This window comes from Acetobacter syzygii, assembly GCF_000964225.1.
In the GTDB taxonomy this organism is placed as follows: Bacteria; Pseudomonadota; Alphaproteobacteria; order Acetobacterales; family Acetobacteraceae; genus Acetobacter; species Acetobacter syzygii.
In genome coordinates, this window is sequence record NZ_BAMZ01000027.1 from 57,672 (window position 1) to 115,342 (window position 57,671).

Genomic DNA, 57,671 nt, shown 5'->3' on the forward strand with positions numbered 1-57,671 from the left:
GGCATCCGGATGCTGTTGTTGTGGTCTTTGGTGATGCCATGGCGGGGTATAGCCAGCCAAAAATGCCAACAGACTGGATTAAGGATCAGGTTCATGCTCTGGTGGAAAATATAGGGTCCACCAAATGCGTGTGGATTGGCCCAACCTGGGGGCACTACAACCCGCGTTACGGTAAAACAGATGCGCGTACCGTTGAACTGGCCAACCTGCTGAACAAGGAAGTCCAGCCCTGCCATTATGTGGATTCAACCAAGCTGTTGCAGTCCAAGGATGTGAGCACGGAAGATGGTCTGCACCTGACAACAGAAGATTATACAAAGTGGAGCAAGGCAATCGTACAGAATGTAGAGCCTATGCTGGAAAAAGGTCAGTAACACCAATAATGCGAGGTATTAAAACAATGTACGGCAAACAGGCTGAAAATAACCATTCAGGCATTGGTCTGTCGCGCCGTACTTTGTTGTGGTCTGCGGCCATGTCCTCTGTATTGGTGCAAAAAGGCATGGCGCAGTCTGTGGATGAGTGGGGCTGGTATACTTCGCACTTTTTGCGTGATGATGGTCGAATTGTAGATAATGGCAATGGCTCCCAGTCCCATACCGAAGGGCAGGGGTATGGGATGCTGTTTGCTCAGGCTTATGATGACAAAAAAGCATTTGAAAAAATATTTGCCTGGACCGAAAATAATCTAAAATTACCCGATAGTGCCCTGCACGCGTGGCATTATTTGCCTGATACATCCCCCCATGTGCCAGATCGCAATAATGCAACGGATGGTGATTTGCTGATTGCTCTGGCACTGGCTTTTGCTGGTTACCGCTGGCAGAAATCTGAATATTTGAATTCTGCTCGTGCTATTTACAAAGATGTTCGCAAGCGGCTTGTCCAGAAGGTGGCAGGTAAACGGGTTCTTTTGCCGGGTTACATTGGTTTTACAAATCCGGATTCCGTTACAATCAATTTATCTTATTACGTCATGCCGTCCTTAATTCTGGCTACAGGGCTGGATAATGCAGAGGTCTGGCGCTCATTGATTAAAGATGGTCTGGCGCTAATACGGAGCGGGCGTTTTGGCCGCTGGAATCTGCCACCAGACTGGCTGCAAATTTCATCGCATACAGGAGCGGTTTCTATTGCTCCTCAATTCCCGCCTCGTTTTTCGTACGATGCCGTTCGCGTTCCCCTGTATCTGGCGTGGGCCGGGCAGTTAGGTGGAGAGCTGATGGCCGGATTTGATAATTACTGGACGGCATGGCCCGCAGGTTCACTGCCCGCATGGGTTGACCTGAAAACAGGAGAACGTTCACCCTATAATGCCCCTCCCGGATTTTATGACATTGGGGGGGCATGTGGGTTTGGCACTATGGCGGCAACCATGCCGCCGGTTCAGATGAACGATAATTATTATTCTTCTTCTCTGGCGTTGTTGTCGAGTCTGGTTAAACGTCAGTTTGGCGCAGATATTATGGCTGCGCAGTTTGGTCGCGGGAAATGGTAAACTATCCGGATACCCGCAGTATTTAAAAATGTATGGAGAATGCGTATTTTGTATTTTCCCATGATATGAAAAATGCAGATTTGGGAAAGAAATTGAGATAATATCTTGTTAAGGAAAGAAAAAACAAAAATATCTCTAAATTTCATGCTCTATTGTTTCTCATGGAATGTATTATATTTTGTAATGAATGTTTACCCAAGTGGTAGAGTAACGAATAAATTTTATGTTTCACAGAAGATGTGGGTTGATTTATTTGCAGATTGCTTAACATAAGTTAATTTGCTAGACATCTTTGTCGCCTGATAGCGTCTAAAAAAATATTTCACAGTTATTCATATTTTTTCCAAATGCTCCGTCTTTTTCTGATATAGGTAAAGAGACGAGTGCGTGCAGTTTTCGCGTGTTAACCTGCTTATTCCTAGGTAAAGCTTTATGGGGTTGTCCAAGGAAGAGCTGTCCGCTCCAATCTGTTGAGAGAAAGACCGTTCGTGTTCAAATTCTGTTCCCGTGTGATCTGGTCTGTCAGCGCTTCCGGTGTGGCCAGTTGGGTGTTGCTGACTGGGTGTTCTGCTGTTGCATTGGGGGCTACACCACAAAGCTCTGCACAGTATGAGGTGCCAGAGCGGCCTAGCCCATTTTTGCCCCCATCGGACGTATCGCTTAATGCTCACGCACGGGCATCTATGCCGTTGCCAGCATCCGGTGGACCAACAGGTACAGCAGGTTCTGGCAATGTTGCCCCCCCATCTGACCTGCCACCTCCAAGCGCTCCAGCGTCGGATGTTATGTTGGGCCCGAGTGGGACTGCTGCCTATCCCCCGTCAGATTCCGCATTGCCAGCGCAGGGGAACCCTCAGCCTGCAACGCCTTCAAACGGTCCTTCATATATAGGTGGGGATTCTGGCTATAATTTGGCAACGGCAAATTCATCGTCAGCCAATGTAGCCCAGCCAGAAATTATACGAACTCTTACCCTGCGTCAGTTGGGGCTCGCGTCTCCCATGACCCTGCGAGGATTTTCGCCTTTGCAGGGCGTTGATATTCCTATTCCAGCAGACGAAATTGTGACGCGTGCGCAGATTGTTATTGATGGTGCCATGTCACCTTCTTTGCTGCCGGAAGCGAGTAGTCTGACATTAACACTCAATGAACAGTACGTGGGTACTGTTCTGGTTGATCTTAAAAATTCGCGTTTTGGTCCGCTTGTTTTTGATATTGATCCCATTTTTTTTACGCGCCTCAATCATCTGAACTTTCAGTTTGCGGGAGAATATCGGCGCGACTGTAATGATATGCATAATGGCGTGTTGTGGGCGCGGGTTTCCAACCTGTCCAAGGTCATTATTGCTACGGTCAAATTGCCGCCGGTTCGTAAACTCTCTTATTTACCTATGCCATTTTTTGACCCGAATATGCGTGAGGTCTTGAAAGTTCCTTTTGTTTTCCCTCGTTCCAGTGGGCAGGGAGACCTTAAGGCAGCGGGTATTGTGGCATCGTGGTTTGGTAAGCTGGCGGATTTCCGTGGAACGTCTTTCCCCGTTTCCACCGCGTTTCCGGCAATCGGGAATGCCGTGGAAATTGGGGAGAATATTCCACTCGACCGCAACGGTACACTCCCTTCTGGCCCAACGTTGTTTGAGATCGCCAATCCCAATGACCGGAATGGTACGGTGTTGGTTGTCACTGGCCAGAACCATAAAGAAGTTGAAATTGCGGCGCGTGTTCTTGCATTTTCGTCTGATACATTAGGAGACGTGCCGTTCAAGGTGGTTTCGGACGTCACTTTGGCGCCCCGCAAACCTTACGATGCCCCTGCTTTTGTACCAACGGATCGACCCGTCAAATTTGGCGAGCTGATGTCTGCCATGGATTTGCAGCAGCAGGGTGGTGCTCCTTTGGGTATTAATGTTCCATTCCGCATTCCTCCTGATCTGTATCGGTGGAAGCAGCATGGCTTTCCGCTCAAAATTCAGGCCAGAACCCCGGTTGCCGCAGCTTTTGAGCATGAAGGTGCGCATCTGGATGTGCTTGTCAATAATGCCTATGTGCAGAGCTTCCCGTTATTTTCAGATGTATTTTGGAAAAAGGTTGAAGGGCATCTGCCGGGTCATCAGAATGGGTTGATGACGTTTGATGCGGCTCTTCCACCATGGTTGCTTTTTGGTGGTCGCAACCAGTTGGATCTGAGCTTTAATGTTCTGCCAATCGACCGTGGTGCCTGTCGGCGTACGAGTGATGATTTTATTGCTGAGGTCGATTCAACCTCTACGTTTGATTTTCGTAAAAGCTATCATTACGCCACATTGCCAGACCTATCGTATTTTGCAGGCTCTGCTTTTCCATTTTCCAGAATGGCAGATTATTCCCAGACGGCGGTTGTTCTGCCAGCACAGCCTGATCCGGGTGTTAGCACCGCTTTTCTTAACCTGATGGGCTTTTTGGGTGGGGCAACACAATATCCTGTCGTTGGGATCGATGTTGTGTCCAGCAGCGATCTGGGTGGATTATCGTCGTCCAAGGATATTATTGTGCTCTCCACGCTGGACCAGCTTGGAGCGGCAAAAAGTCTGCTGTCTCGTTCTGCTTATGAGATTAATGGACAGACAATCCGGTTGGGACAAAAAACCCTGCTCGATGGTCTGTGGTATTTGTTCCAGGACAGGGATAATGCCGGGCAGCATAATAATGTTGAATCGGTTTTGAATGCACCAATTGTTAACGCATCGCTCCTGATCGGTGGTGAATCGCCGTACACCAACCATCGTTCTGTTGTCGCGCTTCTGGCAGATCGCTCAGACCTGCTCCCGCAAATGGTTTCATCTTTGCTGGACAGGCAGAAACTGTCCGCTGTCCAGGGTGATCTGGTGATAAAAAATGGTGATGTCTTCACTAATTACCGTAATACGCGCCGTTATACGGTTGGGTCATTGCCGTTGTGGATCCGCCTTGAAGTCATGCTTGAGGAGCACGTGGTCCTTGTTATTCTTGCCAGTCTGTTTGGAGCCGGGTTGCTGGCAGTTGGCACGGCCAGGTGGTTGCGGGCTTACGCACAACGCCGGTTAAAGCGGAAATTACCCGGCGAGGACGACCCGATTGATACGTAACGTAGCCGGGTTATGGACGTAGGTTGAACAGCAGGTTCTGGATACGCTGGAAAGAAGCCAGCCAGAACCTGCTGCCATGAATGGCGGATAAAAGGATAAGAACGGGACCATGAGCGCACTTTTAGCTGGACTGACATTGCTGATTATTGGCGATAGCCATGTCACGTTTAAGGATTCCTTGCTAACAATCCTGCCCGAAGCCTACACACGGGCGGGCGCAAAGGTTGTGACCTATGGTGTCTGTTCTTCCACGGCAGCAGACTGGGTTGTGCCTAACCCCAATAATGGGTGTGGTGCAGCGCAACGTGTGGGCGATGCGCCTTTGACACCTCCCAACATGACGCCCACGTCCCCCCCGCCCATTACCGCGTTAATTGAGCAATGGCACCCGGATGTTGTGATGGTGGTGTTGGGCGATACCATGGCAGCTTATGGGCAGAGCGAAATTTCCAGGAACTGGGCGGATGAGCAGGTTAAAACCCTGACCATGACCATTGGCAAAACAGCCTGCATATGGGTGGGTCCAACATGGGGTGAATATAGCCCCCGTTATGGAAAAACCGATAAACGGGCGCAGGAAATGGCAGATTTTCTGAAAGATGAGGTCGCCCCATGCACCTATATTGATGGCACAAAGCTGATGCAGCCGGGCAGCCCCAAAACAATTGATGGCGTGCACCTGACACCAGCGAGCTACAAGGTCTGGGGTGCAGGCATTCTGCAGCAGACAATGCCTATCTTGGAAAAAATTCATAAATAATAATTTGTTATCGTCTTCTCATTAGGCGTTTTTATTGTTCCTGCTCTGGCTATAGAATTGCGGTGGTTAAGGTCATGTCGCTTACTGTTGTGCAACAAACATGGATAGACAAGCTCAAAGCGGAGTTTTTTCCGCTCAATCGGCGGCGTGATGTTGACGGTTTGCGTGGTCTGGCTGTTTTGCTTGTTATGATTTTTCATGCAGGGTGGTTAAGTGGTGGGTTTATAGGGGTCGATATTTTTATTGTTATCTCTGGCTACTTTATGGGGCGGTCTGCCTTTATGCAGCACCCATTTCGTCCGGAGCGTTTTGTTTTAAGGCGTCTTTACAGGCTTGTGCCCGCCTTGCTGGTTATGATCCTGCTGGTTTGCGCCAGTATGCTCTGGTGGGTCTTGCGGAGTGATCGGGCGGATATTGCGCAAAATGGTGCTTCTGCTCTGGTTTATCTGTCAAACATATGGGCCAGTGGCCATGTCGGGTATTTTGAGGGGCAGAGTATTGCTTACCCCTTCCTGCATACGTGGTCCCTTTCCCTGGAAATGCAGTTCTACCTGATCATTTTTCTGATTGCGCTTTTTCTGTCTGCCCTGCGTTACAGGCAGGCTGTATTGTACGTGGTTATGGCAGCATCTTTTGCTTATAGCCTCATGGCCTACCATTCAGGTGATCAGTCGGCTTATTACAGTATTTTTGCACGCCTTTGGGAGTTCTGTCTGGGCACAGTGATCTGGGTGTTGCCTGCTTTGCCGCAATCTCTGTTGTTGTCAGGGATTTGTTACGCGTTGGCTGTCATGACGCTTTTGCTGTGCGGAGTGTTTTATACCCTTACCAATGCCTGTCCGTCTTATATGGCTATTATTCCATGTGTTGCGACCATGCTGATTATTATGCAGCCACAGGCCGTAACCCGCAGGTTGCTGGAACCTCTGTCGTCTGTTGGGGTTATTTCTTACTCGCTCTACCTGTGGCACTGGCCCGCCATTGTTATGGCTACGTACATTCTGGCCAGTCAGGTGCAGGGTGTGACCATGGCGCTTGTTCTGGGAGGAGCCGTTATTGCCGGAACATTAAGCTACATTTGTGTGGAGCGGCCCATGCTGGACTATGAAAATAAAGCTCTAGTCCCAGCCCGCAGGCGTGGAGGTGCCATGCTGGTCGGTCTGTGCATTGTGTCTGCCGCCGCTCTGGCGTGGCTTTCGGCTATTTCACGCGTGCATTGATACTTCAATGGCACCTCCCCCAGCCGGTCTGCATACCGTTCTACTGACTGGATGCCTTGCATCCCCGTCGGCTCGGCAGGCTGGTATAACCCGGCGCGGAAAAAAGTGGTGTGTGGTGCTGGGTGCCATTGGTGGCGGGTGTATGGTCTCGCTTTCCGCTGGGGTTGCACAAACGCTGGGTGGTAGTGGCATTGCCGTTCTCCAGCCTTCTGCTGTGGTGCGTGCGCCCGCACAGGGAGGGAACACAACTGCGCGGGATCTGTTTGATAAACTGCTTTCAGAATCACAATACTGGCTGACCCAGCATCAGTTTGATCGTGTGATGGACACCATCAAACGGGCGTTAACGATTTTTCCTCAAGACCCACAGGCTCTTTTACTTTTAGGTACAGCGCAACAGGCGCAAGGAGATTTTGCCGGGGCGGAAAAAACGCTGGCCCAGATGGAAGCCAATGGTGCTCCCCCCGAGCTGCGCACGGCTTTACGCCGCATTCTGGCAAGTAAACCGGTGGACAAAAAACAGCTTGCGCAGGCGCGGGCGCTGGCTGCATCGGGCAAGATGTTGCAGGCCGCCATGGCCTACAAGGCGCTGTTTGGGAATGGGCCACCGGGGCCGGATCTGGCATTGGAATACTATGGTGTTCTGGGCTCGACCATCCTTGGCTATCAGGAGGCTGTGTCCCAGCTCAAACTCTGGTTGCAACAAAAGCCAACAGATCTGGATGCGCAGCTTCTATATTACCGGCTGCTGACTTACCGCGAAACCTCACGCGCAGCGGGGCTGGAGCGGATTAAGGCACTGGCTTCGGCCGATATTTCGCCCCGTATCCGGCGTCAGGCTTATGCGGCGTGGCGGCAGGCGTTGCTGTGGGAGGCCATTCGAGGGTCGTCCGTTGCAATGTATTATGAATGGCTGGCCCAGCACCCCAACGATGCGGAAATTGCTGACAGGCTGGCCAAAGCCCGTGAAGAGCAAAGACGGATTGATGCGGATACCGCGCGGATTGATGGATACGCCTACCTGAATTCGGGGCATGTGAACGAGGCGGAAAAAGGGTTCAAACAGGCCCTGGCCTACAATGCGCAGGATGCCGCAGCCCTTGGGGGCATGGGCCTTATTGCTGAGCGACAGCATGACTGGCGGCGGGCCGAGCAGAACTTTAAACAGGCCATGGCGGCAGACCCATCGACCAAAGCCCAGTGGCAGGCAGCGCTGGCAGGGATGCGCAAGAACATGGCGGGGAATAACCCCTTGGGTATGCAGATTGCCCGTGCGATTGCCGCACACAGGGATGATGATGCCCGGCGTTATATTGCGCTTTTAGCCAACCAGCCGGGGCAGCAGGTTATGGCGCTTTTGTTCCGTGCCCAGCTTGAACTCCAGGAAGGCCACCGGGCCGAGGCGGAGGAAGCCTACAGGGGCGTGCTGCTACGCCAGCCCAAAAACAGAGTTGCGCTGTCCATGCTGGTTACCATGCTTTTGCAGGACAAAAGAGCTGATGATGCAGCCGAGGTTATTCGTCAGACAGGGAATGTCCAGACGGCTCTGGCCAGCCGGGTTCATAGCGCGCAACTTGTGGAGCAGGCGGCCCGTGCAACCAGTGTGGACGACCGTGTTGCGTTACTCGGAGATGCCGTGACCATCACCCCCAACGACCCATGGATGCGGTTGAAGTTCGCACAGGCTCTGGTGGAGGCGCATCAGCCAGACCGGGCTCAGGCTGTTATGAACGCAATGCTGGAGCAACCAGCTCCTTCGCAGGATGCGCTGGCAGCCGCTGTTGTGTTTGCTGATGAGCAAAATGATTTTGCGGGTTCTGCTCGTCTGCTCAAACGGATGCCAAAAACTGCGTTAACACCGGATATGCGCAGGCTTATGGGCCGTGCACAGGCTGGTATGGAGGTTGAAGCGGCGGAAAACAACAGTGCATCCCCCGTGGCAGGGCTGATTGCGTTGGCCAGCCGCCCTGACCCTACAGGCCAGAGAGCCCAGCTTATGGCCAGTGCGCTACTTAAATATGATGAGGGGCAGGCGGCGTATAATGTTCTGAAAAACGCGGATATGCAGGTCCATGACATGCCTCTTTCCCAGAGGTTGAATTATGCGGGGCTGTATCTGCATATTTTAGCTATGCCGGGCAGTCAGTCTTTTCATCGTCAGGTTGCGCAGGACATTACCGCTAATCTTAATGCGTTTGATGCGCAGGCCCAGACCACCCTGCCCACAGAGCATGAAGCTGAGGTGCGGCGCACAATTGAAGATGGGTTTATGGCTATTCAGGCAGATGCACTGGTGCGGAATGGCTGGCCAGATGATGCGCTGCACCTGTTGTCCCCCTATATTGATGCCAACCCGGATGCGATTGAAAGCCGACTGGCCATGGCACGGGTTTATGCTGCCAAAGACATGCCTGAGCGCGCTTTGACGGAAGACCTCAGGGTTTTACACACCATGCCAGATAACCCGCGCGTGCTCGCGGCAACGGTCCATGATGCAGCCATGACGGGTGATGCCGATACAGCAGAAACCATGGCGCAACGGTTGCAGGCTTTGGCCCCTCATGCGTCAGAAACATGGTCCGCCTTGGCCGAGAGTGCCCAGTCGAACAACAATATGCGTCTGCAACTCGCAGCTATGGAACATGTGCAGGATATTGATTGCGAGCATAGCGACAGTGATGCCTGCGAACACCATGCTGTTCTGGAACCGGATTACCGCTGGCCGCTTATCGAATCCAATTACCGGGATCTGCAGGGCGTCACATTGCCTGCGTCCTACCATTATCTGCCAGATGATACGGCACCCGAGGCAAATAACAGGTCAGTGGTTTACCTGCATGATTCTCTCTCGCCGCAGATTGACGGTAATTTTTATATTCGCAACCGCACAGGCATAGATGGTCTGGGGCAGATGACCGAATTGGCAGTCCCCCTGACGGCAACAGTGCCGTTCCAGTCATGGGACCATCGTCTATCCTTTTCGTTGACACCGACATTCCTCTTTACGGGCAATCCGATTGCCAACCCCGAGTCCAACCATCAGTTTGGTCAATGCGCCACGGTTGGGTCGGAGGGGCGTTGCGGTGGTTCCGGCCACCATTATTACGTGCAGGGTGTGGGGTTGAGTGTGAATTATGTTAACCGCTGGTTTAGCGCGGACATAGGCTCCACACCGCTTGGTTTTCCCATTGTGAATGTTGTGGGTGGGGTTGAATTTGCGCCACACCTCACGCGGGATCTGGTGTTGCGCCTGAGTGGCGGGCGACGCATGGTCACGAACAGCGAGCTGTCCTACGCCGGGATGAAGGACCCCGTAAGCGGGCGGGAGTGGGGCGGTGTCACGCGGGAGTTTGGTCACGGCATGTTGGAATGGGGGCATCCGACATGGAACCTGTATGCAGGTGCAGGGTTTGCTTACCTGGACGGTACCCATGTTGTGGCGAATACGGAGCTGGATGTGCAGGCCGGTGCGGGTGCGCAGGTCTGGCAGGACCGTGAAAAGCGCATGGTGGTGCGGACAGGGTTGAATTTTTCCTATTATAGTTATCGTCGCAACAGTTACCTGTTTACCTGGGGGCAGGGAGGTTACTTCTCCCCGCAAACCTATTACGCTATTATGGTACCGCTCGAATGGTCCGGCCATCGCGATATGTGGACATGGCTGCTGCGGGGTGAGGGCGGATTCCAGCATTACCAGAGCGATGCCATGCCGTATTTTCCGCTGGATGATGGGCTACAGCCCAAGGCAATCGGCCAAAGTACGGAAGGTGCCCAGTCGGCCAGCGGTGTAGCGGGTAATGTGCAGGGGCGCATCGTGTATCAGGTTACGCCCAGCCTGCGTTTGGGTGCGCAGGCCAGTTACAGCCGGGCAGGAAGCTGGTCGGAAATTTCCGCTATTCTGATGGCGCATTACACGCTTGATAGTTTCTAGTTTTATTGCTGCTTATTCTCGTAATACTTCGTATTCGAGCGCCACAAAGGTGCTTGGTCTGCTGAAGGAACACCATGAAACAGCCCTACCGCGTTTTATGCACACTTCTGGTTCTTTATGGTTCATTACTGCCTGCTGCTTATGGGCAGACGTGCGCAGGCGAGGGGGAGGCAGCCCGGCCTCCGGCACAAACGGATGATGCGACCAAGGGGTATGCGGTCAATGATCTGTGGCAGGCGTGTGGGCAGGTCTGGCGTGCGGCTTCCGTAAAGGCTGGTGCTGCTGACTGGCAGGCCGTGCAGGCATCTGGTTTGCCAGCAGATTCGTTTGGGGCACACACGGTTTTTGCGGGCGGGACTACGCGCATGGTCTCAGGGTACACAGGCCATGCGCTGGATGTTGCCCTGACGGTACGCGGGCAGCCGATAAGCCAGACGCTGGATATTACCGTAGACGGCCAGCTTGATACTGCTCCACTGGGTGCGCGTGATCAGGGAACATTTGCTGTTGTCACGCGTGTGTATGATCAGTCTGGTCACGGCAACGACCTGCAGGCTGTGCCGGGGAAGGCTGTGGTGCATATTGGCGAGACACAGGTGAACGGCCTGCCCGCTCTCTCCTGGGGGGAGGAGAACGGACCGGGCGGGTTTGTTTTGCCTGCACATACCCATGTGGATTCGGGGAGCTTTTTTTTCGGCACCACCGGGGCCTATGCCTCGTCCAATTCTGGTTATGCCGCCTATCCGGTGCCACTTATGCTGGGGCAGGGTGGGCATGAGTTCAAGGTCTATTTTGGCGGCTATCAACTGGACGGATTTGTGCATGTTTCAGATTCCGCAAATCCAGACCAGCGCCTCAATCTGGTTGTGACCAATGCTCCGGCCACATTTTCTGTCTGGGCGCAGGCTGCAACCTACCATGTGCAGTCCGGGAATATGCGCGCGGCAGGTCGGGGCAGAATAGATGTTCCTGCTCTTCAGGGGGGGTACATCGGTTTTAATGCCGATGGTGGCGCCTGGTTCAGTCAGGGACGTAATAGCGGGATCTGGACGGGGTTGGTACTGGCTGACCATGTGAACAATGCGGCTGCGGTCGAGCAGTTCCGGGTTGCGTCCGTGCGGCAGGGGCGGCAGGTGCCACAGATACGGAATGCCCTTGTTGTTCTGGGGGACAGCCGCTCGGAGGGCTTCCGGGTGGCTGATGGGCAGAACTGGCCGCGTCTGGCGCAGGCGTATGGGCAGTATCAAAGTTATAATCTGGCAGTTTCCGGGGCAACAACGCGGCATCTTGTTGGTATGTTACCTGCGGCTGCTCAGGTGGCTGCGCATTCTGGCAACCGTGTGGCTGTGGTGTTTGGTGGTTATAACGACCATTTGGACCAGAACCATATCGGGTATGATGAAACCTTGGCCAATCTACACAAAATTATCCAGAATTTGCAGGCCATGAAGTACTATGTTGTGTTGGTCGCAGAAGCACCAACAGATTCTGTACTGCGGGGCAAAATCATGTCTGCTCTGGCTTCTGGAGCTTTGCCGGCGGATGCAACAGTCGACCCTTTTGCTCCGGGCCAGGTTTTGTCCAATCCTACTAACACCCAATACTGGGACAAGGATTTTACGCATTTTACAGCACAAGGGCAGGCAGAGCTTGCTAGGCAGATATGGTCATCCATTCGGGCCGGCTTTACCCAGAGTGGGCATCGGGAGTGAGGTTCCGCCTTGTCACTCAGGGTGCTTCTGCCATGGGGTACCGTATTTGTCTTTTTCTTTCAGGCGGTTCCGCCAGATCAGGTAGCCATATTTAATGACATCTCACACGGAACGAACGTCTAGGGTCTTACCTTATGTTCTGATTATTATTGGGACATTGCTTGTCCTTGTGGCAAGTCAGGCGGTTATTTCGTCCAGAGCACAGATTTTTCTAAGCGTATCGGTTCTGCTGTTTGCTCTTTTTGTGCGCAAAAAAAGTGGTTACCTGCCCAGCCTGCTCATGATCGGTTTATCGATCTTTATTTCCCTGCGTTATATTTTCTGGCGGCTGTTGCATACGCTGGCGTTTGAAGGGTGGTTGCAAAGCACGTTAATGCTTACGCTGCTTTTTGCGGAAACTTATTCGTGGATCATTCTTTTTCTTGGGTATATGCAGCTTTCATGGCCGCTTAACCGCAAGGAATGTTCTTTGCCAGAGGATCAAACCCTTTGGCCGCATGTGGATGTTTTTATTCCCACTTATAACGAAGACCTTGATGTGGTGCGGAATACCGTTCTGGCAGCCATGACCATGGACTGGCCGAAGGATAAACTGCACGTCTATCTGCTGGATGATGGTCGGCGGCCAGTGTTTCAGGCTTTTGCGCAAGATGTTGGGGTTAACTACATTACCCGGCCGAATAACGCCCATGCCAAAGCCGGTAACCTGAATCACGCTCTGGAGCAGACACAGGGTGAACTGGTGGCTGTTTTTGACTGTGATCATATTCCAGTCAAAAGCTTTCTGGTGCGGACCATTGGGTGGATGGTGCTTAACCCACGTATTTCTCTGGTGCAGACCCCACAGCATTTTTATTCGCTGGACCCGTTCCAGAGAAATCTGGATACCTATGGCCATATTCCGCCAGAAAGTAATCTGTTCTACGGGCTGGTCCAGCCGGGCAATGACTTTTGGAATGCGACCCTTTTTTGTGGGTCTGGAGCCATTCTGCGTCGCAAAGCTTTAGAAAGTATTCATGGTTTTGCTGTAGAGACCGTAACAGAGGATGCCCATACATCCCTGAAAATGCAGCGTAAGGGCTGGGAGTCTGCTTATTTGCGAGAAACATTGGCAGGAGGTCTGGCAACCGAAAGCCTAGCTTTGCATGTTGGTCAGCGCATTCGCTGGGCCAGAGGAATGGTGCAGATCTTTCGTTTGGATAATCCTTTGCTTGGGCGTGGGCTCAGCCTTGGGCAGCGCCTGTGCTACCTGTCTGCCATGCTGCATTTTTTCTTTCCCATTCCGCGGCTTATTTTTCTTATCGCACCGCTCGCTTTTTTGTGTCTGGGCCAGAATATTATTTACGCTACGCCCGAAGCGGTGATGATTTACGCCATTCCACATTTGCTCCAGTCACTTATGACCCAGTCGCGCATACAGGGGCGTTGGCGTTATTCGATCTGGAATTATGTTTACGAAACCTCAATAGCCATCTTTCTGGCTCCAGTTGTGCTGGTGGCATTTTTTGCTCCTTCTCGTGGCAAGTTTAATGTCACGGCAAAAGGGGGGCTTATAACAAGGAATTTTCTTGATACGCGGATGGTCCGCCCTAATGTTATCATGTGCTGTATTCTGGTGGTGGCAGCTATAGTCGGGGTGGTGGGTATGGTGATGTACCGTGCCAATCCCGTGTTGTTCCAGACGTATGCCATGAATCTTTTGTGGGTTCTGGCCAATCTTCTTATTGTGCTGGCGGCAATTACTGTGGGGTATGAGCGTAAGCAGAACCGCCGCGCACCGCGTATTCCGGCCCAGCTGGCGGTGAGTGTGACCGATCCATTGCGCAAGAAGTGTTATGCAGCAACAACGGTCGACCTTTCAAAAGGAGGGGCATCTTTAAGAATGTCCGCACCGCTGCCCGCTGATCTGGAAGTGGTGAATGTGGAATATAGTAACCCGCATGATAAAATTACCATGAATGTACCGGCCCAGATTATTAACCAGCAGGGTACATTTGTCCGGCTGGAATGGCGGAACCGTACTATTCAAGATGAGACAAGCATTGTTGAAATGATCTTTGGTCGCAGCGATGCCTGGTCTCATTGGAGCGATTATTCAAAAGATAAGCCGTTACATAGTCTGAACCTGCTGGCCCGCGGCATTATCAATTTTATGCTGATTGTGGTTCTGCGTCGCCGCCCGATAGGCTAGCTGTGTTTGGTGCCGGGTGCGGTAGCCTAGCTGCGTTCGCATAACGATTTGTTGAGACATATTTTTGACCGCACCGTGCAGTATGGTCGGCGTTGCAAACGGACAATTTATGCATTAACCATTTGAATATTGTTGTGTGAGGCTAAAAAACTGTTTTCAGAATCAGAGAAACTCTTAATCAAACAGGCTGCATCTATTCAGAACGGGCATGGATACCGGGTTGGCAAGATTGCGTGTGAGATTGCCAAGCTGGCAGGGCTTCATAGCCTTGACAGGAAAAAGCTGCGTCTTGCTGGCAAAATGCATGATACCGGAAAACTGCTGATTCCGAACGAAATTCTGGAAGCTCCGCGTGCGCTCACGCCCGAAGAAAGGGCAATAGTACGCCAGCATCCTTCCTTGGGATTAGGCATTCTGCTCTGGCGCAAAAAAAACTTTCCCATAGAAGTTCTGGACGCCATGTTGATGCACCATGAACGCTGGGATGGTGCGGGTTATCCACTGGGATTAAAGGACAAGCAGATTCCCTTGGCGGTCAGGGTTATAACGCTTGCAGATGTGATCGATGCACTCGCCTCTCATCGGGAATACCGGGGTGCGTGCGATGTGGATTTTATCCGGCATGAATTGGAAGATGGAAAGGGGTCACATTTTGACCCTGAACTGGCGGAAGTGTGCCTCCAGCATCTGGATGACATCTTGGCCAAACGGGTAACTTCCAAGACCCAGTAGTGTGCCATTGCTCCTACAGATTAAGGGAGCATCCGGATGAACCTGTTATGAGCATTGGTGGGTGGGAGTAGGAGCAGGCATGTTGCTCCTGCGGAAACGTGCCTGCCTCCGAGTAGTCCGGTAACTTTGTATTCAGGGCACAGAATCACATTCAGCACGTGTGATTCTTGCCCTGTTTGTACCTGTTCTCAGGCTGGTCGGTCTGTTGCGTCAAAGCGGAAGGGCTGACCTGTAGCTTTGTCTGCCAGAGTTGCTTCCCACATAACCTGCTGCCCGCGAATAATGGTGCCAATGGGCTTGCCGGTCAGTGTTTCCCCCACAAAAGGAGACCACCCGCAGCGGGATGCCAGCCAGTCCTGCTCAATGGTCCAGCGGGCCTTCAGGTCCACAATGGTAAAGTCTGCATCATAACCAACGGCAATCCGCCCTTTGCGGACCAGTCCGAACAGGCGCTGGGGGCCTGCGGATGTCAGGTCCACCAGCCGGCGCAGGGTCAGGCGATGGTGGGCAACGTGGTTGAGCATAAGGGGGAGAAGTGTTTGCACACCCGGCATCCCGGAAGGGGAGGCTGGGTAAGGCTTGTTCTTGTTGGTCAGACTATGCGGAGCATGATCGGACCCAATAAGGTCTGGCAGCCCCTGTGTGACCCAGTGCCATAGCCCGTCCCGGTGTGCAGCGGAGCGGATGGGGGGGTTCATCTGGGCAAAAGTACCCAGCCGTGGGTAGGCTTCCTCTGCTGCTAGGGTCAGATGCTGAGGAGTAAGCTCGCAGGAGGCAACATCCCTGTGCTGTGCAATAAGTTCCAGCTCGGCGGGGGTGGTAATGTGCAGGATATGGACGCGACGGCCAGTCTTGCGGGCCAGCCGCAGTACGCGGGTGGTGGCGCGCAGGGCGGTCTCATCATCGCGCCATATAGGGTGGGAGGCGGGGTCTCCTTCTACGCGCTCTCCCATCCGTTCGATCAGCCGTGCTTCATCTTCCGCGTGAATGGCAACCCGGCGTTGGCCGGAGCGCAGAACGCGCTCGAGCATATCATCTTCGGAAACCAGAAGGTTACCGGTAGAGGACCCCATAAAGACTTTAATCCCGGCTGTACCGGGCAGTTTTTCCAGCTCTCCGCACTGGTCAGCATTGTCGGATGTTGCACCAACATAGAATGCGTGGTCACACCACATGCGGTCTTTGGCGCGTGCCAGCTTGTCGGCTACAGCTTCGGGCGTGGATGTGGTGGGTTTGGTGTTTGGCATTTCAAAAACACCAGTCACCCCACCCAGAACAGCGGACCGGCTACCTGTTTCAAGGTCTTCGTTTTCAACCGCACCAGGTTCCCGAAAATGGACCTGTGTATCAATGACACCGGGTAGAATGGTCAGCCCGGTGCAGTCAATGACCTTTGCGGCATCTGCCGTGCCGCCAATCGCGCTAATCTGGCCATTACGCACGTAAACCGTTGTTTCCACCGTGCCATCCGGCAGAACGACGGAACCATTTTTGAGCGCCAGATCATGGGCCTTGAGGGAGGTATTCTGTGCTGCGAGGGCCATGAGCTTTGTCCTTACTTGCTGGCTTCCGGGGTTTCACGCGTGCGAGTGCGCATGGTCACCAGTTCTTCAGCCGAGGTGGGGTGAATACCAATTGTGCGATCAAAGTCGGCTTTTGTCAGTTCTGCTGTTATGGCAATGGCGACCGCCTGAAGCATTTCCGGTGCCTCATCTCCCAGAATATGTACGCCCACAACTTTCTGGCTCTGCTGCTCTACAACCAGCTTCATAACTGTTTTGCGTACGCGCCCGGCCAGTGTGTAGCGCATGGGGGTAAAGCGGGTCAGGTAAATATCAACCGCGCCATTCTGTGCGGCTTCATCCTCCGTCAGGCCAACGGTGGCAACCGGAGGGGAGAAAAAGACTGCTTTGGGTGTGGTTGCATAGCACCACTGGCGCGGTGGCGCCTTGCCATACAGGCGGTCGGCCAGATTATGCCCTTCCGCAATGGCGACCGGGGTCAGGTTGATGCGGTCAGTTACGTCCCCAATGGCATATATACCCCGGTGTGTTGTCTCGCTCTCGGCATTGACCTGAATGCGCCCGTTTTCGGCTGTTGTGATGGATGTATTGGCAAGCCCCAGTGCATCAATTTTGGGGCGACGGCCCGTTGCCATAAAAACACAATCAGCGGTGATGGCCTGCCCGTTATCCAGTGTTAACACCAGTTCAGGGCCGTTTTGGGTAATGCTGACGGGGTTGGCGTGGCGATGCTGGGTAATGCCCCGGGCCTCTATGGCATCGGCCAGTGCGGTGCGCATGTCCTCATCAAACCCGCGTAAGGGCAGGTCGCGGCGGTACACAAGGTCCACCCTGGAGCCAAGGCCCGCAAAAATACCGGCAAATTCAATTCCAATGTAACCGCTACCAATCATAACAACCCGTTCAGGGCGCTTGGGCAGGCCAAATGCCTGATCCGAGGTAATGGCCAGTTCGGCCCCCGGAATATCCAGTTTGGTGGGGGTAGAGCCGGTAGCAATAACAATACGCTCGGCGGTTACGGTCCGGGGTTGCTCGCTAGGAGCAAGGGGGGAGGGCGTAATGCGGAGCGTATGCCCATCCACAAACTGGGCATGGCCGGTCAGCAGGGTAATGCCTGCTTTTTCCAGCATGGTCACATAAATGCCGTTCAGGCGCGTAATTTCGCGGTCCTTGGCGGCAATCAGGGTGGCCCAGTCATGTGTGCCGGGTGAGGTGGACCAGCCAAAGTTGTGGCTGTCTTCCACCATGTCCGCATAATCGCTGGCCATGACCATCAGCTTTTTGGGTACACACCCAAGGTTGACGCATGTACCACCCCAGTGGCGGCTTTCCACTACGCCTACACGCGCGCCATGTCCGGCGGCAATGCGGGCGCACCGTACACCACCGGAGCCTGCTCCAATGACAAGAAGATCAAAGTCATACGTCATGGGGCAGGCTCCTTGGGTGCTATGGCTGGGGGTCTTCTGTAAGTAAGGTGGGACTACCCTTACCGTTCGGCAAAGGCTTTTTCCACCACGTAAGCACCGGGGGTGGACATGTTGCCTTCGTCAAAGCCACGGGCCTGGAGCAGGGCTTCCGTGTCTGCCAGCATTTCGGGCGAACCGCAGATCATAACGCGGTCGTGCTCGGGGTCGATGGCGGGGATGTTCAGATCCGTAAAGATCTTGCCGCTTTCGATCAGCTTGGTAATACGGTCGGTGACGGCAAAGTCTTCCCGCGTTACGGCCGGGTAGTAGAGCAGCTTGCCGGAAATATCTTCACCAAGGAACTCGTGCTTGGGCAGTTCGTGGCGAATGTGGTTGGCATAGGCCAGTTCGCCGGAAATGCGCACGGTGTGGCTAAGAATAACGTGGTCGTAACGCTCGTAGCACTCCGGGTCCTTGATCAGGCTCATAAAGGGTGCAAGACCCGTGCCGGTGGACAGGAAGTACAGGTTACGGCCAGGGCGCAGGTTGTCCAGCAGCAGTGTGCCGGTGGGTTTGCGACCGATCAGAACCGTATCCCCCACCTTAACGTGGCGCAGGCGGGAGGTCAGCGGGCCATCGGGCACGGCAATGGAAAGGAATTCCATCTCGTCCGCATAATTGGGGGAGGCAATGGAGTAAGCCCGCAGCAGTGGCTTGCCGTCCACCTCAATCCCGATCATGGCGAACTGGCCGTTTTCAAACCGCAGTCCAGGGTCACGTGTGGTGGTAAAGCTGAACAGGCGGTCGGTCCAGTGGTGCACGGTCAGCACCTTGGCCGGGTAAAGGTGGCCATACTCCTTGGTGGGGGGAGCAAGATGCCACACACCGTCCTGCCCTTCTACCGGCAGCAGGCTGCTCGGCACTTCAGAGGCAGACATCCGGGGAAGAACGTCGTTATCAAGAATGGTTTCAGACATGGACCGCTTTGTACTCCGCTTATAGCAGATCAGATAGATGGCGCGCTTTTGCCCAAAGGGGGCAGTGCTTCATGGGCAAAAGGCAACCCTGGTGCTTTGGCGGCGTTTTTAAGGGGCAGGCGCGTGGGACGCCAGTGCAAATTCGTCACAAGACGTGTTCCCGCTTCACACAGCAGGGCAGGAACAGCCTCGCTTGGAAGCCACAAACCGCCAGTGGCGGGCACAATGGGCACAAGGTGGCGGCCATATCAAGCGTAATTGCGCCTCAGGCCATGATGTTTGGGGTGAATGTTTGATTTTTCCATGAAGTCTGGGGCAAGGCCCATTGTTCCGGGGCGCGGGATGACGCAAGAGTAGGGTATGACGTCAGATACCCCTGCCTCCCCCGCGCGTGAAGCGCTTGCCCACGCCATAGCCCATACGGGTCTGCTGCCAGAACTCAAGGAAGAAACCGAGGTTCTGCGCCGTATTGCCCGTGCGCTGGAGCCCGGAGCACGGGCCGTACCGGATGAGGTCTATCGTGCGGTATTGTGCCAGGTGCGCCGCAAAAAATGGATTTCCCGCCTTTTGGATCGTACACGGCGGAGCGGCCGAATCTGGATTACGCGAGAGGAAATAGAAGAGGCGGTCACAGGCATTACCGACCCTGCGGCGGATGATCAGGCGTTAGAACATGCACTGGCACCGGTCAGCCTGGCCCGCTTGCGTGGGTATGGGGCATCGCCACAGGCCGCTTTTGCCGCCATTCAGGCGGATCTGGTGGATATTGGCCGTGTGCCTTCCCCCGCCCAGACCGACCTGCTGCTGATGGCCGTGGCCATAGCCTTCAACCTGCCAGAAGGTGACCCGTTTCTGGAGACGGCCCGCCGGGAAGAGGCCCAGCGCCAGAATACTGCCAGCCGGATTGAAAAAGCCGCACAGAGCCGGCGTGAGCAGGAGGAAGCACACCTTAAGGCGTGGGAGAGCAGCCTTGTACCGTTTAATGAGGTACCTCGGCTGCTGCATTGCTCGCACCGCGAGGCACTGCGCTGGATTGCGGAGAATCGGCTTCCCGTAGCTCGCAAGGTGCAGGAGTCGGGTGGACGGGAACGGTGGGAGTTTGACCCGGCCGCTCTGATTGCCCTGCGTGGCAACCTGTCCGAATGGAGGCGGGATGAACGTGGCCCTGCGGTGGGGCCGGGCAAAGGTAAACATGCGCCGGATATGGGGCGTAAGGTTGCCAACGCCGTTATTGCCCGTGTGGCCGCGCTGGATAAATATGCGGCCCACTTTAGGACCGCCCGCGCCCTTAACCGCCAGATTACGTTGGTGACAGGGCCAACCAACAGCGGCAAGTCCTATACGGCGCTGAATGCGTTGGCTCAGGCAGAAAGTGGTTTGGCTCTCGCTCCGTTGCGTCTGCTGGCGCATGAATTCCGCGAGGCACTGGCTGCGCGTGGAGTCGAAGCCTCTCTCTCCACAGGGGAAGAACGGATTGAAGTGCCGGGGAGCAGGCACCTGGCCGCAACGGTAGAAATGTGTCCGTTCTACAGTCCGGTCGATGTGGCCGTGATTGATGAAGCACAGATGCTGTTCGATACGGATCGGGGGGCGGCATGGACAGCGGCGATCATGGGGGCACCGGCACGGCACCTGTATGTGCTCGGAGCGCCTGATTGTATCCCCATGGTGCGCCGAATAGCCGAACTGTGTGGAGACCCGCTGGACGAAATTTCGCTCGAGCGTAAAAGCCCCCTTAAAGCTGCCAGCCAGCCCGTCCGTCTGGCCGATCTGGGGGCGGGGGATGCACTTATTGCATTCTCGCGCAGGGAGGTGCTGGACTTGCGTGCGGCCCTTATGCAGCACGGCAAGCGCGTGGCCGTGGTGTACGGAGCACTCAGCCCCGAAGTGCGGCGGGCCGAGGCGCAGCGCTTTAACAATGGACAGGCTGACATTCTGGTGGCGACCGATGCCATTGGTATGGGGCTTAACCTGTCCATCAAGCGGGTCGTGTTTGCCGCACTCAAAAAATATGATGGCCGCCAGACGCGTGACCTGACCGTGCAGGAGGTCAAACAGATTGGCGGTCGCGCCGGGCGTTTTGGCAAGCACGAGACCGGGGTGGTTGCGGTGCTGGCTGGCGCAGGCAGCCCAAGTTTTGTCCGTCGTCAGTTAAATGCAGACCCGGAAATGCCCGATGACCTGCGCCCATATGTGCAGCCGGATGCGGATATTGTTAAGGCTGTTGCTTCAGAAATAGGGTCGCAAAGCCTGTATGGCGTGCTGTCGCGTATCCATAGGGCTGTTTTGCGTAAGGACGATCCAAATTACCGCCTTTCCGATATGGAACAGGCCTTTGCGATTGCTTCCGCTCTGGAAGGGGTGGAAGGGCTGGATCTCACGACTCGCTGGTCCTACGCCATGTGCCCCGTGGATGACCGGGATAACGGGATCAGGCGTCTTGTTGGGTGGGCTGCGGACCATGCCGCCGGTCGCCGGGTTCTGCCTCCAGGAACCGGCCCATTGCCTGCGGCTGAGCGCGCAGGGCGGGAAGAACTGGAACGGGCGGAAAAGCGGCATAAGCGGCTGGTCGCCTGGCGGTGGCTGGCGCTACGCTTCCCCACCATTTATCCAGACCGGGAAGAGGCGGAGGAGACAACTCGCAAGCTGAATGACTGGATTGAGCGCGTTCTGCGCCAGCAGAGCCGTGCGCGCCGTAGCACGCACGGGTAAAAAACGGAGGGTGTTACCAGGCGGTGCCGGTCAACCGTTCTGAAGCATCCCAAAGGCGTGCAGCAAGGCTGCTTTTGCGGGCCGTGGGTGGCACAAGGGCTGGGCCGGGAGGGCCTCGGCGTTCCCCTCGCCCCTGCGGGCCGTAATAATCCCCATCCCGTGCCTGGGGGGATAGGGCGGCATATAGCAGAGGCTCGGCACCACCTGCAGCAGACTGGCCCATAAGCCGGAGTACTGCGCCGCCAAGTGTTTGTTCAATCAACCCCAGAGGCTTGGGGAGTGTCGATGCCTGACCATTGGCAACAATGGAGGTAGCCGCCCACCCGGGGTGTGCCGCGCGGGAATGAATGTTCCACCCCTGTTCCCCCGCCCTGCGGGCCAGTTCCTGTGCAAACAGAAGATTGGCCAGTTTGCTCTGCTGGTAAGCTCCAAACGGGCTATAGCGGTGGCGGGACTGCAGGTCGTTAAAGTGGATTGTATTTTTGCCAGCAGCCAGACTGGCTACGGTAACAAGCACGCCCCCCCCGTTCGCGGCTTCCAGTAAAGGACGCAGGTGTGCGCTCAGGGCAAAGTGACCCAAGTGGTTCACACCAAACTGTAGCTCGAATCCATCTTCCGTTTCCATGCGCCGGGTTGGGGCCATAATCCCGGCATTATTGATCTGGATATCCAGCCGATCGGTTAAAGCCGCCACGGCATTGGCGCATGTTGCGATAGAGCGGAGAGAAGCCAGATTAAGCGGGAGGAGTGTAGCATCCACCTGTGGGCAGGCGGCTTGCAGGCGGGCAAGGGCATTCTGCCCTTTTTCAGGGTTGCGCACGGGCAGGATCAATCTGGCTCCGCGGTAGGCAAGCCCCAAAGCGGTCTCAAACCCCAATCCGCTGTTTGCTCCAGTAACCAGAGCGACGCGGCCATTTAGCGCGGGCTGGGTGTTTTTAACCCGCCACGGGGTGCGCCCCATCATGGTAGGGGAGCTTTGAGCTGTTCATCCTGTTCTGCTGCTTTCATGGCTTCCTCCGTCAGACGTTTTTCGTTGTGCTTGATGAACACAAACAGAACACCGATCACCACCAGTGTGGCAGCGCCAAAGCCGACTGCCAGCCAGCCGGACAGTTTGGCAATTTCGCTCCCCAGCAGGTAAGCACATAAGGTGTAGCCCCCTGCCCAGAACATGCCACCAAGCGCGTTATAGAACAGGAACGTATGCCAGGGCATACGGTTCGCGCCTGCCAGTATGGCAACGAACATCCGCAGGATTGCTACAAAACGACCAAAGAAAATAACTGGACCACCGTGCTTGAGAAAAACATAGCGGCCCAGCAGCAGGCGTTCGGGGGTTAGGCCAAAACGTGGGCCATGTTTGCGTAAAATGCCCAAGCCCAGCCGGTGCCCAATCAGGTAGCCCAGATTGTCCCCCATGATCGCACCAGTAACACCGGCAATAATAATGCCTTCGATCTGGAGCTTGTGGGTGGTCGCACAGAAGATTGCGCCCGTAATAAGCAGACTTTCCGCAGGGAGGGGCAGCCCCATGCTTTCCAGCATAACCACAACGCCCACCACGCCGTAACCGTAACGGGTGAACAGGCTTGTCAGATAATCAAGCGAAAAGACGGATTCCAGAGCGTGTAACAGGACAGACAATCCAATTCAGAGACAACAGCAGCAGGAGTGGGGAGGAGCAGAGTCGCGCCCGCCATGTCAAGCCCACAGGGCAAACAACAGAATTCAGGCTGCCCTGCCTAGCATGGAATGGGAAGCGGCACATGCCTTTCCGTTCAGGGCTTTTTGCATGATAAACTCGGAGCATGATGGAACAGAATATGCCTTGCGCTCAAGTACCCCAACCCATGCGTTGTGGAAGTTGGCCGTCCCCCGTAACCGCTGCGCTGGTGGCGGGTAAAAGTCTGACCTTGCAGGAGGTACGCACGACAGGCCAGAGCGTGTTCTGGTTGGAGCGGCGTCCGGCGGAGGGGGGGCGTACAGTGCTTATGCGCTGGACCAGCGGAACGGATGAGGTGGCCGAAGCCCTGCCGGAAGACGCGGATGTTGGTACGCGTGTGCATGAATATGGTGGAGGTGCCTACGCGGTCGCTCATCATGGCATTGTGTACGCCGACAGGCGGACTGCTCTGGTTTGGCAGTTGGTAGAAGGGGCAGCAGACCCCGTTCTACTGGCTGGGGCTGAGGGTGTTCGCTTTGCGGATTTACGGTTTGATCCGGTGAGCTGCACAGTGCTGGCTATACGTGAAGACCATAGACCACAGGGCGAGCCACAGGGTGCGCTTGTTGCATTGGGTCATCAGGGCGGCCTGGACGGGCTGGTGCTGCAAAGTGGTGCAGATTTTTATATGTCTCCTGCCTGCTCGCCTGATGGAGCGTGGTTGGCATGGATTGAGTGGGACCACCCGAATATGCCGTGGGATTCAACGCGCCTGTGTATGGGGCGGGTTGTGCGTGATCCGCAAGGCAACATATGCGCGCTCGAATCTGTCAGGGTTCTGGCTGGTGCCTGTGGTGGCGAATCGCTGGTGGAACCTCGGTGGACGGCAGAGGGACACTTGCTGGTAATTTCTGATCGGGAAGGGCATTGGCAAGTGTGGGAGGTGCAGGCGCTTCAACCAGACGCACCTCTGGCACAATACCCCTTGCCGGAGGGAGAAACCGGCCAGCCCGCATGGGTGTTCGGGCAAAGCAGTTACCAGCCCTTGGCCAATGGCGGGTGTATTGCCCTGACCGTGCGGAATGGGGAGAGCCAGTGCTTTGTGCGCAGTGCTTCCGGCCAGATCCATCCTTTTGCTGGCAGCCCCGATCAATGCCCCATTGCTTTGGAGGATGGTCGGTTTGCATGGGTGGAAGCACCAGTAAATGCCTTGCCTGCGGTTGTGGTGGGGGATGCGGCGCAAGGTGTGCAACGGGTGTTACGCCGTTCGGCCACGCTGGCGCTGGCTGCGGCTGACATATCCTGCCCCGAATCGGTGCGATTTAAGGTGGATGGTGGCGATGGCACATTAGGCCACGCGTTTTTTTACCCTCCAGCCAATGAGCAGGCTTGTGTACCGCCAGATGAAAAACCGCCCATGATTGTGCTGGTGCACGGAGGGCCAACGGCCCGGGCGCAAGATGGTTTTTCCTTTAAGGTGCAGTGGTGGACATCGCGTGGTTTTGCGGTTCTGGATGTGAATTATGGCGGCTCAACCGGGTTTGGTCGGTCGTGGCGGAATCGGTTGCAAGGCCAGTGGGGTGTGGTGGATGTGGCAGATTGTGTGGCGGCCTGCCGCCATATGGTTGCCACAGGTCGAGTGGACCCGAATCGTATTGCCATTCGAGGTTCAAGCGCTGGCGGTATGACCGTGCTGCTGGCACTTGCGGCTGCCTCCGACCTGTTTGCTGCCGGGGTCAGCCTGTATGGTGTAACCGATCTGCGGGCACTGGCGCAGGAAACACATAAGTTCGAAGCCCGGTACCTGGATGGACTGGTTGGCCCATGGCCCGATGCAGAAGATGTTTATGTGGCGCGTTCGCCCATTTCCGTTGCCAGCCGGATTCGCGCTCCTGTGCTGCTGCTACAGGGGTTGGAGGACAAGGTCGTGCCTCCTTCGCAGGCCCATGCCATGATGGCGGCGCTGCAAGCCGCGGGTACGCCCTGCACATTGCGTGAATTCCCCGGTGAGGGACATGGGTTCCGTAAGGAGGAGACGATTCGGCAGGCGCTGGAACTGGAACTGGCGTTTTATGGCCGGGTTTTTGGTTTTGAACCTGCTCCCCCTGCGTAAGAGCGCGGAAGAGTAAGAGACCGAGTCGAAAAAACATGGGGCTGAGTTTTTGCAGCCCCATGTTTGGGTCATAAAAATTTTATTGTTGGTACAGACCCAATGTTAGTCTGCATACTGCGGGCTGTAGGTCAGGCTTTCTATCCACGCCCGAATATCTTTGGGGCGTTCTACCGTTGCGGCTCCCTGATCAAAAATAAACTCGGCAATGCGTGCGGCAGACGTAATGGATACGTCCAGAATATCGCTCTGGGGCGGGAACAGCCGCCCCCGCTCGCGGGAGGCCGGGTCAACCTGATCGGCAAGTGCACGAGCGGCTTCAATAACCATGTCATCCGTAATCCGTTTGGGGCAGGTTGCGTAAACCGCCAGCCCCAAAGCGGGGAAGATATAAAAATTATTGGCCTGCCCAGGGTAGAAGGTTCTTTCGTTCCACGTCACTTCGGGGAACTGTAAGCCAGCAGCAAAAAGAGCCTGTCCCTTGGACCATTCGTAAGCTTGTTCGGCTGTACATTCCGAGTTTTTCTGTGGGAGTGAAAGCGGGAAGATAATAGGGCGCTCGTTCAGTACGCTCATGGCTTCCACGACGTTTTGTGTAAAAGCCCCACCAGAGGTGGAAACGCCAATAAGCACTGTGGGTTTGATGGCCTTGATCATGGCCAGTAGATCGCGTGAGGGAGGGAGGGGTTTGGCATAGCGTTTCTGCTGGGGCGTCAGGTCCGTACGAGTGGTTTCGAGCAGCCCGTTCACATCCATCAGCGTGATTCGCTCAATGGCTTCCTGCTCGCTGACTCCTTCCTGCTTCAGGGCGGAAATCAGCATATCTGCCGTGCCTAGTCCGGAAGAACCCGCACCAAGGAACAAAAACCGCTGTTGTGCCAATGTTTCGTTCTTGATTTTGAGCGCGGTAATAAGCCCTGCAAGGGTTACAGCCGCAGTGCCCTGAATATCATCATTATAACACAGAACCCTGTTGCGGTATTTTTCCAGATAATGGAGGGCGTCCGTGCCTTTCCAGTCTTCAAAATGCAGGCAGGCGTTGGGAAAGACGTCTTCCACCGCCGCAACAAATTCATCCACAAATGCGTCCAGCTCTTCCAGTGGCGGTGGTTCGCGCCGTAGGCCAAGGTAAAGCGGGTCTGCACGCAGGGCGCTGTTTGTGGTGCCAATGTCCAGTTGTACGGGCAGTAACACTTCTGGCGGTACGGCACCACACGCGGTGTAAAGATCCAGCTTGCCAATGGGAATGCCCATGCCGTTTACGCCAATATCCCCCAGCCCCAGAATGCGCCCGCCGGTGGTAACGCACAAAAAGCGTACGTTTTCCAACGGCCAGTTGCGGAGCACATCGCGGATTCGGCCTCGCATATCCAGACTGATGTACATGCCCCGAGGGCGGCGGTAGATATGGCTGAACTGTTGGCATACAGCTGCCAGTGTGGGCGCATACACAATGGGAACAAACTGCGCAGGGTTGGACATGAGAACCCGGTAGAACAACGTTTCGTTCTGGTCGCGCAGGCCGCTCAGGTAGATGTAGCGCTCCAGATTGCTCGGTTTGGCTTCCAGATGCCTGTGGATTCGTTCGACCTGTCGGTCCAGGGTTTCCACCTGAGTGGGGAGGAGTCCTTCCAGCCCATATTCGCGCCGCTCTGCTTCGGTAAAGGCTGTACCTTTATTGCGCAGGGCATTGTTGAGCAGGGCTGTTCCTCTGAGAGTCGGGGCAGAAGGCATGGTCACTCCTTGGAAAGCAAAAACAGCGTCAGGCTAACAGACAAGGGTACAACCCGGAACACATGCCACTGTTCCAAAGGCCGGAACGGGTTTGTTGTGTTTGCAGGGCAGATGGACGATGGGCGCAATAAAAAAGGCGACCCAAAGGCCGCCTTTTAAAAACCTGTATTCGAAGGGCTGAAAAATTACAGCTTTTCGACCTGATTGAATTCCAGATCCACCGGGGTGGAACGGCCAAAAATCGAAACGCTGACTTTCAGACGACCCTTTTCTTCGTCCACTTCTTCAATCACACCATTGAAGGAGGTGAAGGGACCATCAGCAACACGAATCTGCTCACCCACTTCAAAGGTAACAGCAGACCGGGGGTGCTGTACGCCTTCTTCCGTCTGGCGGATAATCCGCTCAGCTTCTGCTGCGGAGATGGGAGTAGGGCGATTTTTGGTGCCCAGAAAACCCGTAACCTTAGGTGTGTCCTTGACCAGATGCCATGACTCGTCGGTCATTTCCATCTTGACCAGCACGTAACCGGGGAAAAACTTGCGTTCCGCATTCACCTTCTGGCCACGGCGGACTTCAATCACTTCCTCGGACGGGACAAGAATTTCTTCAATATGATCGCTCAGCCCCTTCTGTTCCGCGTCTTCACGGATATGCTGAGCAATTTTCTTTTCGAAGCCCGAATAGACGTGGACCACATACCAACGCTTGGCCATGCCGTTTCCTCAGCCTCCCAGCCCGAAAAGTTGACGTACGCCCAGACCGATCAACTGGTCCACGACGAAGAAAAAAATGGATGCCAGACCTGCCATAGCCAATACGGCACCGGTGGTGACAAACGTTGCGCGGCGGGTGGGCCATGTGACCCGTTCCGCCTCGGTACGCACATCATGCAGGAACTTACCGGGACTGAACGACACGAACCACACTCTCCTCAGATTCAACCCCGCAAGCACGAACGCAAGCGCGAGCTTTAAATCAAAACCACTCAGATTGTACGATAAGCCGCGTTTTACAGGTGAAAAGCGGAACCTTCCGTACACCACGTGAAAATCTGGCAGGGGTGGAGGGTCTCGAACCCACAACCTCCGGTTTTGGAGACCGGCACTCTAGCCAATTGAGCTACACCCCTGCAGCGTGTCCGCCACGGCTGGAAAAGACCTATAACGGAAACCCGTTCGTCTGACCAGCCACAAAAGTTGCGGACATCACAGGTGGCGGAACAAAATATGTTGTGGCCTTAAAGTCAAGTGCCCATTGCACATTATTGTTGGCAACGTCCGGGTCGTGGAACAAAAACACAGTCGGGGGCTTGCAGTGCGTACGCAGTATGGAATATAAAACGGCCAAACTTTGGTACGCGGGCATAGCATAGTGGTAATGCAGTAGCCTTCCAAGCTACCGAGGAGGGTTCGATTCCCTCTGTCCGCTCCAGGTTTTCAATCCCAAAAAATATCACCCATTCGTGACCCATGGTTATGGGTATCGCCCTGTCGTGGTCAGCCGGGGCTTTGGTGGGTTTATGCCCGCCGGACCGAGCGTTTGCATGGTCATGGCCGTGGCTGTTTGTCGGCCCATAATCTGCCGCATTGGGCCAAAGGAATAAAATAGGGCCGTTCTGCCAGTTGCGTGGCTGTTGTGGTCATGCTAGAGGCCGCGCCAACAGGTGCAGTTAAATTTGGATTCATCGGCTGATGGTCTGGGTTGCACCATTGTCAGTGTGGAATGCCGGCGCGCACAGAAGGAAAGAACCAAAGAGTGGTGGCCTCGGGCGTAACGACAGCACAACCAGTTGCTTTTGCGGCCAACGGTCTTGAAGGCCGTTATGCGATTGCACTTTATGATCTGGCAGCCGAACAGCGGCAGCTGGATACCGTGCTTGATGAGAGTGGCGCACTTGCGCGCCTGATTGATGAGAGTGCGCCTTTGCGCACTGTTCTGGAAGACAGGCGCCTGGATATTCTGGTGTCTCGCAAGGCCGTGCTGGCCGTGCTGGAGGCTCAGGGATTCGGTCAGATTCTTCGTAATTTTGTGGGTGTTGTGGCTGATAACCGCCGCCTGCCCGTTCTGCGTCGGATACTTGCTGCGCTTGATGCGCTGGCTGTAGCCCGCCGGGGCGAGGTTGTGGCAGAGGTGAGCAGCGCAGTCGCACTGACTGCAGAGCAGCGGACCCAGCTTCAGGCTCGTCTGGCCGAAGCCGGTTACTCCCGCATCAATATTCGTGAGCGTGTTGACAGCGCCCTTCTGGGCGGCCTTGTCGTCCGCGTAGGGGCTAAGCTGTATGACGCCAGCCTCAAAACCCGCCTGTTTCGTTTGCATTACGCCATGAAGGGAGCCGCGTGATGGAAATCCGTCCCGCAGAGATTTCGGATATCCTCAAGCAGCAGATTGCCTCGTTCGACAAGGAATCTGATGTTGTCGAAACCGGCACAGTTCTGTCTGTCGGGGACGGGATTGCCCGCGTGTTTGGCCTGCAGAATGTTATGTCTGGCGAACTGGTGGACTTTCCCGCTTCTGGTCAGAAGGGCATGGCCCTGAACCTGGAAAGCGATAACGTCGGTATCGTTATTTTTGGTGATGACACCAATATCCGCGAAGGTGACAACGTTACCCGTTCGGGTATGGTCGTCAGCGTGCCTGTTGGTAAGGGGCTGCTGGGCCGCGTTGTCGATGGTCTTGGCAACCCGATTGATGACAAGGGGCCGCTGGTTGACGTTGAACTGCGTCGTGCAGAAGTCAAGGCTCCCGGCATTATGCCGCGTCAGTCCGTTAGCGAACCCATGCAGACCGGCATTAAGGCTATTGATGCTCTGGTGCCGATTGGCCGTGGTCAGCGCGAACTGGTTATTGGTGACCGCCAGACCGGTAAAACCACTATCCTGACCGATACCATTCTGGCCCAGAAGAGCGTTAACGAGCAGGGTGACGACAAAAAGTCCCTCTACTGCATTTACGTGGCCGTTGGCCAGAAGCGTTCCACAGTTGCGCAGCTTGTGCGCCTGCTGGAAGAAAAAGGCGCGATGAAATATTCCATCGTCGTGGCCGCTACCGCTTCCGATCCGGCACCCTTGCAGTATCTGGCACCTTACGCTGCTTGCGCAATGGGCGAATACTTCCGTGATAACGGGATGCACGCTCTGATCTGCTATGACGATTTGACCAAGCAGGCTGTAGCTTATCGCCAGATGTCCCTGCTGCTGCGTCGTCCGCCAGGCCGTGAAGCTTATCCGGGGGATGTGTTCTATCTGCATTCCCGCCTGCTGGAACGCGCAGCAAAAATGTCCGACGCCAACGGCGGTGGTTCTCTGACGGCTCTCCCCGTAATTGAAACGCAGGCTGGTGACGTTGCTGCTTATATTCCTACCAACGTTATCTCCATCACCGACGGTCAGATCTTCCTTGAAACGGATCTGTTCTACAAGGGTATCCGCCCTGCTGTGAACGTTGGTGGTTCCGTGTCCCGCGTTGGTTCTGCTGCGCAGATCAAGGCCATGAAGCAGGTTGCGGGCAAGATCAAACTTGAACTTGCTCAGTACCGTGAAATGGCAGCCTTCTCCCAGTTCGCTTCCGATCTGGACCCGGCAACGCAAAAGATGCTGGCCCGTGGTGCGCGTCTGGTGGAACTGCTTAAGCAGCCACAGGCTTCCCCATTGTCGGTTGAAGAACAGGTTGTTCTTCTGTTTGCTGGCACCCGTGGTTTCCTTGATGGGATTGACACCAACAAGGTTGTGGCATGGGAACGCGCAGTGCTGAGCGATCTGCGGAGTGCTGGTAAAGATATTCTGGATACGCTGGGCAAGGACAAGGCTATTTCCAAGGACCTTGAAGCGCGGCTGAGTGAATATCTGACCGCCTTCAACCGCAACTTCGCCGGCTGAGGGAGCAGAAGCACTCATGGCTTCCCTTAAGGAACTACGCGCCCGGATCGGAAGTATCAAATCGACACGGAAGATCACGAGCGCCATGAAAATGGTGGCGGCTGCCAAACTGCGGCGGGCGCAAGCCAGCGCAGAAGCTGCTCGTCCTTATGCGGCAGCCATGCGCCGTATGCTGGGTGAACTGGCAGGTGCTACCAGAGGTGAGGACGGAGCGCCCCGCCTTCTGGCTGGTACAGGTCAGGATAAGGTGCATCTCCTTGTCCCCATGACCAGTGACCGTGGTTTGTGTGGTGGCTTTAATGCCAACGTGCATCGTCTGACGGTACAGAGCATCCGCCGCCTTCAGTCTGAAGGCAAGACGGTACGTCTGTTGCCGGTTGGCCGTCGCGCTCTGAATTTTTTCATGCGCGACTATGCTGATCTGATCATCGATCATGTGACCGGCACAAGTGCCAAGGAAATTCCGTTTTCCGTTGCCAGTGGTCTGGGTGATAAAATCAACGCTCTGCTTGAAGCAGGCGAGATTGATGTCTGCACGCTTGTGTTCAACAAGTTTCGCAATGCGATGACGCAGGTGCCGACATGCCAGCAACTGGTGCCGATGATTGTTGAGGATGCAAGCCATGAGCTTGAAGCCTCTAACGACGTGGCACAGTATGAATTTGAACCCGATGAAGCAACGCTGCTGGCCATGCTGCTGCCGCGTAATCTACAGGTTCAGATTTATGCTTCGCTGCTGGAAACGGTTGCGGGTGAAAACGGTGCCCGTATGACGGCCATGGATAACGCAACGCGCAATGCAGGCCGCACCATCGATAGTCTGACGCAGGTCTATAACCGGACCCGCCAGACCAATATTACTAACGAGCTGATCGAAATCATTTCGGGCGCACAGGCTGTCTGAGCCCGATCGTATGCCCCGCAGGAGCTGACCCATGTCGGATACCACAACCCAGACCCAGGCCCCTGCGGCCACGAAGACCAATGCTGTTGGCCGCATTACCACCATTAAAGGGCCGGTTGTTGATGTGCAGTTCGAAGGCGAACTGCCCAAAATTCTGAACGCGCTGCATGTTAAGCTGGGCGATCAGATCCTTGTGCTCGAAGTGGCGCAGGAAATCGGCGAACACGAAGTGCGTTGCATTGCCATGGACACGACCGATGGTCTGGTCCGTGGTACGGAAGTAGTCGATACAGGTGCACAGATTTCCGTGCCCGTTGGCCCGGAAACGCTTGGCCGTATTCTGAACGTGATCGGTGAGCCGATTGACGAACAGGGTCCTGTTCAGACCGCACGCCGCGCCCCGATTCATCGTGATGCCCCTGCTTTTGACGAGCAGGCTGCGGCATCCGAAATTCTGATGACCGGCATCAAGGTTGTCGATCTGCTGTGCCCTTACCTCAAGGGTGGTAAGATCGGCCTGTTTGGTGGTGCTGGCGTTGGCAAGACTGTTATTATTCAGGAACTGATTAATAACATTGCTAAGGCACACGGTGGTGTTTCCGTGTTTGCTGGCGTTGGTGAACGTACCCGTGAAGGGAACGACCTGTATTACGAAATGCAGGACGCAGGCGTTATCAAGCTGGGTGAAAATGGCTCCACCGAAGGTTCCAAGGTGGCACTGGTATTCGGTCAGATGAATGAACCGCCGGGTGCCCGTGCCCGTGTGGCTCTGACTGGTCTGACCATGGCGGAATATTTCCGTGATGAAGAAAACCAGGACGTTCTGTTCTTCGTTGATAACATCTTCCGCTTTACGCAGGCTGGTTCGGAAGTATCCGCTCTGCTGGGTCGTATTCCTTCTGCCGTGGGCTACCAGCCGACTCTGGCAACGGAAATGGGCGCCCTGCAGGAACGTATTACATCCACCAAAAAAGGCTCCATCACGTCCGTTCAGGCCGTGTATGTTCCTGCCGATGACTTGACCGACCCGGCTCCAGCCGCAACCTTTGCCCATCTGGATGCCACAACCGTGCTGAATCGTTCCATTGCAGAAATGGGCATTTACCCAGCAGTTGACCCGCTAGACTCCACATCTCGTGCACTGGACCCACAGATTGTGGGCGAAGAGCATTATGCTGTGGCTGGCGAAGTGCAGCGTATTCTGCAGACTTACAAATCCTTGCAGGATATTATTGCCATTCTTGGTATGGATGAACTGTCCGAGGATGATAAGCTGGTTGTTGCACGTGCTCGTCGTATCCAGCGCTTCCTGTCCCAGCCTTTCCACGTGGCAGAAGTGTTTACGGGTGCACCGGGTAAGCTGGTGTCCGTGACCGATACGGTTCGTTCCTTTAAGGCAATCTGTGCTGGCGAATATGATGACCTGCCGGAAGCCGCCTTCTACATGGTCGGAACAATCGAAGAAGCCGTTGCCAAGGCAGAAAAACTGAGGGAGTCGGCCTAATAGCCGGCTTCTGGAGGGAGCTTCATTCATGCCAATCCAGATTGAGATAATCAGCCCTGAAAAGGTTCTGGTGTCGCGTGAGGTAGATATGGCCGTTCTTCCGGGCATGGAAGGCGATATTGCCGCCATGCCGGAACACTCGCCCATGATGCTTCTTCTGCGTGGTGGCGTTGTTGCCCTTTATGAAGGGGACAAGGTTACAGATCGCTATTTTGTAGGGGGCGGCTTTGCCGATATTACCCCTACACGTTGTACGGTACTGGCTGACAAAGCCGTGCCTGTTGCTGATATTTCGATTGATACGGCAACAGCACAGCTCGAAGCTCTGTCCGAAGCATGGGACAAGGCCGATAAGACCGACACGTCGCGCCTTGTTGTTTTGCAGGACCAGATTCAGGCTGTTCGGGCGGAAATTGAAGCTGGCGCAGCAAGCTAGGTTTTCCAGATCCGATAAAGTTTAAAAAGCCACCCAAAAGGGTGGCTTTTTTTTATGTTTGATGATCAGCCTCGTCCTTTGTAGGAGGGAACATCCTGCGAAGGAATCCACACTCCTGCTGGTGGCTCACCAGTTTGCCAGAAAACATCAATGGGAATACCACCGCGGGGGTACCAGTAAGCGCCAATGCGGAGCCATACAGGGTTGAGCAGCTCAACAAGTGTATTGGCAATTTGTACGGAACAGGATTCGTGGAAAGCTCCGTGGTTCCGAAAACTGGTGAGGAACAGTTTGAGGGACTTGCTCTCCACAATCCACTGGTCTGGCACGTAATCTATAACAATATGAGCAAAGTCGGGCTGGCCGGTAATGGGGCACAGAGACGTAAATTCTGGCGCGGTAAACCGGACCATATAACGCTTGTCGGGGTAGGGGGCGGGGACACGCTCCAGAACTGCCTCTTCCGGGCTGTTGGGGGGAGCAATCTGACGGCCAAGCTGGGTAAGGGCCTGACTGCCATCATCCGGTTTGTTCATGGTGTTCTCCAGATGGTCATGGTTTTTTATTGGTGTCCGGCTTGTGCGCTCGTTCGTCAAGTTTCATGTGTGACTTTATGGGTTCTGTCTGTCTCTTTCAGGTTGGCTGGTGTATGGAGGAAGTATGGCCAAATTACCTTCTCCCGTCTTTCCCCAGCCGCGCCTTGTGTCTTCCTCGCAGGAACTGGCAGAAGCTCTTAAGCCGTTCCACGCCGAGCGTTTTGTTACGGTGGATACGGAGTTCATGCGTGAGCGCACATACTGGCCGGAGTTATGTCTGGTGCAGGTTGGCAGCGCCGAGCATGTTGTGCTGATTGATGCCTTGGCGGAAGGTCTGGATCTGGCGCCTTTGGCTGCATTGATGGCTGACCCGGCGGTGCTTAAGGTTTTTCATGCAGCTCGTCAGGATCTGGAAATTTTCCTGCATGAATTTGATGCTCTGCCTACTCCTGTGTTTGATACACAGGTTGCCGCCATGGTTGCCGGATTTGGCGATCAGGTAGGGTATGACAGTCTGGTGGGATCGTTAACCGGTCATATGATTGACAAGAGCCACCGTTTTACCGACTGGTCCGTAAGACCTCTATCCGATGCCCAGCTTAATTATGCCGCCGGAGATGTGACATGGCTTCGGTTGGTTTACGAAAAGCTGGTGCATAAGCTGGAGCAGGATAAGCGTTTAAGCTGGGTTGCTGCTGAAATGGCAGAACTGGAAGACCCGGCAACATTCCGTCCAGACCCGGAAAAACAGTGGGAGCGTTTGAAGGCACGCACGGGTAACCGGCGTATGTTGGGTGTGTTGCGGGCTGTTGCCGCTCTGCGTGAACGCGAAGCCCAGCGCGTGAATGTACCAAGACAACGCCTGTTAAAGGATGAAAGCCTGCTGGAAATAGCGGCAACAACCCCTGCAACGGTTGACGCGCTTGCCCGTGTGCGTGGTGTATCCCGCGGGTTGGCAGAAGGGCGTACAGGTTTGGCTCTGCTGGAAGCGATCAAACAGGCGCAGGCTCTTCCGGATTCTGAACTGCCGCGTCCGGCACGGGGCAAGGGGAAGGATAACATCCGACCGCCTGCATCTTTGGTGGCGTTGTTAAAAGTGCTGCTGACTGCATGTTGCGAGGAGCATGATGTGGCCCCACGACTTGTTGCCTCCATGGACGAACTGGAAGCTCTGGCGCTGGACCCTGCGCAGGCACCAACCCTGTTGTCTGGCTGGCGGAGCAAGGTTTTTGGGGATGCGGCTCAGGCTTTGTGCGAAGGTAAGGTTGCGTTACGGGTTAAAGGCGGCCGTGTAATTACCGTATCCGACGAGGGAAGCGTGCCGTAATCAGCCCGTCCCTCGCAGGATGAAGGAACTGTTTTAGAAGCCCATCTCTTCCCACAGGTTGGAGAGGGGGCGTGCACCATAGTGCGAAATAATTTCAGACGCTGCAACAGATGCCAGACGTCCGCATTCGGGCAGGCTACGGCCTGATGTTAGCCCAGCCAGAAAACCAGCGGCATACGCATCGCCCGCTCCGGTTGTGTCCACGACCTGAGTGGGGACGGGGGCAACGGTTGTCAGCTGTCCATCGTGCACCACCACGCTGCCAAGGCCTGAGCGGGTGAGGGCAGCAAAGGTTGTGTCCTGCAATGTGTGGCGTGCGGCTGTGTCAAAGTTTTCAGTTTCGTACAGCGCGCAGATTTCATCTTCATTGGCGAACAGAATATCGACATGGTTTTTGACCAGATCGAGGAATGCATCGCGGTGGCGACCAACGCAGAATGGGTCGGAGAGGGAAAGGGCAACCTGCCGCCCGTTCTTGTGGGCCAGAGCGGCAGCCCGACGGAATGCTTCCTGCGCATGGGGGGGGTCAAACAGATAGCCTTCCAGGTAGATAATGCTGGAAGCTGCAATCATGTCAGGCAGCACGTCGTCTGGGGTAAAGCAGGTGCAGGCCCCAAGGTAGGTTGCCATGGTGCGCTGGCCATCGGGTGTGACCATGACCACACAGCGTGCGGTGGGCAGGTTGTCAAAGACCTGCGTGTTCAGGGGAGCAGAGGGGAATTGTACCCCATTATCGCGCAGATCCTGGGTGAACTTCAGCCCTGCATCATCGCGCGAGACCTTGCCAAGGTAGGCAACGCGTGCACCAAACTGGGCAGCAACAACACAGGTATTTGCCGCAGAACCACCCCCCATAACATGCTCTGGTGCCAAGGCGGCTTCCAGCGCATTTGCCCGGTCAACATCAATCAGAGTCATGCTGCCGGGGGTTAATCCCTGCTCTTGCAGGAAGGAGGCTTCCGTTCGGGCGAGAATATCGGTGATGGCATTACCAATACCGAGAATATCGTATTGTGTGTCCTGACCGGTCATAGCGATAAAATTTTTTCCTGAAAAAATGATCTGTGCGGTTGTTTGGCTAGCGCGCTGCCACAAAAAGGGCAACAGTAAGGCCTAAGCAACTTGTGCTGCTTACCAGATGGCCGCCTGCAAGAGAATTGTTTTAGGCTGGGTGTGCTGGTGCTGGGAGCGGCTTGTTAACATGGACCGCTGCCTGAATGCAGGCAGCCAGAAAGGCGGGGGATTTTCTTGTTCAAAAGACGTAAGCCTGAAGATAGTCAACCAAAGGCTCAGGCACCCTCTACCGTTCAGCAGAGTTCTGCACGTCCGGCAGGGGCATTTGGCTCAGCTCTTTCGTCCAGCGCGGGTTCTCCCGCTGGAACTCCCACATCGCATTCTGATACTTTAAAGGAAACTTCACCCATGGGTCGTGCACCTCTTCCTTCCGGTTCTCCTCTTCCTGCTGGGGGTGGTATTCCGCCCATGCCTGGTGCGGCTGCCGCACGAGGGTTGCCATCGCAGATTCAGCCTAAAAAAGAAGGGCCGGAGCAGCGTACTCTGGTTGTCGGTCGTGGCATCAGTGTGCAGGGCACAGTGCAGGATGCAGAGCGACTGGTCGTTGAAGGTACGGTCGAATCCAGCATGATTACGGCCAAGGAACTGGTTGTAATGCCGGGTGGCCTCTTCCGTGGTGGTGTGGAAGTGGAAAATGCGGAAATTGCAGGCACGGTAGATGGTACGTTAACTGCACGTGGCAGCCTTACCGTGCGTGGAAGTGGCCGTTTGCTGGGCAAAGCTGCCTGCCACCGCCTGAAGGTGGAAGACGGTGGACAGATTACCGGTCAGCTGGAAATGTTGTCCGAGGGAAGCGCTGCTTCCAAAACGGCAGATAGTGATGCAGGATCTGCAAAAGCAATTGAAGGCTGATTATATTCATCAGCTTTTTGCAAGCCTGATGGTGGCATAACGGTCACCATCAGGCTTAAGTTTTACGAGATATGTTCAGGCAACACTATCGCGCCGGTCACGTAGGCGGACGTAGGCAATCTGTGCATGTTCTTCACAGTAAGGCTTACCCGGAATAGGTGTTGCTCCACAAAAATGAAAACCCGGTGTACCAGGGTCGCCAATAGGCCAGCAGCAGGCGGGGCCACGGCGTTTTTGTGGTTCCGGGTCCGATATGCTGCGCAGGAGCGTTTTGGGTTTGGTGCTGGGGCGCGCAACTGGTGCGGTTTTTTCTTTTTTAGCAGCTTTATCTTCTGCCATTGCCAATGTGGGAGCGGCAACAGGAGAAGTCAGGGGTTGTGCGGCAACCGTGCTGGGAGCAGTCGTTGCTGCCAAAGGGGGTGCTACAGGCTGAGGGGTAGAGATAACCGTTGCGCCGGGCTGCGGTGCGGATGGTTGTGGGGTGGGGGCCGTAGAGGTTGGCTGTTCGGGCTTATCCGCAGCAGTTTTGGGTTTGCTACCATTGCGGCGAATGGGAGAAGGCCGAGCAGGCAGGCCAAGTCTGTGTGCCTTGCCAACCACTGCATTCTTGGTAATGGAAAGACGCCGACCAATTTCCGCCGTTGAAAGACCTTCCGCCCATAGGTCCTTAAGCTGGGCGATTATTTCTTCGGACCACTCCATTAACAGGCACCTTTGAGCATTGCATGGCTGGCTGGCAGAATACCAGTGCTTCTACAGACTTCATATTAGGAGGATGGCACTCTTATCTCAAGCGGAAAGCCTACAATCTGAGTGCTCTGTGGTATGCTTATACCGGCATGGTGTGGCTTTTGGCAGGATTTACTGAAGGGTGGCGTCCCTAAAAGGTTGCGGTGACCCAAGCATGGCATGGATGCTTAGGGGTGGATAATATCCAGACCAATATCGAGCGCCTTAACGCTATGGGTCAACCACCCGAGAGAGAGGACATCCACCCCCGTTTGAGCGATGGGGCGTGCAGTCTGGAGTGTAATGCCGCCAGAGGCTTCGGCAGTTGCACGACCACCGATCATTTTAACAGCCTGCTCCAGTTGTGGGATGGACATATTGTCGAGCAGATAAGCGTCTGCGCCACTACTGGAGAGGGCTTCTTCCAGTTGTTCCAGTGTATCGACTTCCAACTCAATTTTCATCAGATGGCCAGCATATGCACGGGCAGCTTGCAGAGTCTGGCGGATGTTGCCCCCACATAAGGCAATGTGGTTATCTTTGATAAGAATGGCATCATCCAGCCGCAGTCTATGGCTACTGCCTCCTCCTGCCCGTACGGCATATTTTTGCAGGCTTCTCAAACCAGGCAGTGTTTTGCGGGTGCAGGCAATGCGTGCTTTTGTGCCATCTACAGCCTGCACAATCTGGTGCGTGTGTGTTGCAATGCCACTGAGATGAGAGAGCAGGTTGAGCGCAGTACGTTCGCCCGCCAGTAGGGCTGTGGCGCTACCCTCCACGGTTGCCAGAACATCTCCAGCCGCAATTTTATTGCCATCCTGTTTAACCATACTAAAGCGTATGGTTGGGTCCAGTAGGGTAAAAGCCTGCCGCGCCCCTTCCAAACCACACAGAATACCGTCCTGACGTGTGCAGAATACGGCATGGAGCTGCTGCCCCGGCTGGGCAAGAGCCTGTGTGGTTACGTCCCCCCCAATGCCCAGATCTTCCAGAAGGGCTGTGCGTACAATGGGTTCCCACAGAAGAGGGGGGAGGTGCAGACTTGTGGTCATGTTGGCTCCGGCGTGTGGGTCAGATTGCCAGCATCCGTTCAACAGCCAGACGGGCAGGCTGTTGCAGATGTGCGGGTATGGTGACTTCTGTTTGCATGGTTTCCAATGCTTGGCGGATATTGGACAGGGTAATTCGCTTCATGTGGGGGCAAAGGTTACAGGGGCGCACAAATTGCGTTTGCGGGTACTGTGCCGCCAGATTATCACTCATGGAACATTCTGTAACCAGAAGCACTTTTTGCGGTTTTTTCTGGTCAATAAAATCAATCATTTGAGCTGTGGAGCCAGAGTGGTCGGCGGCATCCAGCACTTCTGGCGGACATTCGGGATGGGCAATAACGGTCAGGTCAGGGTGAATGCGGCGATACTGCCGAATTTCGAGCGGTGTAAAGCGTTCATGCACTTCGCAATGAGCCGGCCATGTGAGCATTTCTATACCCGTTTCGGCTTCTATGTTCCGGGCCAGAAATTCATCAGGGATCATAATAACCCGTGGCACATTCAGACTTTCTACAACACGACGTGCATTACCTGATGTGCAGCAAATATCGCTCTCAGCTTTAACATCTGCCGTACTATTCACATATGTAACCACCGGCACACCGGGATATCGCTTTTTGAGTTCCCGCACATTGTCTGCCGTAATGCCCTCAGCGAGCGAGCATCCTGCGGTGGCATCCGGGATCAGAACCGTTTTTTCCGGGTTCAGCAATTTTGCGGTTTCAGCCATAAAATGGACGCCTGCCATAACCATTGTTGCGGCATCCACAGATTGTGCAGCACGGGCTAAAGCCAGACTGTCCCCGCGGATATCAGCCACGCAATGAAAAATTTCTGGCGTTTGGTAATTATGCGCCAGAATAACGGCATTTTTTTCCTGTTTTAAACGCAGAATAGCTTCAATGTCTGCCGCGTAACTGGCTTCCCATTGTTCTCGTCGCATAATGTGGGCAACAGGGCTGTAGAGTTGGTCCCTGCTGGCCATGAGAGTTGCAGACATGGTCCTGCTCCGTTTTCCGCGCGATATATGCTCTTAATGAGTATATATCGCGCGGGCGAATTGCAAGAGGCGTGCTCAACACTTTTTCAGGAGATGCTGGAAAGAGGCAGGGTGGCGCCTGCCAGATAGCAGTTTTCTGCTGTTTCCGGTGCAAATCTGTAAAGCTGTGCCGGTCGCCCTTGTGCTGGGGAGTCATATTCGGCTGTACGGTTAACCAGTTTTTGTTGCTGCACCAGCCGCCGGAAGTTCTGTTTGTGCATGGGGCGGCCAGCCAGAGCTTCCATGGCCTGTTGGAGTTGGAGCAGGGTAAAATGGTGGGGCAACAGATCGAACACAGCGGGCGTATAACGAATTTTGGCGCGCATTCGTGATAAGGCCGTGGCCAGAATACGCCGGTAGTCGTGGTACATGCTCAGGCCTGGTAATGCTGCACCATTGTGCCATGTTGCTTCTGGTACCAGTCCCGCCTCCCATAACACTTCATAGCGTTGGAGAGAGAGCTCATCGTTCCATACGTAATCTTCCAGACCAAAAATACTGGCGCATCTTTGCCAGCGTTGTGTATGGCCTTGTGCCCAGCGTTTTAGCCGTTCAGCAATGGTATGGAGGAGTGAAGCCGATGTTGTGTGGCGTCTATCTTCCCAAGGAAAGTAATCATATATCGATTGCGTGTCCAAGGCATGGTCACAAGTCTGGCGAATAAACGCCATGTAGGAAATCTGTACAACTTGGTGTTTTTGTGCGTGGTGTGTGTCTGCAAAAGTATAAAGCTGTTCTGTATGGCCAAGCTGGAGTCCGGTCTGGCGTTCTACCCAGTTGCGCATACCTTTCTGTAACGAGCGGTGTTCTACTGTAAAGGGACCAGAAGGGAAGGCCTGCCCATGATCCAGGGTCAGGATATGCGGCGCATTGTGGTGTATACTGACCAGAACAGCCACAAGCTCTGTCTCGCACAGTACGGATTGTGCTGCTGTGGGGGGAAGTGTTTTCTGGTGGTTGATCATGTCTGGCAAGCTATTGGCGATGCTGTGTGTTTTATGGGTCTGTCATAAAGTTGATTTTGCCAGAATAGTCTGTTTTGGCCTCCGATGGCAAAGGGGCTTCGAAGTATTTTTATTGTTCTCAATGCTTCAAGGCATTGGTGGGTGGGGTATGGGCTCTGGAATGCTGCCATCTGCTGGGGAAGGCTGCTAGCCAACGTGGAAAATCCTGAGCAGTCAGTGGTTTGCTGTAAAGATAACCCTGCAAAATATCGCAGCCAAGTTCCTGTAGTTTTATTTCCTGTTCTTTATGTTCCACACCTTCTGTAACAACTTTGATGCCCAATCGTTTGCCAATATTAATGGCGGCTTCCGCGACAACGAGTGAACTGATATTATTTTCAAAATCCTCAATAAAACTACGATCTATTTTAATTTCAGTTAAAGGGATTTGTGCCAGACGGGATAAAGAGGAAAAACCCGTACCAAAATCATCCATGGAGAGTCCAACGCCAATATTGCGGATGGCAGTCAGATTGGCTGTGGTTTCCGGGTCCTGACGCATCATCACGCTTTCTGTAATTTCTATTGTGAGGCGGTGTGGTGCCAGATTATATTTTTTTAGAATGCAAACAATCTGCTCTGGCAAATCTAAGCTACCAAAATGCACCGCAGACATATTGACGCTCACAATAGGCACATAAATAGCATTCTGCTCCCATATGGTTATCTGTTCGCAGGATTTCTCCAATGACCATAAGCCTATTGCTTCGATTTGGCCGGTTTCTTCAGCTATGGGAATAAAAGTGGATGGTGGAATAATACCCAAAGTGGGGTGGTGCCAGCGGCTTAGGGCTTCCACACCGCAGAGCGCGCCACTGAGTGCGCATATCTGGGGTTGGTAAGCGAGATATAGCTGTTTTTTTTGTAAAGCTTCGCGGAGCGCGGAGCCAATAACAAGCCGTTCGCGGACGCTACTGTTCGCACCTTTTCCAAAAAAACGGAAGCTGCCACGCGCCTGTTTTTTGGCTTGTCGCATAGCAATTTCCGAAGCTGCCAGTATATCTTCTACTGTGTTTCCATCACTTGGGTAAAAACTGATGCCAATGCTCAAAGATGTAATAAAATCCCGCCCCTGAATTTTGATCGGTTCATGGGTAATATGGTTTAGGTTATGGGCTAGTGCACAGGCTTTTTTACGATCTGCGTCTGGGAGAATAACAACAAAATCATCCCCACCTAAACGGGCGACCAAATGATGATTATGGCAAAATGCCGCAATACGCCGGGCAATGGTCTGTAATAGAATATCTCCATTATGGTACCCCATAACATTATTTACATCCTGCAACAGATCAATATCGAGTATAAGGATTGCAAAAGGAGTCTGAGTTGCTTGGGCCAGCATTTGTCTGAGATGGGTAGTCAGAGCTGTCCGGTTTAAAAGGCCAGTGAGTGAATCAAGTGCGTTGAATTGATTTCTTTTTTGTATTTTTTTCTCATTTTCGATAATTGCAACGCACGATGGACTGCAGCCTAAAAGGATTTTTTGTGAGCAATCAGTGATCTGTTCATTTTTGTATGAAAAAATAGAAAAAATCCCGATAACATTTTTATGGTTATCGTAAAGACCTATTGCCTGGCAGTTTTGGAATTTAGTAGAGCCAGTTGAGGTGTTGTGTTTGTCCCATATAAGTTGGCGGGCAAAGAGCGGATTTACACCAAGGCTCTGAATATCAGATGGACTTAAGGTTGCATGGTTAAGGCCAAGAAGTTCATCATCTGGAACATGTGGTGCTGATAGAATAGAGATACTGCCACTGATTGAAATCTGTAAAAGAATTGCTAGAGTACCGGGTACCAGTTGTTCTACTTTATGGCAGAGCATATTGGCGATATTCTGTATGTCGGTATGGTCTGCGAGAGCTTTAAAAACATCGTTCTGAATGGTCACGATCTTACGGCAGTAAAATACCTCCGTAACATCCTTAATAAAAATCATATAATAGCGCTTATGGTTGATACCGATAAGAGCCGATGAAAGTGAAATTTCTGCTATTACATCATCACCATTGCTACGTGTAAAAGTTATTTCGTGACCTGTTCTGGGAAGATGGTCAACTTGATCGCTCAGATGCTGTTTTGTATCATATTGATGGTTTAAATATTTCTGCAGTGGAAGCAGGCAATCCACGGGATGTCCCAAAACTGAGGATGCGGCACAGCCCCAGAGGTTTTCTGCTGCACCGTTGAAAAATACGATCCTATTTTGATCATCAATAATCATGACACCATCAGTCGCCTGCTCAAGCATGTTGGCATAGAAAGTATCTGTATTAAGAGATGAGAAGAGCAGGTCTGAAAATTCTGACATGATTTTAATCTTTAATATAAGGCGGGAAGAGCGAGGTCCTCAGGAAGATGGCGCCAGATTTTTACAAACGGGATAGGAGGAGTTGTGCTGATGGTATGAAGTGTAGAAAAATTTTAGATGTTATATAAAAAAGAACACACGCATTGATGAGTATAAACAAGAAAAATTGGTCATTTTTAAGAAGAGCGTTTCTTAAAGAAGAGTTCATGGCGCACAATTCCTCTTGTTTTTGGGCAGTTACATTATTAAAAAACACCTAAAAAATTTATGGGTGTTAGTTTTTACACAATATTGCGGAAAACAGGCCTTGAACGAAAGCTTATAGTGTTTCTTCTGGTCTATAAATCACAATTATGTTACTTACTATATATTGGCTTTGTTTGTTTTTAATAGACAGAAAAAATGAGTCTTTTTGCAAATATTCATCTGGATTTTCTGTATTTTTTTCTCATCCTAGATGCAGAATCGTATGGTATGGGTGCGATATTCGAGCGGTAGGTGATCTGAGATCAATGAAAATGATTTTGATTTTTGGCGCGGCGGCACTCGCGGAAATTGGTGGGTGTTTTGCATTCTGGTCCTGGCTACGACTGGGCAGGAATTTTTTGTGGATTTTACCGGGTTGTGGCTTTCTTTTGCTCTTTGCTTACCTGTTGACTCTGGTTGATTCGCCTGCTGCTGGTCGTGTCTATGCTGCATATGGTGGCATTTATATAACTGTTGCTATTTTTTGGTTGTGGTTTGTGGAAGGAGTGTGCCCGGATCGGTGGGATTGGGTGGGTGCTATTTTTTGTTTAATTGGGGCGGCTATTATTTTGTTTGCACCACATTCGTAATGATAATGGATTGTGTATTAGTATGAACGCAGAATTCTGGCTTGAAAAATGGTCTCGGAACGAAATTGGGTTTCATGCCCAACATCCTCACAAAGGATTGGTTGAGTATTTTTCTACCATATGCGCGCAGCCCATCGGGCATGTGTTTGTACCATTGTGTGGAAAAACGCTTGATATACAATGGCTGCTCAATAAAGGGTTTCGGGTCACGGGCGTTGAATTAAGCCTTTTGGCTGTTGAGCAACTGTTTGCAGAATTAGGTGTTCATCCAGTGATCTCCCCTGTATCTGCCAAGGTGGTTATGTTCGAAGGAGGGGGACTTAAGGTTTTTGTGGCAGATATTTTTTCTGTGAGTGCTGCCATGCTCGGTTCGGTAGATATTGTGTATGATCGGGCGGCGTTGGTCGCCTTACCACAAGATATCCGTGTACGGTATGCCAAACATCTTATGGCGATTACCAGATGTGCAACACAGTTTCTAATTTGTGTGGAGTATGATCAATGCCGGTTATCTGGTCCACCATTCGCTGTGATGGCTCAGGATATTGCTGATTACTATGCTCCATATTACGAGATCACGAGCATTGAACGAGAGCCTGTTGAGCGGGGCATAAAAGGCCGGGAGCCAGGTTATGAGCATATCTGGTTGTTATGTCCCCTGAATGACAGGGCGGAAAAATAAAATCCAGTCAAAATTTAACTTTTTTCTCGTTTGTAGAGTCTGTTAAAATCGCAAAATTTTTTAGAATATTTAATTGTTAAAAAATATTTTGGTTTGTTTTTAAAAAATATGGAGAATTGGAGGAAACTGTATTATAAAAATGACAAGAATTTTTGTAAATTCCAGAATATGGTCCTGCGCGTGAGCACATCTTCTTTTTCCGTTTTTGGGTTGGTTCTCAAAAATACAAAAAAACGGATCAGGAGTGTGCTGAACTATGCTTTGCCAGTTGCATTTGTTGCCGTTTGTGGCACGGCCATTGAGTTTGATGAATATCAGCACGCTGTGACTGATGTAAATGAGGCAGCGCGCCGGGATAGTCAGGCTTATGCCAATCTGATTATGGAGCGGTTGGATACACGTTTTACAGAGTTGGATATGGCTTTAGCGGCATTGCGTGGGCCGGATGACCGGACAGCCCCTTTGTCGCCTCAGGTAGAGTTGTCACTGCGGCATTATCTGCTTTCTCGCCCAACATACCTGACGTTTAGCGTTCTGGGAGCCGATGGGGAAAGTATACAATGGTCAACATCGCCTCGTAAAAAATCTTTGGCTGCACCATTAAGGAATTTTTCTATTATTCCTAAAATGCCCAATCATTTTTTAGGGTCTGTTCATTATTCTGAAAATCTGGGAACTGTTGTTCTTCCCATGCGTGTGCGGGAAAAAGATGATAGTAAAACAGGATTTTTCCTAGGATCTCCCTACCGTCTGAGCAGGTTTCTGGATGAACAGGATCTGCCATCAGATTACCGAAAGTGGGAGTTTGTGGTTGTAGATACCCGCAATGGGCAATCTCTTACGCATTTATTGCGAATGCAGGATCAGGTAGATCCTTTGTCGTCCATAAAACCAGAGATGGTCGCGCAGGCTCCTGTTCCGGGGTATCCTTTTGTTGTTCAGGTCTTGGTTTCCTCCTCCCGCGTGTGGCGCAATTATACCCAGCAGGCGCTTGCCCGCTGGAGTGTGGAAGCACTGATTCTGGCGCTGTTGGTGATTGCGGGTGAATTTTTAATTCGGCGGCGTGACCGGGAGCAAATGGTCCACCTGCGCAGATTGACTGATTTTAACATGTTCATGGCGCAGGCGAGCCAATGTGCTAGCCAAGCCAATAATGAAGCGCAGCTTTTGCAAGAAATCTGCGATATGGCAATACGTTATGCTCATTTTAAAATTGCCCTGATCGCCCAGCCGGATGAGACCCAACGTTTTCGTATGCTCGCCATAAGTGGTGCGCAAACGTATATGGAAAATGTTGTTATTTCCGCACGAGCGGATGTGCCTGAAGGGCAGGGCACAATTGGGCAGGTATGGCGATCAGGACATCCAATTTTCAATGCGTCTTTTTTAAATAATGCTACCTTGGCTCCGTGGAAAGAACGGGCGCTTGGGCTAGGGTTGCGTTCCAATACAGCTCTTCCTATTTACCGGGATGGAAAAGTCTGGGCTGTTTTTAGCGTTTATCATGAAAAATCCGATATTTTTGATGATCAGGTCCAGATTTTGCTCAAAGAAATCTGCATTAATATTTCTATGGGACTGGACAGGATTTATAGCCAGCAACTCAGGTCCGCATTGCTGGATAATTCGGTTGTCGGTATTTTACTTGTTCAAGATAGAATTGTGCAAATGACCAATTCTTATGCGACCCACATGTTAGGTATGCCATCTGGTGCGCTGGTTGGAAAATCAACAGCGTCTCTTTACGCAGATCACGGTGAATTCAAACGTATTGCAGAATGTTATGCGCAGCTTGCGCAAAACCGGGAAGTGCGCATAGAGGGGGTACGTCTTGCGCGGGCAGATGGACAAATCCTGATCGCAGATTGTTCTGGTGTTCAGTTATCCGACCTGCATAACAATATTTCAGTATGGACGCTGGAAGATGTTACCAGTCGGGATATGGCGCGGCGTCTTTACCATGCGCTGGTCAACGCGGCCGATGCTGCCTTGCTTGCAACAGATGCAGAGGAACTGTGTAGTCGCGCCTGTGCCGACCTGGTGCGTGATACACTTTTTCATGCCGTTTGGATTGGTCGTGTACATGCAACAGGGCAGTTGGAAGTTGTGTCTCGCGCAGGGGAGGGCACGGAAGGTATTGAACAGATTAACCAGTGCATGGGGGATTACTGTAGCCCAAGCCTGTCTCTTGTGGTTATGCGTGCGTGGAAAGAGAGAAGTCTTGTTTACAGCAATGATGAATTGAGTGAGCAGGCAAATAATCCGTGTTTTGATTTTATTCGTGATAATAACTGGCGTGCAGTGTTGTCCACGCCTCTTTGGCGCGGTGATCAAATATGGGCGATTATGACTTTTACATCCCCACTGGCGCATGTGTTTGACGAGCAGAGTATTGCCTTGTGCAAACGGGTTGCCAGTCTGCTTGGACATGCGTTGGATAAGCTGGATGTCAAACACCGTATTGAATGCCTGCAGGAGCAAGAAGCCCAGCGGGCACGCCATGATGTGCTGACAGGTTTGCCAAACCGTCTGGCTCTTGCCGAATATCTGCCTCAGGCTCTCGCGCGTGCCCAGCGCTATAATACCAGCGTGGCTATTGGTCTGATTGATCTGGATGGTTTTAAACAGGTGAATGATACATATGGGCATGAGGCTGGGGATAGGCTTTTACAGCAGCTGGGCGAACGATTGCAGGCGTTGCTACGCCAGACAGATTACATTGCCAGACTGGGAGGTGATGAGTTTGTTGTTGTGCTGGAAGGGCTGGTAATGACAGAGGTGGCTGCACAGGTGGAAGCTGTTATGAACACATTACATGGAGCGGTTGAACAACCTTTTCCTGTTCATGAGGGCACAACGGCTGGTGTGGGCATGAGCGTTGGATTGGCTCTTTATCCACAAGACGGCACAGAAGTTGAACATCTGTTAAAACGTGCCGATATGGCGATGTACCGTGCAAAACAAAATAAAAAAACACGAGAAAAATGGTGGTTTTTAGCCAACCATCTGGGGGACGAGTCTCCATCCACGCCTACGGTATAGTCGTGATCTACTCATGTACAATTTTTTTGCTTGGAGACCTGCTGGGTGGGTGTGGGTCTTATCTGGTCGTGAGGGAGCTGATTGATTGAAAAATCGGATGCCAGAAATATACAAAGAAAATTACGTTTTACTTTGTAAGGATGTATCCGTATTGCTACCAAATACTATCCTGCACACAGGACTTTTCTAACAGATATAGCGGCTTCAATGGATACCAAGACTCTTTTTTCTGGCATGGCGTTAGCTTTTGGAGCGTATGCGTCTTTTTCTATAAGTGACGCATTTTCCAAATTGCTGGCAGGTCAGCTTGACCCATTTGAAGTGGCATTTTCGGGCGGACTTTTTGGTTTTCTTATTTTGCCATTTATCCGCCGTCCGGGTGAATCCTATCTGGATATCGTAAGGCCACAGCTATGGGGTATGTGGCTGTTGCGGGCAGGGTGTGTTTTTGCCGCGACTGCTGCCAGTGTGGAAGCATTTATGCTGCTACCAATGCCAGAAGCTTTTTCGCTTATGTTTCTGATGCCATTGTTCGTGACAATCTTGTCCGTTGTGTTGCTGAAAGAAAAAGTAACACTCTGGGCATGGTTGGCGGTTGTACTGGGATTTGTAGGGGTTCTGATTGTACTGCGTCCGGGTTTTAGGGCACTACACTGGGGACATTTGTGTGCGCTGATAGCAGCATTTGCCAATGCAGGCAGCGTAATTGCCTACCGTCTGGCTGATAAGGAACGAACCCGGTTATCCCTGTTTGGTTCAAGCCTGATTGGTCCGCTGGTTGGGAATGGACTGATTATGGGGCTCCATGCACAGTGGCCTGCTACCACAACCGCGTGGGTTTTCCTTTTCGGTTACGGTTTTCTGGCAGCGTTGGGGCAATTGATGATGATGATGGCGACCGCCCGCGCTCCAGCTAATCGTGTGGCTTTGCCTCAGTACAGCCAGATGGTGTGGGGGGTAGCGTTGAGCTACCTTGTCTTTCATCAACCTTTGGATGGCTGGACATTTGTGGGTATTATCGTGCTCATGTCATCAGGTATTCTCAACTGGGTAAGGCAGAGAATTCGCTACGAACGAATGGCCATGAAGGAACGTATGGCCCGGCGCAAAGCCCGTAAGGCGGATAAAGCAGGGAAGACCAATCAACTGGCGGGGTGATTCTTCCCTATAGCGCATGGTTGGGCCAGATTATCAGTTTTCCAGGATTTTTGAGCCAAAGATTGCTGATTGCACAATAAGTGTCATGGCTGTGCGTGCAGGCATGACATTGAACATGGTGTTGAACAATAAGCCGGTTGCTACATTTATGGCGGTGCTCCACAAATGTTTGGGGAGCGGGCCGTAGGGGCCGGGTTTATCTGGGTAATTCTGCAAAAAAATGGGTTCTATATAAACCCACATAGCTTCCCGTAGATCTTCGACGGAAATAAGAGGACTAAAATCAGCAGAAACGTCGGGTTTTCCTTCGTTTGCGGTGCCCAGTCTGCTGGCAACACAGGCAAACTGTTCGTTAACATCTGGCAAATCTTGCGCCGTGCAGCCTTTTTGTAAGGCTGGACCGGTCAGACATGGCCAGAGCCCAGGATTATGGAGGGTAGCATCTCCTTCAATCAGAAGCTGGTTTAATTGCTCACCGAACAGAAAAGTTCTCCCCCCGGCAAGTGTGTGGGCCATCATATCCTGCTCTGGGCGTAATCCGTCCTGAATTAAGGCAAACAGGCTGGTCTGGGTGGCAAAGCCGCACACACTACCCAGTGCAGCAAAGAGTGTGGGTGTGTGTACCCGTCGGTTGTCATCCTGCAATGGGCGGGGAAAGTTTCGCACAAGTTCTGTGGTGACGAGGTTGAGTAATGCAGCTTCGGGAAAATCTTTCCAAATGGTGTTTGTTGCACCGTTTGTCGGGTGTTCCGGGGTCGGGGTGGTGGTGGACATCTCACACAGCCTTGGGGTTTTTGCGGGTAGGGTGTTCCATACCTTGAACTCTGAGTTGCTTCCAGTTTTTGGTCCTGATTATGGAGGATTATCAAGTTTGAACGTGCAGAAGGCAGAATTTGGGAGGTGTGGTTAAGAAACAATAAAATTAGAACTATAAAAAAGTAATTCTGAAGATTTTTAAAAATAATATAATTCTATAATTTCAAGGGTGTGGAGATTTTTATGAGAATTTTAAAATGGAATTCGGTTCGTTTTGAAAATTATAACTTGTGTTTTAGGCGCATTCATGTGCAGATGAACGGGTGGATGCTCTTATAAGGCAGACTGGCGCGCGTTGTGTTGGTATTGCTTTGTTGGAAGTTACGATTGCGCACGTGTTCTGTGCGCGACCACGATGTTATATAAAGGAGCCTAGTTATGACAACAGGCACCGTAAAATGGTTTAATTCGACCAAAGGCTTTGGTTTTATCCAGCCTGAGGATGGTGGGCAGGACGTGTTTGTTCACATTTCTGCACTGGAACGTGCAGGTATGGCTTCGCTTAGCGAAGGGCAGCAGATTTCTTATGAAATCGAAGCTGGCCGTAACGGCAAAAAGTCTGCTGTCAATCTCAAGGCAGCCTAAGACCAGATTGGCAGAAATGCTGTCTGAAGCCGCCTTTCGGGGCGGCTTTTTTTATGCCTGCAAATACAGTTATGCGACCGAAGGTGAATGGCGCACACGTTGTAGCAAATAGCTGATCAAAGCGCCCAGTAAGCAACAACCAGCGCTGGTCAGGAACATGGCTGTGTAGCCGGAAAATTCAATAATAGGTCCAAGGGTAAAGCCGGAACAGGCAATCGCCAGATCTAAAAAAATGGAATAGGCGCTCAAGGCTGCACCGCGGTTTCGTGGGCCGGCTTTGTTCACGGCCAACACGCCAAGAGCTGGGAAGAGAAGTGAAAATCCTGCTCCAGTTAAAGCCGCACCTAAAAGAGCATTATGGCGTGATGGAAAAATGCCAATAATGCCAAGTCCGATGGTTTCGACCAGAAGCGAAATAATGGCGACAAATACGCCGCCACGTCGCTTTATCTGGGACGCAAAGAAAAAGCGAATGCAAACAAATACACCGCCAAAAACAGCGAGTGCCGTGGCGGCACCAGCCCAATGGTGGGCGGCATAATAGAGGGCAAGAAAAGACGAAATTGCGGCAAACCCAATAGAACCAGCCGCAAGGGCACAGCCATGCCATAGAACAAGGCGCAGAGCTTTGCGGAAGGAAAGAGGCGTTTCCGTGGAAGGGTGTGGCTGCGCTCCCTGATAAAAGCCAATCAGAGCAAGCCCGAACAAGGGAAGAGCGGCTGATAATGCACCAACAGCCACTAACCCTCCATAAGGCGATGGTATAAGGGCTAAAGTGGCCCCTACGGGTGCACCAAGGGCAATGCCTCCATAGGAACAGATTCCATTCCACGATATGGCAAGAGCTGTATTTTCAGCACCAGCGCGGTGGATATTCCAGATGATCACCCCTGTTGATGTCCAGCTTTCTGCCCAGCCTAGAAAAAGGCGACTGAGCAGGAGAATTCCTAGGGAGACGGCAGGCATATGTTGCATCATGCCTGCCCACCCTAAAAGAGCCCCGGCAGAAACACAGCTAAGTAACCCACCAATAACGACCGGTTTGGGGCCAATTTTATCTACCAGTCGCCCCGCGGAAGAGCGGGCGGCAAAGGTAGCCAAATATTGCAAGGCAAAGGTTAGTCCGGCCAGCGTTGTGCTGTAACCAAGGACCGTATGCACAAAAATGGTCAGAACGGCATTGGGTAATCCAATGACAATATACACGAGTAAATTGAACAGAACGACAGACAGTACTCTGCTGACCGGAGATGCATCGGATGTTTGTGAGGTACCTATATGCCAATTGGACCAGATTTCTGGGGGTTTGCACAGTAAGCAAGCTGTTAGGCTGCGATGCCGTTATGCGAGTTTGCCCCTATGGGTATGATAAGGTCTCGGACTAATCTGCTGGCATTGTAGGATTTCGCTTCTATTGTGGCTGGGTTTGTTAAGAATGTTCAAAACCACGCGCACTAATTAGACCAATCAGTCTAGTTGTATTGACTATCTATAATAGATACTCTATCAAAAACCCATGAGTGTTGTAGAAAAGCATAATGCAGCCAGAAGGCGTATTGTAGAGGCCGCGCGCACTATTGTTGGAGAACGCGGTTTTTCTGCTGTGGGTATTTCCCAAATACTGGAAGTGGCCAGTATTCCTAAAGGATCATTTTACCATTATTTTGATTCCAAGGAAGCTTTTGGCGAAGAGCTTTTGCGTATTTATATGGATGATTATCTGCAAAAAATGGATACTCTGTTCTCACCCAGCGTGGGGAATGCAGCGGATCAGTTGTTTGCCTATTTTCGTTTTTGGCAGGAAACTCATGTGGATGGCAAAATTGGCGATAAATGCCTGATTGTTAAATTGGCGGCCGAAGTTTCTGACCTGTCAGAACGGATGCGTAGAATTCTGGATTCTGGGACGGCTAAGGCCATTGACCGCATTGCCCGGACTATTGCGCAAGGGCAGAATGAAGGATGTGTGCGGCAGGGGATGGAGCCACAGGTTCTGGCCGGTGCCCTCTACCAGCTTTGGCTTGGTGCAACCTTGATGGTGAAGATTACGCATCGGTCCCAGCCGTTTGAAAAGACATGGTTAGCATCCGAACGGCTACTTCTGCCTTAATGCAAAAAATGGTTTGCATTAAATCAGGACCTAATACGTCTTTTTTAAATTATTGTATTACAATCACTTATCTTATGCGTGCATGGTGCGCAGGGCGGATATGAGACGATCGGTCTAATTATTGCGTTGACCACATCTGTATCCATACATATACAGACAGTATGAGCAGCACAGAAATGCAAACACCTGCATGAAGAGTGTGACAGATCTTCGGTTTTGGCAGAAATGTTTTTCTGTGTGGCGTTGTGGTCGAACATGCCCCCGTTGTTGCAGCATTGCGGTGTGTGTTTGTCCATATTTGAGTTGACCGGTCTATTCACGATTCTTCCCGATGCTCCGCGCAGTTCGGGATCTGGGGGCAGGGTGAGGGCACGTGTTGCCTGCCCTGACTACCGCTAACACTTGTGAGGTAAAAATGGCCTACGCGACAACTAATCCATACACGGGCGAAGTTCTTGCCACTTTTCCCGATGCAACAGATGCAGAAGTCCAGAGCGCACTGACACAGGCCCATGAGGCTTATGAAAGCTGGCGGGAAACATCTTTTGCAGAACGTGCACGCATTATGAATGCTGCTGCAGCGATTTTGCGCCGCGATGTGGATAAATATGCCCTGCTTGGCACGCTGGAAATGGGCAAACTGTTTGAAGAATCAAAAAAAGAAGTCATTCTTTCAGCAGAAATTTTTGAATATTACGCAAAATACGCCGAAGAACTGCTGAAGCCAGAAGTCCTGCCGGTTGCAGACCCTGCAGAGGGCAAAGCAGTTCTGGTGCATGAACCGCTGGGTATTGTTCTGGCTATTGAGCCGTGGAATTTTCCTTTCTATCAGGTTGTTCGCATTATTGCGCCCCAGCTTTCTGCTGGTAATGCCGTACTGCTCAAACACGCATCCAATCTGCCGCAGTGTGCTGCCGCCTGCCAGAGCCTGATGGAAGAAGCCGGTTTGCCCAAGGGGCTGTTCCGTAATCTTTATGCTGCCCGCCCCCATACTGCGATGATTCTGAATGACCCGCGCGTATGTGGCGTGGCTTTAACCGGGTCTGAAGGTGCGGGTGTCATTATTGCTGGCACCGCTGGTAAGGCTTTGAAAAAAGCGACTATGGAACTGGGGGGCGCAGACGCCTTCATTGTTCTGGACGACGCAGATGTGGAAAAAGCAGCCAAATGGGCTGTTCTGGGCCGTCATTGGAATGCTGGTCAGGTTTGCGTGTCTGCCAAGCGCTTGATTGTTGCAGATGCTGTATATGACCGCTTTTTGGAGCTGTACAAAAAAGGTGTGGCCGAACTGAAGGCGGGTGATCCTATGGATCCGTCCACCACCTTGGCGCCTCTTTCTTCCCAGGCAGCCAAAGATGACCTGCATGACCAAGTTACGCGGGCCATGAGCCACGGTGCCAAGGTGGAAGTTATTGGTGCACCTGTGCCGGGTAAAGGTGCTTTCTTCCAGCCTCTGCTGATGACTGGTCTGGATGAAAACAATGAAGCGCGGCATTGGGAATTCTTTGGCCCTGTAACGCAGCTTTATCGTGCAAAAGACGAAAACGATGCCGTGCGCATTGCCAATGACTCGCCTTATGGTCTGGGCGGTTCTGTCTTTACGCGCGATGAAGCACGTGGCGCGCGTGTTGCAGCCCGTATTCGTACCGGTATGGTGTTTATCAACCATCCTTTGGTACCGAAGGCAGATCTACCGTTTGGTGGTATTGCCCGCTCGGGTTATGGCCGTGAACTGATTGGTCTGGGGATCAAAGAGTTTGTTAACCACAAGCTTATCAATACGGTTGATATTGACGCGCCGTTCTGATCAGTTGGTCCTGGCAGAAGAGAATTTCTGCCAGGATTTAAAAAGTCATATTATAATTTATGCTTTTTAATAAAGCATACACTACATCCTCCAAAGTCAAAATAAACGGATAGGGCTCCTCGTGGGGAGCCATATTCTATGGCTCTTCTCTTCCTGCTTTTAAAAGAGGCTTGTAAAACCGATGTCGTCCAGGTCTGAAATTCTCATTGTTGGCGGTGGTGTAGCCGGATTGGCCCTTGCAACGCGTCTGGGAAAAACTCTTGGCAGGCAGGGAAAAATCTGTATTACTCTGGTGGACAAAAGTTTCTGCCATGTCTGGAAACCCATGTTGCATTGTTTTGCAGCGGGCACAGTCATGAATGAGAATGACCGCATTAGTTTTATGTCTCAGGCCAGCGGAAACCATTTTGAATTCTGGCCCGGAGAAGTTGTCTCGATTGATCGTGCGAAAAGAGAAGTCACACTCAGTCCTTTTAATGCATCAGATGGCACACCTGTTCTTGAAAGCCGGACACTGAACTACGATGCCATTGTTCTGGCAGTTGGGAGTTGTGCCAATGATTTTGGTACACCCGGAGTTAAAGAGAATTGCCTATTTATTGATAATCTTGTGGAAGCAAATGCTTTTAACGAGAAGTTTCGCATGGAGCTGCTCAAGGCTTTTGCGCATACATCCAATTTGGATATTGCGATTGTGGGTGGGGGAGCTACAGGTACCCAGCTTGCAGCAGAACTGCATAAGTCGCTCGAAATTGTGGACCCTGTCAGTTTGCACGCTTTTGGTAAGGAACCACCCAAGCTCAGCATAACGCTGCTTCAGTCAGGTGCGCGTATTCTACCGGCTTTTCCGGAGGCAGTCTCGGCTGCTGCACAGCAGGAGCTGGAGCGTATTGGCGTAAATGTGCGTACATCGGCCAGAGTAGCCGGAGCTGATCAGACCGGGTTTATTCTTAAAGATGGCACGCATGTTCCTGCGACTTTGCGCGTGTGGGCCGCAGGGGTTAAAGCACCAGAGGTAACACGCGCTTATGGTGGTCTGTCCCTTAACCGTTCAGGGCAGATACAGGTAAAGCCAAATTTGTGTTCTGTGGACGATGATCGGATTTTTGCAATGGGAGACTGCTCCTTTATTGTAGATGATCCATTGCCTGCAACAGCACAGGTTGCGCGCCAGCAGGCTATTCATCTGGCCAAGCACCTACCCGCGTGGATTGAACAGGGTAAAGAGGTGCCATCCTGTATTTTCCATAACAAAGGGGCCATTGTCGCTTTGGGTAATTATAACGGCTGGGCAGCGCTACCGGGGGGACGGGTCCTTGGTGGGGGCTTTATGCGAGGTCTTGCTGCACGTATGGGCCATATTATGCTTTATAGGAAACATCAGGTTGAATTGTATGGATGGTGGCGTGGTTTGGCTTCCATTTTTGCAGATCGGATTGAAACCTTTATTCGTCCACAAGTCCGCCTGGATTAGGTTTTAGAGTTAAACTGTTTTTCCAAGCTGTAAAAAAAAGCCATATTATTTTGTGGCAGCACTTTCTTGGCTTGTTAACATAAGTGGGGAAGGTGCTGCTTATCCAGATCATAATAGTGTAGAATATTCAGTTCTGGAATGGGTAATACCGGAATGTGACAAAAACGGTGTTGCCATTTGCTGTTGGGCGGGAGGCATTGCCTGCGTTATCAACGCCACGGAACGCAAATTTGCGGACGTAGGTATATTGCAGTCCCGTCATCACGCTACCATAACGTCCGTCCAGCAGATGCCACCATCCACCCATTGTGTAGGACGCCAAAGACTGGGTCTGTGCATTGCAGGTGCCAAGCATGATCGAGCAGCCAGAAAGATTGGCGTTGGGTGATCCGTAACCATAATAATTGCCATCCGCACCTTCATAGACGCTACGGTGCGCCGCTTCCACACCACCGTAGGTGTAAAGCAGCAAATTATCTGTTGGGTGGCCGATTAAGCCAAGAGATCCAATAATTTCGCGCAAAGGTGCTGGGGCACCAGAACTGCGGAAGGTCATGTCCGGTAACTGGCTGGGACCATATCTGCCGACGCCCTTGCCTGCCAGCACGTCTCCAACAAGCTGCATTTTGCCTGCGAGTAGCGGAACTGCCATGGATCCGCCAACACCACCTCCGAACGCTACGCGAGAGTGGGCTTGGCCACCAACTCCACCACTGCCACCTCCGTTGACCACAATAGTGCGGAACCAGCGTGCCAGACCATACAGTTCATAGTGCCCTGCAGATGTATCAACCGCGCCTTTAAGAACAATATCGGGTGCTGCGTCCAGACTGTAATGTGCTTCCGGGTCCAACATGCCTGTACCGGTGCTGTTGTAAATGACATGAGGCCCAGATGTCTGACCCATGGCGGGGGGAATGTTACCGCCTGAATCCAGCGTTGAATCATCAAAACCAAGCGTGGCCTGTGGTGTTTCCACCGAAAGGCCAAGCCACCATTTGCGATGGAAGTCCTTGATAAAGCGCACCTGAGGAACGCGGGTGAAGATAACGCCGGGAATAAGGTTACTATCCACAACAGGAGGAAGTTGTTCGTGCCTGCGCAGGAGGGTGTTGGTGTATCCGGTGGTCAAACTCCACGCCTGACCCGCCAGAAAATGCAGGCCAAGGTCGCGGTCATCCGCGGCAAGGTAGGCTTGCCGCATTCTGGGAACATAGCTGTTGGTCTGCACGGCGTTGG

44 protein-coding genes and 2 tRNA genes (2 of these 46 cut by a window edge) are annotated in these 57,671 nt (G+C 52.8%); 27 read left to right on the plus strand and 19 right to left on the minus strand.

The features are described 5' to 3' along the window. From Absy_RS10065 to Absy_RS10105, 9 genes are all read left to right on the plus strand, one after another. Nucleotides 1-374 carry the 3' portion of an SGNH/GDSL hydrolase family protein gene (locus tag Absy_RS10065; RefSeq protein ID WP_048854625.1) on the plus strand. Its footprint begins 274 nt before the window's first position, so the window shows 374 of its 648 coding nt (coding positions 275-648); its start codon lies off the left edge, out of view; the stop codon is at nt 372-374. Nucleotides 375-382: 8 nt separating this feature from the next. Then, on the plus strand, nt 383-1,498 hold the full coding sequence (locus Absy_RS10070) for a glycosyl hydrolase family 8 (RefSeq protein ID WP_048854626.1): 1,116 nt from the start codon (nt 383-385) through the stop codon (nt 1,496-1,498). A 488-nt stretch (nt 1,499-1,986) separates the two neighbouring features. After that, a complete protein-coding gene (locus Absy_RS10075) occupies nt 1,987-4,602 on the plus strand; it encodes a cellulose biosynthesis cyclic di-GMP-binding regulatory protein BcsB (protein ID WP_052945743.1) in 2,616 nt (871 codons plus the stop codon). 109 nt (nt 4,603-4,711) lie between these two features. Next, nucleotides 4,712-5,362 (plus strand): SGNH/GDSL hydrolase family protein, encoded by a 651-nt coding sequence (locus Absy_RS10080; RefSeq protein ID WP_048854627.1) that lies wholly within the window; start codon nt 4,712-4,714, stop codon nt 5,360-5,362. Nucleotides 5,363-5,436: 74 nt separating this feature from the next. Continuing rightward, entirely contained in the window at nt 5,437-6,582 is a 1,146-nt protein-coding gene (locus Absy_RS10085) for an acyltransferase family protein (protein ID WP_048854628.1), read from the plus strand. A 7-nt stretch (nt 6,583-6,589) separates the two neighbouring features. Next, on the plus strand, nt 6,590-10,513 hold the full coding sequence (locus tag Absy_RS10090) for a cellulose biosynthesis protein BcsC (protein WP_084597098.1): 3,924 nt from the start codon (nt 6,590-6,592) through the stop codon (nt 10,511-10,513). 74 nt (nt 10,514-10,587) lie between these two features. Continuing rightward, nucleotides 10,588-12,225 carry an SGNH/GDSL hydrolase family protein gene (locus Absy_RS10095; RefSeq protein ID WP_052945744.1) on the plus strand — a complete coding sequence of 546 codons (1,638 nt, stop codon included), beginning with the start codon at nt 10,588-10,590 and terminating at the stop codon, nt 12,223-12,225. Between the two features lie 94 nt (nt 12,226-12,319). After that, entirely contained in the window at nt 12,320-14,416 is a 2,097-nt protein-coding gene (bcsA, locus tag Absy_RS10100) for a UDP-forming cellulose synthase catalytic subunit (protein ID WP_052945745.1), read from the plus strand. A gap of 132 nt (nt 14,417-14,548) precedes the next feature. Continuing rightward, nucleotides 14,549-15,148 carry an HD-GYP domain-containing protein gene (locus Absy_RS10105; RefSeq protein WP_158319850.1) on the plus strand — a complete coding sequence of 200 codons (600 nt, stop codon included), beginning with the start codon at nt 14,549-14,551 and terminating at the stop codon, nt 15,146-15,148. Nucleotides 15,149-15,336: 188 nt separating this feature from the next. Here Absy_RS10105 and Absy_RS10110 read toward each other — a convergent pair whose 3' ends face one another. Genes Absy_RS10110 through Absy_RS10120 form a run of 3 tightly spaced genes read right to left on the minus strand, consistent with a single transcriptional unit; the run spans nt 15,337 to nt 19,057 of the window. After that, nucleotides 15,337-16,692 carry a dihydroorotase gene (locus Absy_RS10110; RefSeq protein WP_048854631.1) on the minus strand — a complete coding sequence of 452 codons (1,356 nt, stop codon included), beginning with the start codon at nt 16,690-16,692 and terminating at the stop codon, nt 15,337-15,339. 11 nt (nt 16,693-16,703) lie between these two features. Beyond that, nucleotides 16,704-18,101, minus strand: a complete 1,398-nt coding sequence (gene gorA / locus Absy_RS10115; protein WP_048854632.1) for a glutathione-disulfide reductase — start codon at nt 18,099-18,101, stop codon at nt 16,704-16,706. A gap of 59 nt (nt 18,102-18,160) precedes the next feature. Further along, nucleotides 18,161-19,057 (minus strand): ferredoxin--NADP reductase, encoded by an 897-nt coding sequence (locus tag Absy_RS10120; protein ID WP_048854633.1) that lies wholly within the window; start codon nt 19,055-19,057, stop codon nt 18,161-18,163. Nucleotides 19,058-19,417: 360 nt separating this feature from the next. On the opposite strand from Absy_RS10120, the gene Absy_RS10125 reads away from it, so the two are divergent. Further along, nucleotides 19,418-21,769 (plus strand): helicase-related protein, encoded by a 2,352-nt coding sequence (locus Absy_RS10125; protein WP_048854635.1) that lies wholly within the window; start codon nt 19,418-19,420, stop codon nt 21,767-21,769. A gap of 13 nt (nt 21,770-21,782) precedes the next feature. Here the strand turns inward: Absy_RS10125 and Absy_RS10130 are convergent, their stop codons facing one another. Together Absy_RS10130 and Absy_RS10135 are read right to left on the minus strand one after the other, a co-directional pair. Then, on the minus strand, nt 21,783-22,733 hold the full coding sequence (locus Absy_RS10130) for an SDR family oxidoreductase (protein WP_084597102.1): 951 nt from the start codon (nt 22,731-22,733) through the stop codon (nt 21,783-21,785). Continuing rightward, on the minus strand, nt 22,730-23,314 hold the full coding sequence (locus tag Absy_RS10135) for a DedA family protein (RefSeq protein WP_084597130.1): 585 nt from the start codon (nt 23,312-23,314) through the stop codon (nt 22,730-22,732). Before Absy_RS10135 ends, Absy_RS10130 begins: the two co-directional genes overlap by 4 nt. Before the next feature lie 263 nt (nt 23,315-23,577). Here Absy_RS10135 and Absy_RS10140 point away from each other — a divergent pair, with 263 nt between their 5' ends. Then, nucleotides 23,578-25,545, plus strand: coding sequence for an alpha/beta hydrolase family protein (locus tag Absy_RS10140; RefSeq protein ID WP_048854637.1), 1,968 nt, complete (start codon nt 23,578-23,580; stop codon nt 25,543-25,545). Between the two features lie 102 nt (nt 25,546-25,647). On the opposite strand, the gene Absy_RS10145 is transcribed toward Absy_RS10140, so the two are convergent. The 4 genes from Absy_RS10145 to Absy_RS10160 all read right to left on the minus strand — a co-directional run bounded on the left by Absy_RS10145 (nt 25,648) and on the right by Absy_RS10160 (nt 28,408). After that, the gene (locus tag Absy_RS10145) at nt 25,648-27,276 is read right to left on the minus strand and encodes an NAD-dependent malic enzyme (protein ID WP_048854638.1); all 1,629 of its coding nucleotides are present in this window, start codon (nt 27,274-27,276) and stop codon (nt 25,648-25,650) included. A gap of 185 nt (nt 27,277-27,461) precedes the next feature. Next, entirely contained in the window at nt 27,462-27,992 is a 531-nt protein-coding gene (nusG, locus tag Absy_RS10150) for a transcription termination/antitermination protein NusG (RefSeq protein WP_048854639.1), read from the minus strand. A gap of 9 nt (nt 27,993-28,001) precedes the next feature. Then, nucleotides 28,002-28,196, minus strand: a complete 195-nt coding sequence (gene secE, locus Absy_RS10155; RefSeq protein ID WP_048854726.1) for a preprotein translocase subunit SecE — start codon at nt 28,194-28,196, stop codon at nt 28,002-28,004. Between the two features lie 135 nt (nt 28,197-28,331). Then, nucleotides 28,332-28,408, minus strand: a tRNA-Trp gene (locus Absy_RS10160). A gap of 228 nt (nt 28,409-28,636) precedes the next feature. On the opposite strand from Absy_RS10160, the gene Absy_RS10165 reads away from it, so the two are divergent. The 6 genes from Absy_RS10165 (at nt 28,637) to atpC (ending at nt 33,998) form a co-directional block, all read left to right on the plus strand. Then, nucleotides 28,637-28,710, plus strand: a tRNA-Gly gene (locus Absy_RS10165). Between the two features lie 291 nt (nt 28,711-29,001). Continuing rightward, nucleotides 29,002-29,619 carry an ATP synthase F1 subunit delta gene (atpH, locus tag Absy_RS10170; protein ID WP_048854640.1) on the plus strand — a complete coding sequence of 206 codons (618 nt, stop codon included), beginning with the start codon at nt 29,002-29,004 and terminating at the stop codon, nt 29,617-29,619. Further along, nucleotides 29,619-31,154: a F0F1 ATP synthase subunit alpha gene (atpA, locus tag Absy_RS10175; protein ID WP_048854641.1), complete on the plus strand. Its 1,536-nt coding sequence runs from the start codon at nt 29,619-29,621 to the stop codon at nt 31,152-31,154. The genes atpH and atpA overlap by 1 nt, the downstream gene beginning before the upstream one ends. A 16-nt stretch (nt 31,155-31,170) precedes the next feature. Next, nucleotides 31,171-32,058, plus strand: a complete 888-nt coding sequence (locus Absy_RS10180; protein WP_048854642.1) for a F0F1 ATP synthase subunit gamma — start codon at nt 31,171-31,173, stop codon at nt 32,056-32,058. A 31-nt stretch (nt 32,059-32,089) separates the two neighbouring features. Next, nucleotides 32,090-33,562: a F0F1 ATP synthase subunit beta gene (gene atpD / locus Absy_RS10185; RefSeq protein ID WP_048854643.1), complete on the plus strand. Its 1,473-nt coding sequence runs from the start codon at nt 32,090-32,092 to the stop codon at nt 33,560-33,562. A gap of 28 nt (nt 33,563-33,590) precedes the next feature. Then, nucleotides 33,591-33,998, plus strand: coding sequence for an ATP synthase F1 subunit epsilon (gene atpC, locus Absy_RS10190; protein ID WP_048854644.1), 408 nt, complete (start codon nt 33,591-33,593; stop codon nt 33,996-33,998). A 65-nt stretch (nt 33,999-34,063) separates the two neighbouring features. On the opposite strand, the gene queF is transcribed toward atpC, so the two are convergent. After that, nucleotides 34,064-34,534 carry a preQ(1) synthase gene (queF, locus tag Absy_RS10195; RefSeq protein WP_048854645.1) on the minus strand — a complete coding sequence of 157 codons (471 nt, stop codon included), beginning with the start codon at nt 34,532-34,534 and terminating at the stop codon, nt 34,064-34,066. 124 nt (nt 34,535-34,658) lie between these two features. Here queF and rnd point away from each other — a divergent pair, with 124 nt between their 5' ends. Next, nucleotides 34,659-35,861 carry a ribonuclease D gene (gene rnd, locus Absy_RS10200; RefSeq protein WP_048854646.1) on the plus strand — a complete coding sequence of 401 codons (1,203 nt, stop codon included), beginning with the start codon at nt 34,659-34,661 and terminating at the stop codon, nt 35,859-35,861. Between the two features lie 33 nt (nt 35,862-35,894). Here rnd and Absy_RS10205 read toward each other — a convergent pair whose 3' ends face one another. Further along, on the minus strand, nt 35,895-36,893 hold the full coding sequence (locus Absy_RS10205) for an adenosine kinase (protein WP_048854647.1): 999 nt from the start codon (nt 36,891-36,893) through the stop codon (nt 35,895-35,897). Nucleotides 36,894-37,109: 216 nt separating this feature from the next. Here Absy_RS10205 and Absy_RS10210 point away from each other — a divergent pair, with 216 nt between their 5' ends. Beyond that, nucleotides 37,110-37,787 (plus strand): bactofilin family protein, encoded by a 678-nt coding sequence (locus tag Absy_RS10210; protein ID WP_173957918.1) that lies wholly within the window; start codon nt 37,110-37,112, stop codon nt 37,785-37,787. Nucleotides 37,788-37,862: 75 nt separating this feature from the next. Here the strand turns inward: Absy_RS10210 and Absy_RS10215 are convergent, their stop codons facing one another. The 5 genes from Absy_RS10215 to Absy_RS10235 all read right to left on the minus strand — a co-directional run bounded on the left by Absy_RS10215 (nt 37,863) and on the right by Absy_RS10235 (nt 43,922). Further along, on the minus strand, nt 37,863-38,489 hold the full coding sequence (locus tag Absy_RS10215; RefSeq protein ID WP_048854649.1) for a GcrA family cell cycle regulator: 627 nt from the start codon (nt 38,487-38,489) through the stop codon (nt 37,863-37,865). A 215-nt stretch (nt 38,490-38,704) separates the two neighbouring features. After that, entirely contained in the window at nt 38,705-39,568 is an 864-nt protein-coding gene (gene nadC / locus Absy_RS10220; protein WP_048854650.1) for a carboxylating nicotinate-nucleotide diphosphorylase, read from the minus strand. 19 nt (nt 39,569-39,587) lie between these two features. Then, nucleotides 39,588-40,568, minus strand: a complete 981-nt coding sequence (gene nadA, locus Absy_RS10225) for a quinolinate synthase NadA (RefSeq protein ID WP_048854651.1) — start codon at nt 40,566-40,568, stop codon at nt 39,588-39,590. A gap of 86 nt (nt 40,569-40,654) precedes the next feature. Next, complete coding sequence (locus tag Absy_RS10230) at nt 40,655-41,572, minus strand: NUDIX hydrolase (protein WP_048854652.1); 918 nt, start codon at nt 41,570-41,572, stop codon at nt 40,655-40,657. A gap of 118 nt (nt 41,573-41,690) precedes the next feature. Further along, entirely contained in the window at nt 41,691-43,922 is a 2,232-nt protein-coding gene (locus tag Absy_RS10235) for a sensor domain-containing protein (protein ID WP_048854653.1), read from the minus strand. Nucleotides 43,923-44,434: 512 nt separating this feature from the next. On the opposite strand from Absy_RS10235, the gene Absy_RS10240 reads away from it, so the two are divergent. From Absy_RS10240 to Absy_RS10255, 4 genes are all read left to right on the plus strand, one after another. Beyond that, nucleotides 44,435-44,758, plus strand: a complete 324-nt coding sequence (locus tag Absy_RS10240; RefSeq protein ID WP_048854654.1) for a YnfA family protein — start codon at nt 44,435-44,437, stop codon at nt 44,756-44,758. Nucleotides 44,759-44,780: 22 nt separating this feature from the next. Then, nucleotides 44,781-45,440, plus strand: coding sequence for a thiopurine S-methyltransferase (tmpT, locus tag Absy_RS10245; protein WP_048854655.1), 660 nt, complete (start codon nt 44,781-44,783; stop codon nt 45,438-45,440). A 180-nt stretch (nt 45,441-45,620) separates the two neighbouring features. Then, nucleotides 45,621-48,482, plus strand: a complete 2,862-nt coding sequence (locus Absy_RS10250) for a sensor domain-containing diguanylate cyclase (RefSeq protein WP_158319851.1) — start codon at nt 45,621-45,623, stop codon at nt 48,480-48,482. A gap of 207 nt (nt 48,483-48,689) precedes the next feature. Beyond that, nucleotides 48,690-49,640, plus strand: a complete 951-nt coding sequence (locus Absy_RS10255) for a DMT family transporter (protein WP_245614801.1) — start codon at nt 48,690-48,692, stop codon at nt 49,638-49,640. A gap of 33 nt (nt 49,641-49,673) precedes the next feature. Here Absy_RS10255 and Absy_RS10260 read toward each other — a convergent pair whose 3' ends face one another. Then, the gene (locus Absy_RS10260) at nt 49,674-50,414 is read right to left on the minus strand and encodes a hypothetical protein (protein ID WP_048854657.1); all 741 of its coding nucleotides are present in this window, start codon (nt 50,412-50,414) and stop codon (nt 49,674-49,676) included. A 420-nt stretch (nt 50,415-50,834) separates the two neighbouring features. Between Absy_RS10260 and Absy_RS10265 the strand changes: the two genes are divergently transcribed. After that, nucleotides 50,835-51,041, plus strand: a complete 207-nt coding sequence (locus Absy_RS10265) for a cold-shock protein (protein WP_048854658.1) — start codon at nt 50,835-50,837, stop codon at nt 51,039-51,041. A 69-nt stretch (nt 51,042-51,110) separates the two neighbouring features. Here the strand turns inward: Absy_RS10265 and Absy_RS10270 are convergent, their stop codons facing one another. Beyond that, on the minus strand, nt 51,111-52,319 hold the full coding sequence (locus Absy_RS10270) for an MFS transporter (RefSeq protein WP_048854659.1): 1,209 nt from the start codon (nt 52,317-52,319) through the stop codon (nt 51,111-51,113). 238 nt (nt 52,320-52,557) lie between these two features. On the opposite strand from Absy_RS10270, the gene Absy_RS10275 reads away from it, so the two are divergent. The 3 genes from Absy_RS10275 to Absy_RS10285 all read left to right on the plus strand — a co-directional run bounded on the left by Absy_RS10275 (nt 52,558) and on the right by Absy_RS10285 (nt 56,432). Next, entirely contained in the window at nt 52,558-53,151 is a 594-nt protein-coding gene (locus Absy_RS10275) for a TetR/AcrR family transcriptional regulator (protein WP_048854660.1), read from the plus strand. A gap of 415 nt (nt 53,152-53,566) precedes the next feature. Beyond that, nucleotides 53,567-54,958: an NAD-dependent succinate-semialdehyde dehydrogenase gene (locus tag Absy_RS10280; RefSeq protein WP_048854661.1), complete on the plus strand. Its 1,392-nt coding sequence runs from the start codon at nt 53,567-53,569 to the stop codon at nt 54,956-54,958. 181 nt (nt 54,959-55,139) lie between these two features. Next, complete coding sequence (locus tag Absy_RS10285) at nt 55,140-56,432, plus strand: NAD(P)/FAD-dependent oxidoreductase (RefSeq protein ID WP_048854662.1); 1,293 nt, start codon at nt 55,140-55,142, stop codon at nt 56,430-56,432. A 127-nt stretch (nt 56,433-56,559) separates the two neighbouring features. Here the strand turns inward: Absy_RS10285 and Absy_RS10290 are convergent, their stop codons facing one another. Beyond that, on the minus strand, nt 56,560-57,671 hold the 3' portion of the coding sequence (locus tag Absy_RS10290; protein ID WP_245614802.1) for a hypothetical protein. The gene runs 754 nt beyond the window's last position; only the last 1,112 of its 1,866 coding nucleotides appear in the window; its start codon lies off the right edge, out of view; the stop codon is at nt 56,560-56,562.

Coding starts and splice junctions, on each gene's coding strand:
- Absy_RS10145 (WP_048854638.1), bottom strand. CDS start 27,276: ATGCCTTCTGCCCCGACTCTCAGAGGAACAGCCCTGCTCAACAATGCC.
- rnd (WP_048854646.1), top strand. CDS start 34,659: ATGGCCAAATTACCTTCTCCCGTCTTTCCCCAGCCGCGCCTTGTGTCT.
- Absy_RS10090 (WP_084597098.1), top strand. CDS start 6,590: ATGGCACCTCCCCCAGCCGGTCTGCATACCGTTCTACTGACTGGATGC.
- Absy_RS10230 (WP_048854652.1), bottom strand. CDS start 41,572: ATGATCAACCACCAGAAAACACTTCCCCCCACAGCAGCACAATCCGTA.
- Absy_RS10255 (WP_245614801.1), top strand. CDS start 48,690: ATGGATACCAAGACTCTTTTTTCTGGCATGGCGTTAGCTTTTGGAGCG.
- Absy_RS10070 (WP_048854626.1), top strand. CDS start 383: ATGCGAGGTATTAAAACAATGTACGGCAAACAGGCTGAAAATAACCAT.
- Absy_RS10235 (WP_048854653.1), bottom strand. CDS start 43,922: ATGTCAGAATTTTCAGACCTGCTCTTCTCATCTCTTAATACAGATACT.
- bcsA (WP_052945745.1), top strand. CDS start 12,320: ATGACATCTCACACGGAACGAACGTCTAGGGTCTTACCTTATGTTCTG.
- gorA (WP_048854632.1), bottom strand. CDS start 18,101: ATGACGTATGACTTTGATCTTCTTGTCATTGGAGCAGGCTCCGGTGGT.
- Absy_RS10125 (WP_048854635.1), top strand. CDS start 19,418: ATGACGTCAGATACCCCTGCCTCCCCCGCGCGTGAAGCGCTTGCCCAC.
- Absy_RS10110 (WP_048854631.1), bottom strand. CDS start 16,692: ATGGCCCTCGCAGCACAGAATACCTCCCTCAAGGCCCATGATCTGGCG.
- Absy_RS10085 (WP_048854628.1), top strand. CDS start 5,437: ATGTCGCTTACTGTTGTGCAACAAACATGGATAGACAAGCTCAAAGCG.
- Absy_RS10275 (WP_048854660.1), top strand. CDS start 52,558: ATGAGTGTTGTAGAAAAGCATAATGCAGCCAGAAGGCGTATTGTAGAG.
- Absy_RS10215 (WP_048854649.1), bottom strand. CDS start 38,489: ATGGAGTGGTCCGAAGAAATAATCGCCCAGCTTAAGGACCTATGGGCG.
- tmpT (WP_048854655.1), top strand. CDS start 44,781: ATGAACGCAGAATTCTGGCTTGAAAAATGGTCTCGGAACGAAATTGGG.
- Absy_RS10140 (WP_048854637.1), top strand. CDS start 23,578: ATGATGGAACAGAATATGCCTTGCGCTCAAGTACCCCAACCCATGCGT.
- atpA (WP_048854641.1), top strand. CDS start 29,619: ATGGAAATCCGTCCCGCAGAGATTTCGGATATCCTCAAGCAGCAGATT.
- atpH (WP_048854640.1), top strand. CDS start 29,002: ATGCCGGCGCGCACAGAAGGAAAGAACCAAAGAGTGGTGGCCTCGGGC.
- Absy_RS10130 (WP_084597102.1), bottom strand. CDS start 22,733: ATGATGGGGCGCACCCCGTGGCGGGTTAAAAACACCCAGCCCGCGCTA.
- Absy_RS10135 (WP_084597130.1), bottom strand. CDS start 23,314: ATGCTGGAAAGCATGGGGCTGCCCCTCCCTGCGGAAAGTCTGCTTATT.
- atpC (WP_048854644.1), top strand. CDS start 33,591: ATGCCAATCCAGATTGAGATAATCAGCCCTGAAAAGGTTCTGGTGTCG.
- Absy_RS10080 (WP_048854627.1), top strand. CDS start 4,712: ATGAGCGCACTTTTAGCTGGACTGACATTGCTGATTATTGGCGATAGC.
- Absy_RS10120 (WP_048854633.1), bottom strand. CDS start 19,057: ATGTCTGAAACCATTCTTGATAACGACGTTCTTCCCCGGATGTCTGCC.
- queF (WP_048854645.1), bottom strand. CDS start 34,534: ATGAACAAACCGGATGATGGCAGTCAGGCCCTTACCCAGCTTGGCCGT.
- Absy_RS10280 (WP_048854661.1), top strand. CDS start 53,567: ATGGCCTACGCGACAACTAATCCATACACGGGCGAAGTTCTTGCCACT.
- Absy_RS10265 (WP_048854658.1), top strand. CDS start 50,835: ATGACAACAGGCACCGTAAAATGGTTTAATTCGACCAAAGGCTTTGGT.
- Absy_RS10240 (WP_048854654.1), top strand. CDS start 44,435: ATGAAAATGATTTTGATTTTTGGCGCGGCGGCACTCGCGGAAATTGGT.
- nadA (WP_048854651.1), bottom strand. CDS start 40,568: ATGTCTGCAACTCTCATGGCCAGCAGGGACCAACTCTACAGCCCTGTT.
- nadC (WP_048854650.1), bottom strand. CDS start 39,568: ATGACCACAAGTCTGCACCTCCCCCCTCTTCTGTGGGAACCCATTGTA.
- Absy_RS10180 (WP_048854642.1), top strand. CDS start 31,171: ATGGCTTCCCTTAAGGAACTACGCGCCCGGATCGGAAGTATCAAATCG.
- Absy_RS10205 (WP_048854647.1), bottom strand. CDS start 36,893: ATGACCGGTCAGGACACACAATACGATATTCTCGGTATTGGTAATGCC.
- Absy_RS10095 (WP_052945744.1), top strand. CDS start 10,588: ATGAAACAGCCCTACCGCGTTTTATGCACACTTCTGGTTCTTTATGGT.
- atpD (WP_048854643.1), top strand. CDS start 32,090: ATGTCGGATACCACAACCCAGACCCAGGCCCCTGCGGCCACGAAGACC.
- Absy_RS10285 (WP_048854662.1), top strand. CDS start 55,140: ATGTCGTCCAGGTCTGAAATTCTCATTGTTGGCGGTGGTGTAGCCGGA.
- Absy_RS10260 (WP_048854657.1), bottom strand. CDS start 50,414: ATGTCCACCACCACCCCGACCCCGGAACACCCGACAAACGGTGCAACA.
- nusG (WP_048854639.1), bottom strand. CDS start 27,992: ATGGCCAAGCGTTGGTATGTGGTCCACGTCTATTCGGGCTTCGAAAAG.